Here is a 43948-nt window from a genome sequence, read left to right on the forward strand (position 1 = left end):
GCGGACCGGATTTTGAAGCTTTGTAGTAGCACGATTGCGTCTGTTTATACAGCCCGCTTTTCGCTTTACAGTTTCCGATTTCATTTTAAAAGTTTCTAACTGCCCTTTTTTACGGGGTCCTAACGCCAATTTCTCGGACACCGGAATCCGCCTAACTCGTGACGCAGTCCGCATAACTTATTTGCACTATGCATAACACTTTGATTCCCGATCTTTTGTACTTTTAAAGGCGGAATCCATGGTGGACACCGAGTCATCGACGCCTCGACCGTTCCGGCTGGTTGACCAGTTCCGTAGCCGGATGCGTGCCAAGCACTACAGCCTGCGCACGGAAGACACCTACTGGGCTTGGATTAAACGCTTCATTCTGTTCAACGACAAGCGCCACCCGGTGGAGATGGGGGCGCCGGAGGTGGAGGCGTTTTTGTCGAGCCTGGCGGTGGACCGGAATGTGTCCGCGGCCACGCAGAATCTGGCGCTGGCGGCGATCCTGTTCTTGTACCGGGAGGTGCTCAATGTGGATTTGCCCTGGCTGGAGGGCGTCACGCGGGCCAAGAAGCCCTCGCGGCTGCCCACGGTGCTGACGCGGGCCGAGACGGACGCCTTGATGAAGGCGGTGGGCTCCGCTACGCCGGCCGCTTTGCTGGTACGGCTGCTGTACGGTACCGGGATGCGCCTGACCGAAGGCCTGCGGCTGCGTGTCAAGGACGTGGACTTCGAGCGCCGCCAGATCATCGTGCGGCAGGGCAAGGGCGGCAAGGACCGCTCGACGATGTTGCCGGATTCGCTTACCGGGCCGTTGCGCGCGCAGATCGAGCAGCGCCGGGCGATATTCGATCAGGACCAGATCGGCGGCCGTGTCTCGGTGTGGCTGCCGGACGCGCTGGCGGTGAAGTATCCGAATGCGCCGGTGGAGTGGGGATGGCAGTACGTGTTCGTTGCCTCGGTGCTGTCGGTCGATCCGCGGTCCGGCCAGATCCGGCGGCACCATCTGGATGAATCCGGCATCCAGAAGCTGGTGCGGCGCGCAGCCCAGCAGGCCGGCCTTGTCAAGCCGGTTTCGCCGCATACCTTGCGGCATTCGTTTGCGACCCACCTGCTGGAATCCGGTTCCGATATCCGCACCGTGCAGGAGTTGCTCGGGCACAGCGATGTGGCGACGACGATGATCTATACGCACGTCGTCAATCGGGGCGGGCGGGGCGCCCGGAGCCCGCTGGATAGCCTGTAGCTGTGGCTTCCGCGGGCCGGGGTCGGCTTGCATCCCCGGCCGCTTCGCTATAAAACGCGCAGCCTTATTGCCGTGGCGGCCCGCCCGCAGGACCTTCGCATCGTGGATTTCCAGTTACTGGCCAGCTCCGGTGCCGCCCGCCGCGGCCGCATGACGTTCGGCCGCGGCGTGGTCGAGACGCCGGCGTTCATGCCGGTGGGCACCTACGGCTCGGTCAAAGCGATCTCGCCGGAAGAGGTGCGCGACAGCGGGGCGCAGATTCTGCTGGGCAATACCTTTCACCTGATGCTGCGTCCGGGTGACCGGGTGATGAAGGCGCTCGGCGGCCTGCACCGTTTCATGAACTGGAGCGGGCCGATCCTGACCGACTCCGGCGGCTTTCAGGTCTGGAGCCTGGCGGGCCTGCGCAAGATCACCGAGGAGGGCGTCAAGTTCGCGTCGCCGGTGAATGGCGACAAGCTGTTCCTGTCGCCGGAGCGCTCGATCGAGGTGCAGCATGCGCTGGGCTCGGACATCGTCATGCAGTTCGACGAATGCACACCGCACCCGGCCACCGAGCGCCAGGTGCGCAGTTCCATGGAGATGTCGGCGCGCTGGGCGCAGCGCTGCAAGGACGCGCACGCGGACCACCACGGCGCTCTATTCGGCATCGTGCAGGGTGGCATGCTGCCGGAGCTGCGCCGCGAGTCGTTGCAACGGCTGACCGCGATCGGCTTTCCGGGTTATGCGATCGGCGGCCTGTCGGTCGGCGAATCCGAGGACGAGCGTCTGCAGGTGCTGGACGTGCTCGGCCCGCAGCTTCCGGCGGATCGGCCGCACTATCTGATGGGGGTGGGCACGCCGCGCGACATCGTGCAGGCGGTGGGGCGCGGCATCGACATGTTCGATTGCGTGATGCCCACGCGCAACGCACGCAACGGCCATCTGTTCACCAGCCAGGGCGTGGTCAAGATCCGCAATGCGAAGTATCGCGAAGACGCCTCCGCGCTGGACCCGGACTGCGACTGCTATACCTGCCGCAATTTCTCGCGCGCCTACCTGTATCACCTGGACCGCTGCAACGAGATGCTGGGCCCGCGGCTCAATACGATTCACAATCTGCGCTACTACCAGGGCGTGATGAGCCGGCTGCGCACAGCGATCGAGCAGGATCGCTATGCGGCGTTCGCGGCGGATTTCATTGCCTCGCCGGAGGGCGCGCCGTCGAAGGTGGCGCGGGTGGTGGAGGCGGAAGTAGCGGCGGAGCCTGAGGCCTAGCTCGTCATTCCCGCGAAGGCGGGAATCCAGTGCGGCGAGCGCGGCTGTTACATCTCTGGATTCCCGCCTTCGCGGGAATGACGATGTTGGTCGGCAGTGGCTGTTCTGCGGTTCCGCTTACGCTGGCTTTGTTTCCCGGGAGACTGATGACATGAAATGGGGTGATGCGCGGCGCAGCAACAACGTCGGCTCGGCCGGCGGCGGCGGTGGCGGGGGTTTCAAGCTTGGTATCGGCGGCGTTGCCGTCGTGATCGTGCTGAGCCTGCTTACCGGGCGCAATCCGCTGGAGATGCTGGGTCTGCTGTCGCAGATGGACCCGGGCACTCAGACCACTGAGGAGACCCAGGCGCCGCCGGCCGACGACCCCACCGTGGATTTCGTCCGTGCGATTGTCGGCGAGACCGAGGACGTCTGGGGCGGGCTGTTCCAGGCGCAGGGGCAGGCATATCAGCCGCCGCGGCTGATCCTGTTCTCGGGCCGCGTGCAGACGGCCTGCGGAGGCGCCAGCTCGGCGACCGGCCCGTTTTACTGCCCCGGCGATCGGCAGGTTTATCTGGACACGAGCTTCTTCGACGAGATGCGGCAGCGGCTCGGCGGCGGCGGTGACTTTGCCAATGCGTACGTGATCGCCCACGAAGTCGGCCACCATGTGCAGACGCTGACCGGCGCCGCGCAGGCCGTGGATGCGGCGCGCGAGCGCGGCCAGGAGGTCTCCGGCGACAACGGGCTATTGGTGCGCCAGGAGCTGCAGGCCGACTGCTACGCCGGCGTCTGGGCGCACGTGGCCGAGCAGCGGCATCACTGGCTGGAGGCGGGGGATATCGAGTCGGCCCTGAATACCGCGACGGCGATTGGCGACGACCGCCTGCAGCAGCAATCGCGCGGTACCGTGGTACCCGACACGTTCACCCACGGTACCTCGAAGCAGCGCGTGAGCTGGTTCCGCAAGGGTTTCGATTCGGGCCAGCCGGGGGACTGCGATACGTTCAAAGCGGCGCGGCTTTAGCCGAGTAGGTTGGGGGTAGGTTGGGGTGAGCGCAGCGAACCCCAACATTGGTTCCGCGCCGATGTTGGGGTTCGCAAGCTCACCCCAACCTACCCCCAACACACTCAGCCGACCAGCTTCGCCAGGTCTTTTTCGATCGACGCGGGCGTATCGGTCGGCGCGTAGCGGCTCACCACGTGCCCGCTGGTGTCGACCAGGAACTTGGTGAAGTTCCACTTGATGCCTTCCGAGCCGAGCAGGCCGGGCTTGGCATGTCTCAGGTAGCGGTACAGCGGGTGCGCGTCGTCGCCGTTGACCTTGATCTTCGCGAACATCGGAAAGTCGACTTCGTAGGTCAGCGAGCAGAAGTCTTTGATCTCGTTCTCGTCGCCCGGCTCCTGGTGGCCGAACTGGTCGCAGGGGAAGCCGAGCACCACCACGCCCTTGTCCTTGAACTTGCGATACAGGGCTTCCAGGCCCTTGTACTGCGGGGTGAAGCCGCACTTGCTGGCGACGTTGACGATCAGCAGCGTCTTGCCCTTGTAGTCGGCCAGTGACTGGCTGCTGCCATCGATGGTCTTGGCTTCGAAATCGTAGACGCTGTTAGGGCTCATGGTCGCGGCTCCAGGGTTGACAGGACACTAGCCTAGCGCAGGATTCACTTCATCAACGAAATGAACGCGCCGACCTTCTGGTCGATCATGTTCTTGACCGCCGTATTCACCGAGTTCTGCATCGGCGCCGGCAGCGGCGCGGGCGCCGGGTTGGGGAAGTTCGGCAGATCCGCATACAGGCGCTCCTGCGGCGAGCTCACCGGCTGCAGCAGTTTGCCGGGCTGGCCGGCGATGCGGTAGAAGTGGATCGTCGAGAACACTGCGGTCTGCTTCTTGCCGAAGAACGAGCGCGAGTAGTAGCCCGAGCCGACGATGTCCTGCGCGGTGCCGACGATGCCGTCGTCCTCAGCTGGCGAGCTGATCACGATCAGCAGTTTCAACTGGTTCTGCTTCAGGATCGCGTCGAACTCTTTCTGCCAGTCGTCGCTAAAGCGCTGGTTGCTCTCGCTCCAGCTCTTCTGCCAGACCAGCTTGTCGCGCACCAGGCGCGCGCTGGGGCGCACCAGCACCGGCTGGTACGGCGTATTGCCGAGGATACCCTTGCGCAGCGACTGGGTGACGTAGCCTGGCAGGTCGAAGCCGGCCTTGCTGGCGACGGTCGAGTTGCCGATGCCGGCGGTGCCGGATGTCACGTGCGTAATCTCGCTGTCGAGCACGGTCATGATGCCGATGCGGCTGCTGTAGGCCATGCTGGTCAGCGGCGGCGGCATCCAGGCCGGGCGTTCCGGCTGGGTGGTCGCGCCTTGTTGTTGCTCTTCAACCTGTTTGTGCGCACAGGCGAGCAAGGCCAGCGGCAGGCACAGTGCGATCACGCAATGCAGCGAACGACGCAGATTCAGCATCACAGTCCAACTCCTTACGGGCCCGGCAGGCAAGGCCCTGGCAACGGCGATCGGGCGCCGTCATCGGTCCCCGCGTCTTGCAGGCGCGGGCTTTATTGCACAGCAACGGTGAGTCGAACGGGGCCGCCGCCGCCCGGGGGTCATCGATGACCTGCCCAGCGGTTGCGTACCGAGATCGGCTTGCCGCCTCTCTCCTCTCTTTAGGAACTACTGCCAGAAATACTGCAGCTCTGCTTCTGCTTATCTGCTTTTGTTTATGCTTAGAAGTTCGCAGCGTCCAGCTTCATCAGACTCTCGACCGGAGTCTTGACGTTGTCGCACAGCGTGAGCACCTGCGGCAGCATGCGTGACGCGAAGAATTCGGCGGTCACCAGCTTGCTCTGCCGGTACCCTTCGTCGCTGTGATGGTTGACGGCCTTGGCCATGCGCAGCCAGTTGTAGCCGAGATAACACAGCGCGAACGCGCGCAGATAATCCACGGCGCCGAAGCCGGCCGCGTCGGGATGGGTCTTGTAGCTCTCACGCAACCAGGCGGTGGTGTTCTCCAGCGCTTCGATCGCCTTCATCAGCGGCCGCACCAGGAAGCCCACCGGTGCATCCGACTGGTTCTCGGAGCGCACCTTGGCGAAGAAGCGCTGCGCCAGGCGGCCGTCGTGCAGCATCAGCTTGCGCCGCACCAGGTCCATCGCCTGGATGCCGTTGGTACCTTCGTACAGGCACAAAATCTTGGAGTCGCGCGCGATTTGCTCGATGCCGTGGTCGCGCACGAAGCCGTGGCCGCCGTAGACCTGGATCGCGGTGCTGCCGAGATCAACGGCGGAATCGGTGCAGAACGACTTCACCAGCGGTGTATTCAGATCGACCCAGTCCTGGGCCTCTTCGCGCACCGCGGCGTCCGGGTGGTGATGCGCAATGTCCACGTACATCGCGGTCTCGTAGGCCATCACGCGGGCGCCTTCGGTGGTCGCCTTCATCGTCAGCAGCATGCGGCGCACGTCGGGGAATTCGATGATCTCGGCCTTGCCGTTGCTGGCGCGGCCTTGGCGGCGGTCCCTGGCATAGGCGATCGCGTTCTGCGTCGCCAGTTCGCACTGGCCCAGGCCCTGGAAGCCGACCATGATGCGCGCCAGGTTCATCATCACGAACATGTTCTGGATGCCCTCGTTGGGCTTGCCGACGATCCAGCCCTGCGCGCCGTTGAACTGCATCTGGCAGGTGCACGAGGCGTGGATGCCCATCTTGTGCTCGATGCCCACGCATTCGAGCCGGTTGCGCTCGCCGACGCTGCCGTCGGCATTGACCAGGAACTTCGGCACCACGAACGTCGACAGGCCTTTGACGCCCGGCGGCGAGTCGGGCAGGCGTGCGAGCACGAAATGGATGATGTTCGGCACCATCGTGTGCTCGCCGCTGGTGATGAAGATCTTGCCGCCTTCGATCGAGTAACTACCATCACCGTTGGGGCTCGCCTTGGTTTTGGCCGCGCCGACGTCGGAGCCGGCGCCTGGCTCGGTGATGCACATCGTGCCGGTCCATTCGCCGGTCGACAGCTTGGGCAGGTAGGTCTGCTTGGTGGCTTCGTCGCCCGAGGCCAGGATCGCCTCGAAGCAGCCGGTGGTCAGGCCCGGGTAAAGCGCGAACGCCACGTTCGCCGAGCACAGCATTTCTTCGACGACCTTGGCCAGCGTATAGGGCAGGCCCTGGCCGTCGTATTCGGTGGGGTTGCACAGGCTGACCCAGCCCGCCTCGGCGTACTGGCGATAGGCTTCGCCCAGGCCTTTCGGCACGGTGACTTCACCGGCCTTCCAGGTCGCGCCGTTGATGTCGCCGGGCTGGTTCAGCGGGGCGATGATGTTTTCGATCAGCTTGGCGGCCTCTTCGGCCAGGCCCATCAGGGTATCGGGCGTGGCTTCGGCGAACAGCGGCAACTGTTTCGACAGTTGCTCCACGTTGAGGACGTCGTTCAGAACGAAGCCGATTTCGCGAAGCGGAGCCTTGTAAGTTGCCATGTGCGCAGAGGAGACCGGCAGGTTTTGGAAAGTCGAAGGCTAGCATACGATGGGCCGCCCGGAAGCGATCGCGCGGGTTGCCGGTTCAATCGAACGGCGCCCGCTTGACCACCAGTACGTTCTGCCGCGCATGCGACAGCAGCACCTCGCTGGTATGGCCCATCAGGAAGCGTTCGAGCCCGCTGCGGTCGTGGCTGCCGGTGACCAGGGTCTGGGCGCCGATCTGCTGGCACAGGTCCTCCAGCGCCAGGTCGGTGCGGCCGATCGCCAGGTGGCGCTGCGGCTCGGCGATGCCGAAGTGATCCGCGATCGCGGCGAAGCGTTCGCGATGCAGCTTCGACAGCTCCTCGATCATCGCCGGCGACGTGCCCATCACCTGCATCGTCGCGTCTTCCGGGACGTCGATGACGGGCTCGTACACGTGGGCCAGGTGCAACTCGGCGCCGGTCTGCTCGGCCAGGCTGCGCGCCTCGTCGACGATGCGCTGGTTGAGCAGGTCCTCTCCGTCCATCGTGGCGATGTCGACGGCGGCGACGATCCGGGTCGGCAGCGCCGCCGAGCCTTCGCCGACCACCAGCAGCGGCCGCGGCGAGCGCCGCGCCAGGAACCAGTCCTCGGGCGTGAAGAACAGGCGGCGTAGTACCGATTCGCGGCGCAGCTCCTTGATCACCAGGTCCGGCTGCAGCGCCTCGATGTCGGCGAGCATCGCCTCCTGCGCCGGCTGGCGGGCGATCCGCTCGCCGCTGGCCTTGACGCCCATACTGATCAGACGCGCCAGCGTGGTGTCGAGCCAGGCGTTCGCGGTGTCGGCCGGCAACGGGGCGGCGGTGTCGTCGAAGGCGCGCAGCAGCAGCTGGGCACCGGTCTTTTCGGCCAGCGCCGTACCCTGGGCCAAGGCCGCGCAATCACTGTGGCCGGTGCGCACGATGACCAGCAGCTTGGAGTAGGGGGGCATTTTCATCGGGCTTCTCCTGTATGGACGCCGGGGCCGGGGCCATGCCGCAACATACTCCGTCCAACTGAGCGTGACCCGTCCGAACGGATGCGCAATCGTGACATGTAGGTCGGCAATCCCTTGCCGACGTGTACCTTGGATGCGCAATCGCCGCCTCACGTCGGCAAAGGATTGCCGACCTACGACTGCTCACTCGTCAAACGGCGCGGTATTTACGAAACCGTGGTCAGCGCTTGCCCGCCGTCAGCGACAGGATCAGCTCGTTCAGGCGATCGAAGCCCACCGGCTTGGTCACGTGTGCGGTAAACCCGGCGTCGCGACAGCGGCGGATATCGTCGTCCATGCCGTAGCCGGTCATTGCGATCGACGGCGCGGTCTGGTGCTGGATGAAGCAGCGCACCACGTCCATGCCGTCGCCATCCGGCAGGCCCAGATCGCTGATCAGCAGATCGAAGCTCCCTTGGCCGGCCTTGTGCCGCGCCTGCTCCACATTCGCCGCCGCCTCGACCGTATGGCCGCTCATGCTCAGTAGGGTCACCATCGCCAGGCTCGTGTCCTGATTGTCTTCGACCAGCAGGATACGCAGCGGCCTGGTACTGGCCGGCATTTTGATCGGGGTCTGCCAGGCTTCGACCGCGGCCGTGGTCAGCGGCAGCGTCATCGTGAAGCTCGCGCCCCGGCCTTCGCCGGCGCTGAAGGCGACGAGGTCGCCGCCGTGCCGCAAGGTCAGCGCATGCGCGATCGCCAGCCCCAGCCCAAGGCCGCCGAACTGGCGCGTGATCGAGGTATCGGCCTGCTCGAACGCGGAGAAGATTTTCGGCATCGCCACGTCGCCGATACCGATGCCGCTGTCGGTGACGCGGACCGAGATGTGCTGATCGTCGGGATTGCTGGTTTCCACGACGATGGCGCCATCGGTCGGCGTGAACTTGATCGCGTTGCGCAGCAGGTTCCAGACGATCTGCTGCACGCGCGCGGCATCGCCGTTGATGCGGGTACGGGCGGCATGCAGGCGAGCGTCGACGCGCAGATTCTTGTCGTCGGCTTCGACACGCGCGTTCTCGATCAGCTCGGCCAGCGAGGCATGCAAGTCCAGCGGCGCGAGTTCGAGGCTCAGCTTGTCGTGAGAGATGGTGTTCAGATCGAGCAGGTCGTCGATGAGTCGGGCTTCGAGTTCGATATTGCGCCGGATCAGCGGCAAAAGCTCGGACAGACCCTCGGGCAGCTGCGCGTGTCGGTCGATGAAGCGCTGTTCGATGAACGTGGTCGCCGCGAGGATCGGCGTCAGCGGTGTGCGCAGCTCATGCGACAGCATCGCCAGAAAACGATCCTTGGCCGCGTTCGCGGCTTCGGCCTGCTCCTTGGCCAGGCGCAGCGCATCGGCGGCGCGGTGGCTTTCGGTGGTGTCGCGGATGATCTTGGAGAAGCCGATCAGTTCGCCCTCGTCGTTGCGGATCGCGGTAGTCACCATCGATGCGAAGAACACGACGCCGGTACGGCTGGTCAGCCAGCGGTCGCGTACATGGCTGCCCTTGTGCAGCGCACCGTTCAACGACTGCAGCACCTCGTTGTCGCCGTTGCCGGGTTCGCCCGCGGACTCACCCGCATAGAGGCGACTGACCGATTCGCCGGTGATCTCGTCGGCGCGGTAGCCGAGCAGCCGTTCGGCCGCGCTGTTCCAGCTGAGGATGTTGCCGTTGCGGTCGAGGCCGATTACCGCGTAGTCGCGCAGCGCGTCGACCAGCAGGCGAAAGCCGGTTTCGTACTCGCGCAGCGCACTTTCCGCCTTGATCCGGCTGCGCCGCTCCTGTGCTTCGCTGATCGCACGCCGTACCGTCATCGGCAGACGCTGCAGACGTTGCTTGAGTACGTAGTCGGTCGCGCCCTGCTTGAGCATCTCGACGGCGTGCTCTTCGCCGAGCACGCCGGAGACGAAAATGAAAGGCACGTCGGGCACCTCCCGGAGTGCAATCGCCAGCGCCTCCGGCCCGGAGAACATCGGCAGCATGAAGTCGGCGAGAATCACGTCGAACACCTGCGAGCGCAGCTGCGTCCGGAAATCGCGCTCGCTGTCCACCAGCGTGACCTTGCATTCGCAATTCAGTTGAGCCAGCTGCGCCTGGGTCAGCTCGGCATCCCGCGGGCTGTCTTCAACCAGCAGGATGTTGAGCCGGCTTGGCCAGGTGGGCGGCGAATGGGTCATTGGCCCAGGCTCTTGTCGATCTTGACTGCGTTGGCAGCAGCTTGCGCAAGCCAAGCTGAAGGAAAGCTGAGTCGGTGGCCCGGAACTCCGTGCGCAATGCGTAGGTCGGCAATCCTTTGCCGACGTGTACCCTCGAATGCGCAATCACGGCCTGATGTCGGCAAAGGATTGCCGACCTACGCATTGCGCTTGAAACAAAAAAGCCGCCCCGTTGCCGGGGCGGCCTTCGACACTCATGCTTAGTGCCTCGTTTCCCAAGTACGGTCACGAATCCGCGGCGGAGTTTCGCGCCTGGCGGCGTTGCGACTCCTCGCCATAGCGGGGCTATGCCTCGTCGTCGCGCCTTGCCAGTCGCAAAACTCCGGGTGCGCCTTCGTGACCGTACTTGGGAAACGAGGCACTTGGTTGCAGAAGCCTGCGTATCAGCGCGGCTCCGGGCCTTCAGGCCGTTCCGGGCGGTTGGCGAGTTCGGTCGCCAGCTTGCTGCGCTGGTCGGCCGTCAGCACGCCGTAGACCTGGGTGCGGATCTCGGCGAACTTCTGCACGCGTTCGCGAGCTTCCGCGGCTTCGGCGTCGGCGAGTTTGGCGGTCAGCGAGCGGAACTCGTTGCTGCCGGGCACGGCGAGGTCGTAGCTGCGATGAAGATCGTGCATCGCTTCGCGGCTGGCCTTGCCTTGTTCGCGGCCGGCGTCGAAAAAGCCCTTGATCTGCGCGCGCTGCGCGTCGCTCAGATTCAGATCCTGGAGTTCATGCAGGTAGGGACCGCCCGGGCCGGGTCCGTGGCCATGCCCTTCGGGACCAGGACCCTTGCCGGCGAAGGCGACGCCGGACAAGGCAAGGCTGGCAATCAGGGAAGCAGAGCTAATAAAGCGGCGCATTTGGATCTCCTAAGGCGTGCATCCATGCGTTCAGGACAGTGGGAGGATGCGGTGAAAGTGCAGGAGTATTTAAGCGCAGCCGCCGATCTCAAAACGTTGCGCGGCGGTAAAGAACGGTAAACCGGTGAGCACGGCCTTGCGGTCGCCGCGCTGTCGGGGAACAGTACGCTGCATGAACAAGACTCCGAACCGCATCCTGATCGCGGACGACGATCGCGAGCTTTGCCGGCTGCTGCAGGACTATCTGGGCCGCGAGGGCTTCGAGGTCGACGTGGTGCACGACGGCAACGGCGCGCTCGACCGGCTGGCCGATCCGTCGCGCCGGCCCGATCTGATGATTCTCGACGTGACCATGCCGGGCCGCGACGGCCTGCAGACGCTGTCCGAACTGCGCGCGCGTCACGGCTTGCCGGTGATCATGCTGTCGGCGCGCGGCGAGCCGGTAGACCGCGTGGTCGGGCTCGAACTCGGCGCCGACGATTACCTGTCCAAGCCCTGCCTGCCGCGCGAGTTGCTCGCGCGGATTCGCGCGCGCCTGCGCCAGTCGTCGCCGGCCCTGCCGCCGGCGGTACAGGTGGGGCCGCTGCGCCTGTTCCCCGGCGAGCGGCGGGCACTGCTCAATGCCGCCGAGCTGGAACTGACCGGTGCCGAATTCTCGCTGCTGCTGGCGCTGGCGCAGCGCGCCGGCCAGGTCGTGGACAAGGCCCTGCTGACGCGCGAAGCGCTCGGCCGCGAGATCGAGCGCTTCGATCGTAGCGTCGACGTGCATCTGTCGCGCTTGCGGCGCAAGCTTGCAGACGCTTCCCCGCAGGCGCCGCGCATCGAGGCGATCCGGGGCGCCGGCTATCAATTGATACTGCCGGCCGGCGGCCTGCAGTGAGCCGGCTTTATCTGCGGCTGCTGCTGTGGTTCTGCGTCGCCAACGTGGCGACGATGGTGGTGTCGGTGTTCGTCACCGAGCGCATCGCGCGCTATTCCTACGGCGACGATCCCGACTGGGCCGAGATTGCCGAGCAGGCCAACAGCGCCTACATCGAGCACGGTCAGCCCGGGCTGATCAACTGGATCGAGAGCCAGCGCCGCCGCGGTATCGAAGCCAGGCTCTACGAAAACGAGCAGAGCCTCGGCGGCCCGGCGCTACCGATGCCGCGGCCGCCGCCGGAGCTGTTGTTTTCCGATAGCCCCGAGAGACGTCCGCCGCCGGGTGAACGCGTCGCCGGTCACATCATGTTCGGCCGCGACGGCGTGCCGCGCCGCCTGATCACCGTTGCTCAGGTCGTGGTCGGCCGTGACGGTGTGACGCGCCAGCTCGTCGCGATGCGCCGGCCGCGGCCGCCATTCCCGCGGATGGAGCAAGTGCTGGCGACGCAGATCGGCGTGTCGACCCTGGTGATCGGTATCGTCGGCTGGTGGATCGCCCGCACCATTGCGCGGCCGGTGGCGGCGGTCAGAGCCGCGGCACGGCGGTTCGCGTCCGGCGATCTGGCGGCGCGTGTGCCGCCACGCTTCACCCGGTCCAGTGATGAAGTCGGCGATCTGGCGCGCGACTTCGACCGCATGGCGGGCCGTATCGAGACCCTGGTGACCAGCGAGCGCGGCGTGCTGCAGGACGTGTCGCACGAGCTGCGCTCGCCGCTGGCGCGTTTGCATCTGCTGCTGGACCTGGCGCGGCGCACGCCCACTGAGGAGGCGGCCGCGCATTTTGATCGCGCCGAGCACGAAATCAGCCGCCTGGACTTGCTGATCGGCCAGGCGCTGGCGCTATCGCGGCTGGAAACCGATCTGCCGGGATCGGACCGCCAGCCGTTCGATCTCAGCGAACTGCTGCGCAGCCGCATCAAAGACTGGCAGCTCGAAGCCGGCACACGCGGCATCGGACTGGAACTGGTCGAGCTGCCGGCGATTTCGATCGCCGGCAGCCAGGAGCTGATCGGGCGTGCGATCGACAACCTGCTGGCGAATGCGATCAAGTTCAGCGACGACGGCGGGCGAGTGCAGATCGGCCTGTCGCGACGCGACGGTGGTGCCGAAATCCGCGTTCGCGATCGCGGACCGGGCGTGCCGGCGGAAGATCTGCCGCGCCTGTTCCGGCCTTTTTTTCGCGGCACCAACGCAGCCCGCGCCGAAGGTCACGGACTGGGGCTGGCGATCATCCAGCGCGTCGTGATCGCGCATCGCGGCAGCGTGACCGCAGCGAATGCCGAAGGCGGCGGGCTGGAAGTGGTGCTGCGCCTGCCGGCGTAGGTCGGCGATCCTTTGCCGACGCCTGCCTCCGGATGCGCAATCACCACCTCATGTCGGCAAAGGATTGCCGACCTACGCTTTCGGCAATACAAACCGCAAGGCTGCACCGCCGTCGCCGCGATTCTCGGCCCAGATCCGGCCGCCGTGCGCTTCGACGATGCCGCGTGTGATGTACAGGCCCAGGCCGGTTCCGCCGCGCGCCTCGCGGCCGCCCGACCAGTACGGATCGAACAATTTGTCCAGATCGCCGTCCTTGATGCCGGGACCGGTGTCTACGACCGAGAAGCGCACACTGTCTCGCTCGACCAGCGCGCTGACGACGATGCTCGCGCCGGTGTCGCAAAACTTGATCGCGTTGCCGATCAGGTTGGAGAAAACCTGCAGCATGCGTTGCCGGTCGAACTGCAGATCGCCGTTGTCCTGCGGCATCTCGCAGCGCAGATCGATGCGTTTTTTCTGTGCCGCAGGCTGCCACGCGGCCACAGCCTCGCCGAGCAGGCCGGCGACTTCGCCGCGCCGGGTCTGGATCGACAGCCGGCCGGAGCGCAGTGTCGCCATGTCAAGCAGATCGGCAATCATGCGCTGCATGCGTTCGACCGAGCGTTGCAGCATGCCGGCGATTTCCAGTGTCTGCGGCTCGTTCTTCTCGGTGCCGATCTGCTGCAGCATCGAGCCTGCCATCGCGACCACGTTCAGCGGGTCACGGAGATCGTGAGATACGACCGCCAGCACATCGTCGCGAACCTGCAGCGCCCGGGCCAGCTCCTGCTTGCGCCGATACAGTGCGAAGAACGTGTCGGCCTTGTGGCGCAGGATGTTGGGGTCGATCGGTTTGAACAGGAAATCGACCGCACCGGTCTCGTAGCCGCGGAAAACACGCTGAGGTTCGCGCGAAGCGGCGGTGACGAAGATGATCGGCACATGGCGCGAGCGCTCGGTGCCGCGCATCAGTTCGGCGAGCTCGAAGCCGTCCATGTCGGGCATGTGCACATCGAGCAGTGCCAGCGCGACGTCGTGCTTCAGCAGCAGCTCCAGCGCCTCGAAGCCGGAGCTTGCGCTGAGTACGTCGACGCCGTCGCCGCGCAGCAGCGCCTCGAGTGCCGTCAGGTTCTCGGCGACGTCATCGACGATCAGGCATTTAATCGAGTCAGGCGCTGGCATCGGCATCCGCCTTCAGTCCGGCCAGCAGTTCGCCGAGCGCATCGGGGCTCATCAGGTAGCTCGGCAGCGGCACGCGCTCGAGTGCCGCCGCCGGCATCAAGGGCGAACTGGCGGACTCCGGCGTCTGGATCGCGCACCGGCCGCCGGCTGCTGTGACCTTTGCCATTCCGCGGGCACCGTCTTCGCTGGCGCCGCTGAGCAATACGGCCAGCAGCCGCGAGCCACAGGCATTGGCTGCGCTTTCGAACAGCACATCGATCGACGGCCGGGAGTAGTTCACCGCAGGGTCCACGGACAGCGCGAGCCTCTGGTTTTTCTCAATCAGCAGATGATAGCCGGGCGGCGCGAAATACACGTGGTCTGTCTGCAGCAGTTCCTTGTCGTCGGCCTGCTTCATCGCCAGCGACGAGCGCTCGCCTAGCAATTCGTGCAGTAGCGCCGGGCCTTCTGCCGGCACATGGACAACGATGACGATCGGCGGCAGCGGATGGTCTGAGCGCCGTGGCAGGATGGTCCGCAATACATCCAGCGATCCGGCGGAGCCGCCGATCGCGATCAGTTGCGGGTTCCATGCGGCCTGGGTCAAAGCATCACCTGTGTCCGTCGCTGCCGACGATGGCTCTTCGGTTCGCTGCTTCGATCAAGCTTGGTAGATGTGTTCCAGGGATTGCAAGCGACTTGGCCGGGCACCGGGCATTCCGACATGACCCTTAGGCAATCCCTTGCCGACCTACCGGCATGGGCTTTCATCAATTGCGATCCACTATGTAACGGCTCCCTGGCATGCCCCCGGGGGCCAGTGTCCGCTGGAGTGTCCGCGGACATCCGGCGGACACCGATCGGCCACAAAAAAGGCGGGCCCGGAGGCCCGCCTCGTTGGATCGAACTGAATCTCGACCCAACCCGATCAGCGTTTAGTGATGGTCGCGATGGTCGCCATCCCAGTCGCGATGATCGTTGTGACGGTCGTCACGGCGATTGTCGTGATGGTTGTAATAGCGGTTGTCATAGCGGTTGTCGTAGCGATGGTCATAGCGACCGTCGTTGCGACCGCCGCGCTCGTGGTAAACCACGGTCTGGCGATACACCGGCGCCGGACGGTAGACCTGGCGATACACCGGGGCCGGCTGGTAGTACACCGGCGCCTGGCGATAAACCGGCGCCTGACGATAAGCGTAGCCGCCGTTATCGTAGTAACCGACCTGGCGATAGCCATCGTTGTAGCGGTTGTCGTGGTGGTTGCTGTCGGCAATCGCCACGCCCAGGGCCGCGCCGGCCAGCACACCGATCACGGTGCCCTGGTCGCCACCCACCGCGTTGCCGATCACACCGCCGCTGACGGCGCCGATCACGGCTCCGGTGCCTCGGTCGCTCGCAAAGCTGGGGCTGACGATACCGGCCATCAGCACGCTCGCCAGCGCGGCGCTCTTGGCGGCGGTGCTCTTGTACCAACGATTGGTGGATTGACTGTTCATGGTGCTTCTCCTTCGGATGCCTCTGTTTGAGGACGCAGCCAGAGTAGGAGAGCACTGTGCACAGAGTGTGTAGGGATCGTGGAGATTGAGCCCGATCTGGAATTCCACTCTTGTGATGACGGGCTGTTTGTGCATCCTGAGCGACAGCTGAACCAGGCGCGGTTCATGCCTGTCCATGTCCGGTCGCGGGCCGCAATGGCGGACTCGTACCAAGAAACAACCCCAGGGAGTAGCGAATGCTCAGACGCGATTTTCTAAAGATGAGTGGTGCCGGCGCCGGCGCGCTGATGCTGCCCATCTACGGCCGTGCGGTGGCGGCAGACGTGTTGGCGACGACAATGGACGTCGCGGTGAAGAAAAAAATGGCGAGCGTCGCGCTGAACACGGCGACCAAGAACGGCGCCAGCTACTGCGACGTGCGCATCGGGCGCTACCTGCGTCAATTCGTGATCACGCGTGAAGACAAGGTTCAGAACATCGTCAACACCGAGTCCATGGGCACCGGTGTCCGCGTGATCGTCAATGGCACCTGGGGCTTTGCTGCCACCAGCGATTTCACCGAAGACGGCATCGCCAAGACGGCGCTGCAGGCGACGCTGATCGCCAAGGCCAACTCCAAGTTCCAGAGCGAACCGGTGCAGCTGGCGCCGACCAAGGGTGTCGGCGATGCCAGCTGGAAGACGCCGATCCAGAAGAACTCGATGGAAGTGCCGATCAAGGAGAAAGTCGATCTGCTGATGGCGGTCAACGCCGGTGCGCTGAAAGCGGGCGCCGACTTCGTCAGCTCGATGATTTTCTCGGTCAACGAGCAGAAGTATTTTGCCAGCACCGACGGCTCCTACATCGACCAGGACGTGCACCGCATCTGGCCGCGCATGGAAGTCACCGCCATCGACAAGGCCAGCGGCAAATTTCGCGAACGCGAGGGCCTGTCGTCGCCGCGTGGCATGGGCTACGAATACCTGGACGGCGCCAACAAGGGCCTGACGATGCCGGGCGGCGCCGTGGTCTACGGCAACGGCTACAACATGCTCGACGATGCCGTCGCGGCGGCCAAGCAGGCGCGGGCCAAGATCAAGGCGCGCTCGGTAAAGCCGGGCCGCTACGACCTGGTGCTCGATCCCTCGCACCTGTGGCTGACGATCCACGAATCGGTAGGCCATCCGACCGAACTCGATCGCGTGCTCGGCTACGAGGCCAACTTCGCCGGCACCAGCTTCGCCACGCTGGATAAATGGCAGAGCAAGAATTTCAAGTACGGCAGCGAGCAGGTCACGATCTTCGCCGACAAGATTCAGCCCGGCACGCTGGGCGCGGTCGGTTACGACGACGAAGGCATCAAGACCGGACGCTGGGATCTGATCAAGGACGGCACGCTGGTCAACTATCAGGCGATCCGCGACCAGGCTCATATCATCGGCCTCAAGGAGTCGCAGGGTTGCTGCTACGCGGACTCGTGGTCCAACGTGCAGTTCCAGCGCATGGCCAACGTTTCGCTGCAGCCCGGCAAGGCGCCGTTGGCGGTTGCCGACATGATCAAGGACGTCAAGGACGGCATCTACATCATCGGCGACGGCTCGTTCTCGATCGACCAGCAGCGCTACAACGCGCAGTTCGGTGGCCAGCTGTTCTACGAAATCAAGGACGGCAAGATCACCGATCAGATCGAAGACGTGGCCTACCAGATCCGCACGCCGGAATTCTGGGGCGCCTGTGCTGCGGTCTGCGACGATCGCGACTATCGCTACGGCGGCAGCTTCTTTGACGGCAAGGGGCAACCCATGCAGGTGTCGGCGGTGTCGCATGGCTCGTCCACGGCGCGCTTCAATGGTATCAACGTGATCAACACTGCTCGCAGCCTCGGCTAAGGGAAACCCAATGACACTATTTACCGAGCAGGAAGCCAAGATGCTCCTGCAGAAAGTGATCAAGCTGTCCAAGGCCGAGGAATGCTCGGCCCAGCTGGACGGCTCGATCGAAGGCAACATCCGTTTCGCTCGCAACAGCGTGAGCACCAGCGGCATCATCAACAACGCCGTACTGGGCGTGCAGGTGGCGTTCGGCAAGCGGGTCGGCACCGCGACCATCAACGAGTTCGACGATGCATCGCTGGCGCGCGTGGTCAAGCGCGCCGAAGAGCTGGCCAGGCTCGCGCCGGACAACCCCGAGTTCGTTCCGGCCATCGCCAAGCAGACCTACAAGCCCACCGACACCTTCGTCGACGCAACGGCCGCGATCACTCCGGAGCTGCGCGCGCAGGTCGCGGCCGACTGCATCACGCCGTGCAAGGCCAGCAAGCTGGTGGCCGCGGGTTACCTGTCGGACAACCAGAGCTTTTCGGCGATCGCCAACGGCAATGGCAATTTCGGCTATCAGAAGTACACGGCTTCGGACTTCACCTGCACCGTGCGCACTGAAGACGGCCGCGGTTCAGGCTGGGTCGCTCGAAATCTCGCCGACGTTTCCAAATTCGACGCGAAGAGCGAAATCCAGATCGCGATGGACAAGGCCGCGCGCTCGGCCGAGGCCAAGGCGCTGGAGCCAGGCAAGTACACGGTGATTCTCGAACCGGCCGCGAGCGCCGGCCTGGTGTCGTTCATGATGAACAGCTTCGACGCACGCCAGGCCGACGAAGGTCGTAGTTTTCTGACCAAGAAGGGCGGCGGCAACAAGGTAGGCGAGAAGGTCTTCGACGAGCGTGTGACCATGTATGCCGACCCGGCGGATGCCGGCAGCGCGGTGATTCCCTGGGACGAAGACGGCCTGCCTCGCGAGAAAATGCCGATCGTCACCAAGGGCGTCGTCGACTACCTGCAGTATTCGCGTTTCTGGGCCAAGAAGCAGGGCAAAAAGGCCGTTGGCCAGCCCGGCAACCTGATCATGGTCGGCGGCGACAAGTCGACGATGGATCTGGTCAAGACCACCAAGAAAGGCGTGCTGGTCACGCGCACCTGGTACATCCGCATGGTCGATCCGCAGACCGTGCTGCTGACCGGCCTGACGCGCGACGGCACGTTCTACATCGAAAACGGCGAGATCAAGTATCCGATCAAGAATTTCCGCTTCAATGAGTCGCCGGTGATCATGCTCAACAACGTCGAGGAGTTCGGCAAGCCGGTGCGTGTGGCCGACGACGAATCGCCGTTCGTGATGATGATCCCGCCGATGAAGCTGCGCGAATTCACGTTCTCGTCGCTGTCGGACGCGGTGTAGGTTCACGGTGTAGGTTGGGGTGAGCGCAGCGAACCCCAACATCAGCGCGGACGACTGTTGGGGTTCGCTGCGCTCACCCCAACCTACGGTTTCACCCGAAATAAATGACACGCTCAGGATTTCTCAAAACGCTGGCCGCTGCTGTCGCGATCGGTGCTCTACCCAAAGCCTACGCCCAGACACCGCCCGCGGCCGTCTACGACTTCTGGTTCACCCGCCTGATGTACGAATCCGGCGACTGGGACGTGGATGCGCGCATGCCGTCGAACATGGCGGACGCCTTGCTGCAGTACACGACGCTGCGTGTCGATCCGACCGAGCACGTTCTGCCGCTGGCTGATAAACGCATGCTCGCCGCGCCGTTCTGCTACCTCACCGGCCACAAGCTGGTCGAGTTCAACAATGAGGAGCGCGCCAACTTCACCCGCTACGTCAACAATGGCGGATTCGTGCTGGTGGACGACTGCAACCACGACATCGACGGCCTGTTCGCCAAATCCTTCGAAGCCGAAATGGCCTCGATCTTCGGCGCGGAGTCCTTGCAGAAGCTGCCCAAGGATCATCCGATTTTCAGCAGCTTCTTCAAGTTCGACAAACCGCCCGCGACCGGTTTCGAGTTGAACGGTTGGGGCGACGATCTGGTCCATGAGTATCTGAAGGGCATCGTCATCAACGGCCGCCTCGGTGTGCTCTACAGCAACAAGGACTACGGCTGCGAATGGGATTTCGACTGGCGCAACAAGCGTTTCCAGGGCGAAGACCTGACCAAGTTCGCGGTCAACGTCGTCACCTATGCCCTTACTTCCTGAGTTCCTTTTTCTGTGAATAAAGCCGCGATGAATCCTGCGATCAACGAAGACAGCGTCCGCCAGCAACTCGCCAAGCTCGCCGCGGTGCGCAGCGCGATCGGCCAGGCCATCGTCGGCCAGCATGAGACCGTGGAGCAGCTGCTGATCGGCTTGCTCGCGGGCGGCCACTGCCTGCTCGAGGGCGTGCCAGGTCTGGGCAAAACTTTGCTGGTGCGCACGCTCGGCCAGGCTCTGAAGCTGAGCTTCCGCCGCGTGCAGTTCACGCCCGACCTGATGCCCAGCGACATTCTCGGCACCGAAATCCTGGAGGAGGATCACGGCACCGGCAAACGCTATTTCAAGTTCCAGCAGGGCCCGGTATTCACCAACCTGCTGCTCGCCGACGAACTCAACCGCACGCCGCCCAAGACCCAGGCCGCACTGCTCGAGGCGATGCAGGAGCACACGGTCAGCTACGCCGGCACCACGTATCCGCTGCCGGAACCGTTCTTCGTGCTGGCCACGCAGAACCCGCTGGAGAACGCCGGCACCTATCCGCTGCCGGAAGCGCAGCTCGATCGTTTTCTGCTGCACGTGCGCGTCGATTATCCGAGCGAGAGCGAGGAGCAGGCGATCATTACCCAGACCACCGGCGGTAGCAGCGCCAAGGTCGAGGCGGTGATGGACGGTGACGAGGTGCTGGCGCTGCAGAAGCTGACGCGCGAGGTGCATATCGGCGACGACGTGCTGGCCTGGATCACGCGCCTGGTCCGCTCGACGCGTCCGCAGACCTCCGCCGTCAATGAAGTCCGCGAGTGGGTGCGCTGGGGCGCCGGCCCGCGTGCCGGCCAGTCGCTGGTGCTCGCGTCGAAAGCGCGCGCGCTGCTGCATGGCCGCTTCGCCGCCACGCGTGACGACGTGCAGGCGCTGGCGGCGCCCGTGATGCGTCACCGCCTGCTGTTGTCTTTCGCCGCCGAGGCCGAGCGCCGCTCCACCGACGATGTCGTCGCTGCGCTGTTGCGCAGCGTGCCGTATCCGGCCTGATGCCCGGGCTGCACTTGCGAGCGCCGCTTGATTCGCGGACCTGTAGGAGCGGACCTTGTCCGCGATTCCCGGGGTTCGCGCGAACGGGAAGAATCGCGGACAAGGTCCGCTCCTACAGTTCGTGTCCGTAGCGTGGTGACATGACGTCTGCCGCTCAACTGATCCCCCCTGACGTCTACGCACGCCTCTCCGGCCTGCGCCTGCTTGCGCGCCTGGCGACCGGGCAGGGCATCGGTTCGCACAACAGCCGTGCGCGCGGTGCCGGCCTCGAGTTCGCGCAATACCGCGCCTACGAACCGGGTGACGAACCGCGCCGCGTCGACTGGAAGCTGTATGCGCGCTCCGACCGTTTCTTCGTGCGCGAGGCCGAGCGTGACAGCCCGCTGACGGTCTGGGTGATCGTCGACGCCAGCGCATCGATGGCGCAAGTCGATAGTCAGGCGCCGGAGCGCAGCCGGATCACGGCCGCACGCACGATTGCCGCCTGTATCGCCGAACTGGCGCTACGCCAGAACGATCGCTTCGGTCTGGCCATCGCCGGCGGTGCCGGCTTGACCGTGGTGGATGCCGCCTACGGCCGGCGTCAGCGCGACCGCATCGATTTCGAGTTGCGGCATGTCCAACCCAAAGGCCTGTTTCCAGCGGCCGGTGCGCTGCGTCCGGTCTGGGAAAAGATCGCGCCTGCGGCGCTCGTGCTGATGATTTCAGACGGCTTCGAAGAAGGCGTGACCGCGCTCGCCGAAAAACTCGCCGCCGCGCAGCGCGAAGTCGCCGTGGTCCGTGTGTTGACCGCGGACGAACGCGACTTCCGCTTCGAAGGCAGCCCGCGCTTCCGTGATCCGGAGTCGGCGGGCGATCAGCGTCGTGTCGATGCGGTGGCGGCGCGTGACGAGTTCCTGCAGCGCTTCGGCGCGGCGCGCAGCGAGCTGCGTCGGCGGCTTGCGGCTGCCGGCGTGCGGCTCGAGGAACACGTCACCGATGAGGCGGCCGACGGCCTGCTGCGTCGTCTGCTGCGCGAGTCCGCATGATCGGACTGCTCGCACCGCTGGGTCTTGCGGGACTGGCGGCGCTGGCGCTGCCGCTGCTGATTCATCTACTGCGCCGGCCCGAGGATCGAGTCGTGCTGTTTGCGGCCTGGCGTTATCTGGCGGAGCCGGCGCGTCCGCGCGAGCGCCTGCAATTGCGGCACTGGCTGCTGCTCGCCTTGCGTCTGTTGCTGATCGCGGCGCTCGCGCTGCTGTTGTCGCAGGCGATCTGGCGCAGTCAGCACGAGGCCGTATCGGCGACGACGGTGTTGTGGCCCGGCGTCGAGTCCGCCGCTGCGCCGGCGACTCCGGATCATCCCGTGCATCAGCTGGGGCCGGACGCGCCGGCCAGCCAGTTGCGGCAGATCGACGCCGAGCTTCCTGCAGGCGCGGCGCTGACCGTGATCGTGCCGGAAATCGTCGCGGGCCTGGACGCCGAGCGGCTGCGATTGAGGCCTGAGCTGCATTGGAAGATCGTGCCGGGCGAGACACCGGCCGCCGATCAGCCGGCGCCGCTGAAAATCAGCATTCGCGGCGACGGCGCAGACCAGGCCGAGTCGGCGACGGTGCAGGCGCTGCTGCAAGCCTGGCAATCGCAGGGCCGCGCTATCGAGATCGAAGCCGCCGCGCAGGATGTGGCATTAAAGCCTGACACCGGACTGTTGTTCTGGCTCGGCGGCAGGCCCACGCCGGCCGTCGAACGCTGGATCGCGCAAGGCGGACGCGCGCTGCTGTCGCGTCAGGCCGACGCGGTCGCCAGCGACGCGATCTGGTCCATACAGACGCAAGGCCGCGGCCGCAGTGTGCGCCTGGCCGCGGCCTTCGATGCGACTCGTGTGGCCGCGCTGCGCGAGCCGCAGATTCCCGCGCAGCTCGCCGCGCTGCTGCTGCCGGAGCCGATGGTGGATCGCGCCGCATCGGCCGCCGTCGCGCCGCTGGCCGGTGCGCCGTCCGGCAAGGCGCCGGGGCGCTCGCTCGATACGATCCTCGCGCTGATCGCGGCGCTGCTGTTCGCGGCGGAGCGCTTGTGGGCCGCGAGCTTGCAGCGCCGATGAGCGACACGGCCCTGGAATCTCGACTGAATCGGGCGCGGCGCGCTGCCGTGCTGCGCGCCGTGCTGATCCAGAAGGCGCTGGTCTTGCCGCCGCTGGCCGGCGCCGTGGCGCTGGTATCGCGCTGGAGCCTCGGCGCGGCCGCTGTGTTGGCGGCGTTCGCCCTGATCGTGATCGCCGCGCTGTTGTGGCGCAGCTTGCGCCGCTACGACGATGCCTGGCTCGCCCGACGACTCAACGCACTGCGCGCCGATCTGGACGACAGCGCCGAACTGATCTGGGATACCCGCGCCGGTTCGACGCTGCAGCAGCTGCAGCGCGAGCGTGTGCGCGAACGCCTCGCCGGCGCTGATCTGCCCGATCTGCGTCCACCGTGGCCGCGCAGACGCCTGGTTTTCTGCGCGCTGGCCGGCATCGCGCTCGGCGTGCTCGCGCTGCTGCAGCCCTGGCAGGGATTGTCGCTGCCGCGCTCCGGCGGCGTGGATTCATCGAAGACGCCGGCCGGAATCGACGCAAGGCTCGAGATCACGCCGCCGGCTTATACCGGCGTCGATAAATCGGTCGAGCATTCGCTGGAAGCGCGCATGCCGGAGAACAGCCGGCTCCAATGGAGCCTGGGCTTTGCCACGCAGCCGTCGGCCGTCGCGCTGATATTCCATGACGGCTCGCGTCTGGATCTCGCCAGCAGCAGCGGCCGCTGGATCGCGTCGAAGACCATCACCGCTTCGGCGCTGTACCGCATCGAAACAAAGGGCATCGCCGCCGACGACACGCTGTACCGGCTCGACGCGATCCCCGATCGTGCGCCGGAAATCACCGTGCGCGCGCCCGACAAGACACTCAGCGTGCTCGACGCCGCGCAGCCGCAGTGGCAGCTGATTTTCGAGGCGCGCGACGACTACGGCCTGAACCAGGCCGAGCTGTCGATCTCGCTCGCACAGGGCTCCGGCGAAAGCATCAAGCTCACGCAGCAGACGCAGCTACTGCAAGGCGAGGGCACGGCGCGCGAGCGCCGCTACCAGCAGACGCTCGACCTGGGCAAGCTCGGCTTTGCACAGGGCGACGACCTGATCGTGCGGCTCAGCGTGACCGACAAACGCCAGCCCGAGCCGAACCGCGCGCGCAGCGCGAGCTTCATCCTGCGCTGGCCGCCCGAGCCGAGTTCCGAGAGTGCCGGCATGGAGGGCCTGGTGCGGCAGACGATGCCGGCGTATTTCCGCAGCCAGCGCCAGATCGTGATGGACACCGAGGCGCTGATCGCCGGGCGCGGCGATCTGTCGGCGCAGGCCTTCGAGAAACGCTCCGACGAGATCGGCGTGGATCAGAAGCTGATGCGCCTGCGTTACGGCCAGTTTCTGGGCGAAGAAGCCGAAGGCGGTGGCGGCGAGCATCATCACGAAGACCCGCACGCCGCGCAGTCCGAGCCCGGACACGCCGAAGCACCGGGGCAGGATCGGCACGAGCACGAAGCGGTTCAACCGGGGGAACCCAAGCCGGGCTCCGATCTGGAGATCCTCCACGAGTTCGGCCACGCCCACGACATCAAGGAGGCCGCGACTCTGCTCGACGATGCGACCAAGGCGCTGCTGCGTACCGCGCTGAACGAGATGTGGGACGCGGAAGGCCAGTTGCGCACGGCACAGCCGGACGCGGCGCTGCCGCATGAGTACCGGGCGCTGGAGGCGATCAAGCAGGTGCAGCAGTCCACGCGCATTTACCTGGCGCGGGTCGGCCAGGATCTGCCGCAGGTCGACATGACGCGCCGCCTGACTGGCGAGCGCGCCGGCCTCAGCGATCCGCCGCCGCCGGCCGCTGCGGCCGCAACCCCGGCCAGCGCACCGCAGGCCGCGTGGCAGGCGCTCGAGCGCGGCCAGGCACCGGACGTGGACGCGCTGCAAGCCTGGCTGCGCGAGCACGCATCCGAGGCGCCCGACTCGCTGGCACTGATCCGCGAAGCCGAGCGCCTGCGTCGCGACCCGGCCTGCGCCGAGTGCCGCGCCGCGCTCGGCGCGCAGCTGTGGCCGCTGTTGCCGCCGCCGGGCACGGCCCTGCAGCCGCGCGGTCTGCCGGATGCGCAAGGGGCCAGCTATCTGCAGGCCTTGCCGGCGGAGCCGGTACGATGACGGCGACGCAGATCATCATCGGCGTGATCATTGCGGTCGTGGCCTTGATTGCGGCCTGGCGTTGCGCACGCGCGCAGCGCTCGCTGTTGTGGCGTGCGCTGTTGCCCCTGCTGCAGCTGGCGGCGGCGCTCGCATTCTGGCTGCTGTTGTTCCCTCCCGAGACGGCTTTGCGGCTGGATGCGCTGACGGTGCTGACGCCGGGCGCGAGCGAGCCGCAGCTGGCGTCCCTGCCGATCGCACAGCGGGCGATCGCGCTGCCGGGCTCCGATGCGCCGTCCTCGGTCGAGCGGGCGCCCGATCTGGCGACTGCTCTGCGTGAGCATCCGTCGACGCTCTCGATCACCGTGATCGGCCGCGGCCTGCCGCCGCGCGACTTGAATGCGGTGGGTGCTCGAGGCCTGAGTTTCGATGCCGCCGCGCCTCAGGGCATCGTCGAACTCGATGCCGCGGCGCAGGCCGCGGTCGGCACCCAATGGACCCTGCGTGGCCGCGCCGCCGGCAGCGCGACGCAGGTGCAGTTGCGCGACGTCTCCGGAGCGGTTGTCGATCATGCGGGCGTCGGCAGGGGCGGCGCCTTCGTGCTGTCGGCCATCGGCCGAGCCGCCGGGCCGGCTTTGTTCAAACTGCAGGCGCTGGACAAGGAGCAGAGCGTCGTCGACCAGGCCGGCGTGCCGGTGGTGTTCCGCGGCGGCGCGGCGCTGAGCATGCTGCTACGCGCCGCCGGCCCCGATCCGGATCAGAAATACTGGCGCCGCTGGGCCCGCGATGCCGGCGTGAAACTGTCGGCGACCATCGCGCTGTCGGACGGTTTGATGCTGCGCGACGGCGACGTGGTGCTCGATGCCGCCGCGCTGGCAGCGACCGATCTGCTGGTGCTCGACGAGCGCAGCTGGGCGGCGCTTAGCGCCGACGAGAAGGCCGCTGTGCTGGGCGCGGTCGATCAGGGCCTCGGCCTGCTGTTGCGTGTGACCGGAGCGGTCGAGGCTGCGGTTGCAGCGGAATGGGCGCAGCTCGGTCTGCCGCTGATCCCTACGGACGCGGCGGGCAGTGTCAGCCTCGATCGGCTACTCGGCCTGCGGGAGCCTCTGCCGCTGAGCGCGGCGCCGGCGAAGTTCGGCGAGCGCGCTCAGGCCTTCATCCGCGCTGACGACGGCGAGGCGCTCGCCGCCTGGAGCGCCCGCGGCCAGGGCCGCATCGGCGCCTTGCTGCTGATCGACAGCTTCCGCTTGATGCTGCAAGGCGAGGGCGGCCGCTACGCTGGGCTATGGGGCGGCATCGTCGGCCAGCTGGCGCGGCCGCGCGCACAGCTGCAGCCACCGCCGCTGCCGCTGCAGGCCTGGGTGGATGAGCGTCAGACGCTGTGCCAGCTCGGCGAAGACGCGCATCTGTTCGATGCGGCGCAGCAGGAACAGACCCTGCTGATCGAGCACGGTTGCGCCGCATTCTGGCCGCAGCTTTCGGGCTGGTACGGCTTGCGTACCGCGACCGGCAGCTGGCCGTTCTACGTGCGCGCTGCGGACGACGCGGTGGGCCTGCGCGCGGCACGCGACAGCGCTGCCACGCAGGCGCTGGTCGCGGACGCCGCCGATGCAGCCAGCGTGCAGGGCCTCGTCCCGATGCCGCGTTGGCCGTTCTTCATCGCCTGGTTGCTGCTGGCCGCATTGATCTGGTGGCGCGAGCGCCGCGCGCTGCAAGCGGACTGAGCGCGGTCACAAGACGTCATCCGCTCTTTCGCGGGAATGACGAGCTAAACCCCGTTCCTCCCGAGTAGCCGCAACGCGGCGTATCGAGGGACACACAGCCGCGATCAAACCGGCACATGCCGCTGCAAAAACTCCAGCTGATCCGCAATCGTCCGCTCGAACGCGGCCCCGAGATAAATATCGAAGTGCCCGATCGGGTAACGCTTCACCTCCCCCCGCGGAGCCTGCTTCGCATACCGCAGCGTCGGCCCTGCCGGCGCGACGCTGTCGGTATCGCAGACCGCAAACAGGATCGGACACTGCACCCGCCTGGCATAGCGCCCCGGCGCCAGCAATGGAATGTGCAGCGCGATGCGCGCCGCGACCTCGCGCTCGTGCTCGAAGCCCTTCGGCACCAGCGTGTAGTAGCCGGGCTCTGCGTCGGCGGCGTTCATCAGCGCGGTCGCGCCCGGCGGCCCGGCCAGCGGCACCATCACCGGCGCGCGGCCGGCTAACGCGGCGGCCGCGTCGCGCAAGGCGAGGGCAGTCAGGCGCGCCAAGGCCGGCAGCCCCAGCGTCATTGCCGAGGCGATGCCATTGGTGAACGGGCACTGCGAGATCGCCGCCGCCACGCGCGGATCGCGCGCCGCCGCGACGATCACATGGCCGCCGCCGAACGAGCTGCCGAACAGCGCCACCCGATCCGGATCGACGCCGCGCAGTTCGCTCACACAGGCGATCGCGGCAGCCCAGTCCTGCTGCTGACGGTCGAAATCGAGCAGCTGCCGCGGCTCGCCGCCGCTGGCGCCGAAGTAGCGGTAGTCGAACGCCAGCACGACATAGCCGGCCTGGGCGAACCGCGCGGCATAAGCGTCCAGCCCCATCTCCTTGACCGCGCCCAGGCCATGGCCCAGCACCACAGCCGGCCGGCGGCCGCGGACCCCGACGGGCCGGTAGAGCCAGGCGGCACACTCGGTTTCGCCTGAAGCAAAGCGCAGATCGCTACGTTTGAAGTCCATGGTGTCCCTGGCAGCAGCCCGGAGTGGGCATTGGAATCGATCCGGGCTTTTACCTGACCCCGCCCATCGTCTATCATGCGCGCCCCACGCCAGTGGGTCCCAGGTTGGTGATGTAGCTCAGACGGTTAGAGCGCGGCACTCATAATGCTGAGGTCGGTGGTTCGATTCCACTCATCACCACCAATTTCTCCTCACTATTCAACGACTTATAAGCGGCTTTCTTGGCCGACACGGACCGCACCAAAAGCACTGCGGGGCTTTTGTGGGGGCTGGGAGCCGAAATCTTCTCCACAGCCGCCAACAAATTTCCAATCTCGGCCGCCGAGTAGTGACTCGTAATGCGATTGGATTTGTGCCCCAGCAAGTCCTGCCTGTCCTCGAACGAAACGCCCTCAGATCTCAGTCGCCGACCGAAGGTAGCGGTGTAACAATTACTGAGAAGCCAGCCTGTCTCGCGAGAGCTTGAGCCCGTCGATGATCGAGTCCGCCACTGCGCCAGGAAAGCCACTCGGGATTTTTTTTGAGGCCTTTTCTATTGCCGGATTCGTTTGCTGAATGAGCTCGTCTCTGAGGCTCTGGTAGGCCGCTACCATCCCACATCGCTTGGCCGTTTCTTGCCAATGCCGCGGCTGGATCGAATGCCACAGGTAGTGTCGATTCTTGCCCTCAACGGCCATCGCCATCTTGGCTTTGTGCGGGGAGATATTCCCCTTGCTTGTCCCCAATACGGGGAAGGCAGACAGCACGTCATAGCGGGGAGTCAACCGATAACTTCCGCCGGCCTCTATGAAGACACTGAAGTTCTTGGCATGGCCGTCGATCGCGCAGAGCATCCAGAAGAGCATCTGTGTTTTCAGGAAATCGTAGCGATCCTGCTCGGCCTGCGATGAGCCCAGCAGCATGCTCATGATCGGCTGAATTCCTGGGCCGCCGTCGGATTCGTACTTGCGATCGCTCGGCACTCCAACCGCCTGACAGAAATCCTCCTGCGGCAGCCGGATAATCCAGCTTCCGTCGGCGGCTCGCTTTCGGTCAAAGCGTTCCACGGCCAGTACCTTTTGCTCGCCAAAGCGATCCATCCAGCATTCGGCGACCGGCACGCCGTAGGTTTTGAGGATCTGGGCGCAGAGCCATTCGTTTTCAACCGACGTCGTCAGGTCATTGCCGCCGCCTCCGGTGCCGATCGGAAGCTTCAAGATATGCGTGCTCGGTGTTGTGCCTCTTGGGCGCCGCCATTGTTCACCGAACTTGAGCAGCGCTGTCTTCTCCTGGGCACCTGCCAGCGAGATGCGGAAGTCTTCATTTTCATCGGCACGCCCGATGGGTGCCGCCAGCATCGCGATCAACAGATCCTCGATCTGCTGATCGGTGATCGGTTCACTCTCGAGGGTTTTGATGTCTGGAACCGGCGCGCCGTCGGGCAGGATCTGGATGGCGCCGACGCAATCCCGGCCGATCTCCGACAGCAGATCGAAGCTTCCGTAAGAGCGGGCTCCAAAACGCCGCTGCAGGCGCTCTCGAACGCGGTGGTTATCCGGTAGCAGATTGTCGAAGTACGCCGCGACCGCATCACCCCGATGGGGGGTGGGTCGTAGCGGCATTGAAAGCGAAATCGGCCGCGCGGCGTCGGAAGTCAGCCATTCGCGCGAGTAGCCGAATTCATCCGGCTTGCCCGGCCGGACGGACCAGTTACCGACATGCTCGCCATTCATCCAAATGCCGAGCGACCTCAGTGTCGATGGCCGTGCCATCGCTTACCACTCCCTTTGATTTTTCTTCGGGACCGAGGCGGTATCTCCATTCCGGTCGCGTAACACTAGCTCTAGCTGCAACGCCGACAACAGTTTGTAGAGCGTCTCGACGCTGGTGCGCGCGGCATCGGACTCAACGACCGAAACCGTGCTTTGCTTCAGACCCACCTTGGTCCCGGCCGCCTGCTGGGTCAGCTTCCGCTCGATGCGACAGCTTTTCAGAATCTGCCCGAGCTGCTCGGGTGTTCTCGCGACATAATCCACGTTTATCTCCCATGGGGGATAAACGATTTATATCCCTCTAAGGGTATAATGTCAATTTATACCTCATAGGGGATGAAAAATCGATGGCCTCGGCAGAAAATCGTGCGGGACATTTTTGGAGTTTTTGGCGGTGCGCTCAGAACGTAAGCTTGCGCGTCTGCATTGGTGCTGCTCCTTCAGCAAGAGGGCTACGTTGATGCATGTTCAGTGATCGATGGCGGCCATGACCTGTTCTTCGTGGCGCTCGCCGGCCGCCGGAGTGAGGTTGTTCAGGCGCTCGATCTGCCCGGCACTCAGTCTCACGCCATCGGCGGCCGTGTTCTCCTCGACGCGGGCGACCCGCTTGGTGCCGGGGATCGGTGCGACGTCGTCGCCCTGCGCGAGCAGCCAAGCCAGGGCGATCTGTGCCGGCGTCGCTCCGACCTCGGCGGCAACGGCCGTGACCTCGTGGACGATGCGCAGGTTGCGCCGGAAGTTCTCGCCGGTGAACCGCGGGTTGGTTTTGCGCCAATCGTTGTCGGCGAGTTGATCGGGCGAGTGGATCTCGCCGGTGAGGAAGCCGTGGCCGAGCGGCGAATAAGGGACGAAGCCGATACCCAACTCACGCAACAGGGGCAGCAACTCGGCCTCCGGGTCGCGGGTCCACAGGGAGTACTCGGTCTGCAGCGCGGCGACCGGGTGCACCGCGTGGGCCCGACGGATCGTGACGGGGCCGGCCTCGGACAGTCCGATATGGCGGACTTTGCCTTCGGCGACCAGCCTTCCCAGCGCACCGACGGTGTCTTCAATGGGGGTCTTGGGATCGACGCGATGCTGGTAGTAGAGGTCGATGTAGTCGGTGCCGAGCCGCTTCAGGGAGCCCTCGACCGCGGTGCGAATGTTCGCGGGGGTGCTATCGAGCACGCCGGTGCCGCCACCGGCGTGCGAGACGAGTCCGAACTTCGTCGCCAGCACGACTTGGTCGCGATGGCCCTTGATAGCCCGGCCAACCAGTTCCTCGTTGACGTAGGGGCCGTAGATTTCGGCGGTGTCGACGTGGGTGACGCCCAGGTCCAACGCGCGGTGGATGGTGCGAATCGACTCAGCCTCGCTGCCCTGCCCGACGTTGTAGTAGCCGGCCATCGACATGGCGCCGAGCCCTATGCGGGAAACCTTGAGGCCTCCGATCGAGATGTATTTCATGGTTGTGGCTCCGTTCTCTGAATGACTGGTTGCGTGCTTCTGGTGTCGGAAAGCGTAGTGGGTGCCGTGCCGTTTGATTAGGGGTCACAATCGGCATGGACACATGAGAAAGGTTCATGAATGCGCGCCACCCTCACTGACCTCGTTGCGTTCGTCACGGTTGCGCGCGAGAGCAGCTTCACCCGGGCCGCCAAGAAGCTGGGCGTCTCGCAGTCGGCGGTGAGCCACACGATCCGCGGCCTGGAGACACGGCTCGGGATGCGGCTGCTGACGCGTACGACACGCAGCGTTTCCACGATGGAAGCGGGCGATCGCTTGCTGCAATCGGTGGGACCGCACTTCGAGGAAATCGAGGCCGGGCTCGCGGCGGTGACTGCGCTGGGGGACAAGCCCGCGGGTACCCTCCGCATCACGACGTCATTACATCCGGCTGAAACGATCCTGTGGCCGGCGCTCGTGAAATTCCTTCCGCGCTATCCGGACGTGAAGGTTGAAATCAGCGTCGACACGGCATTGACCGATATTGCCGCGCAGCGCTTCGACGCAGGTGTTCGCCTTGGCGAACAAGTCGCCCAGGGCATGATCGCAGTCCCCATCGGACCGGACCTGCGGATGGCCGCCGTGGCTGCGCCGTCGTACCTGGCGAAGCGAGCAGCGCCGAGCACGCCGCGCGACCTGACGGAACACAACTTCATCAACATGCGCGTGCCGACTTATGGCGGCCTGTATGCGTGGGAGTTCGAGAAGAACCGTCGCGAACTCAAGGTGCGCGTCGACGGCCAGTTGACGTTCAACGACGCTCGCCAGGCCGTTGAGGCTGCGCTGGCCGGCTTCGGAATCGCATACGTGTTCGAGGACCAAGTCACGTCGTACCTGAAAGCAGGTCGCCTGAAGCGCGTGCTGGAGGACTGGTGTCCGCCGTTCCCGGGCTATCACCTCTACTACCCCAGTCGGCGCTATGCCTCGCCGGCATTCCCGCTGCTGGTTGATGCGCTGCGCTACCGACCTGCCTCATAGCCGGCAGGCACGGGCTGACTGCTTTTGGGTCGGAGCACGCCGGTGAGCAGAAATCGGCGACGGCAGCTTCTAATGCAGTCGTTCAGCGGGACATCGGGAGACCTTTGCTCGCGGCACCGTGGTGTCACGGCCGGGTACGCATATTGCCTCCAGCAGCCGACCTCGACCCGACGGAGTAGGACAATGCAGTTCCCGGCTTATGTTGGGGCAGGCGCCGCTGCCGTGATGCTGTGCCTCTGCGCTTGCCGCGAACAATCCAGCGCGCCGCCACCACCGGATAAAGCCGCGGCGCATGTGTTCAACGACGAGACGCGCATCCGGCAGCAGCTGGTGCAGGTGGCGATGGCGCGCGAGCCGGCGGACCTGATATTGCGCGGCGCGACCGTGCTCAATGTCGTCACCCGCGAATGGATGCCGGCGCAGGACATCGTCATCAAGGGGCAGCGCATCGCCTGGGTCGGCGATGAGGGCGGCTGGCCCGGCCAGGCGGTGGAGGTGGTGGACGCCCATGGCGAATGGGCGGTGCCGGGTTTCGGCGAATCGCACAAGCACATCGAGAGCACTTACCTGACGCCCGAGTACGAGGCGGCGCTGGTGATACCGCGTGGCAATACCTGGACGGTGGAGGATTCGCACGAGATTTCCAACGTCGTCGGCGAGCACGACGTCGACTTCTGGCTGCGCGCCGAGCGCGCCGGCAGCCCGCTGAAGATTTTTCCGTCGATTGGCTCGGCCACGCCGCCGACGGTCTACGAGCATGGCGGTGGTTACTACGGCTATCGCGAGATGTCGGCCTTCATGGAGTCCGACCCGCGCGTGATTTCGCTAGGCGAGGTGATGGATTGGCCGGCCGTCAGCAATCCGGACAACGGAGCGCACCAGCGCATCTGGGAAATGATCGAGGCCACGCGTGACCATGACGGCGTAATCGAGGGGCATGGTGGTGGCCTGGTCGCGGCGCCGGAGATCAATGCTTTCGCTGCCGCCGGCCTGTCTTCGGATCACGAGGCGCGGCTGCCGCAGGAGGCGCTGGACAAGCTGCGTCGCGGCATCTTCATCGAATCACGCGTGGATCTGACCCGCGAGCTGGTGCCGCTGCTGCTGAAGACGGGCCTGCAGGACTGGTCGAACCTGTCCGTCACCACGGACGACCGCGACGTGCATGCGACGCTGCAGCTGGGCTCGATGGACTACAACATCCGCACCGCGATCGAAGCCGGGCTTGCGCCCGAGATTGCCTACCAGCTCGGCAGCTACAACACCGCGCGGCATTTCCACATCGAGCACCTGGTCGGCTCGATCTCGCCCGGCCGCTACGCCGACGTGGTGCTGCTCAATGATCCCAAGACGGTGGCGATCAAGCGCGTATATGCCAACGGCAAGCTCGCCGGCAGAGGCGGCGACTACCTGCTGCCGATCCCGAAGATCGACTATCCCGAATGGGCGCTGCAGACGATCAACATCGGCCGCGAGCTGAGCGCCGCGGACTTCCGCATCGCCGCGCCCGCCGGCCGCAAGGACGTGAACGTGGCGCTGATGGAGCCGTTCTGGTTTGCGCCGGACTTCATCACCGATCATCTGCCGGTGCAGCCGGACGGCAGCGTCGTCGCCGATCCGGCGCGCGGCATCATCAAGGTGGCGATGGTGGACCGTTATCACGGAACCGCCGCGGTATCGAAAATGTTCTGGCGCGGCGTCGGCCCGAAAACCCCGGGTTCGGCACTGGCCAGCTCGCAGTCTCACGATCTGCACAACATCTGGGCGGCCGGCAACGACGACGCGGCGATTGCGCTGGCGGTCAACACGATCGCCGGCATGCACGGCGGATGGGCGCTGGTCAGCGGCGGCAAAGTGGTCGCCAAGGTCCGGCTCGACATCGGCGGCCTGATGACCGCGCGGCCGGTGCAGGAAGTCGCCGCCGAGATGGAGCAGCTGCACCAGGCCGCCGATGCGATGGACTGGATCGGCAACCCCGGCCTGCCGGATCGCATGCGCTTCGCGTTTCTGACGGCGTCGCCGTGGAAGTGGCAGCTGGTGGCGCCTTACGAGGGCAATGCCGGCGGCTTCGTCAACGTGGTCACCGGCCAGACTCACGACGTGCTCTGGTAGCGGCGGTGCGCAGGCGGCCGGCATTCGGGCTCGCGGCGCTGCTGCTGTGCGTGCTCGCCACGCCGGTGCAGGCGCATCTGCTCAATATGACGCGGGTCCAGGTGGACGTCGGTGCCGACGACCAGGTTGCAGTGAGCGCGTCGCTGGATCTGACGCGCGAAGCCGGTGGCGGAGCCGAGTACTACCGGCTGAGCCGGAGTCCGTCACCGCTGACCGACTCTGGATTGCAGCCGCGGCTGAGTGCTCTGGCTGTCGCGCTGCAGCTGAGGCTCGATGGCGCGCTGATCCCGCTGCGGGTGACCGGAGTGCGCTTGCCTCAACTGCCGGAGTCGGATTTTCTGAGCCCGGTGGCCTGGCCAATGACCGATATCACGCTGGTCGGCACGCTGCCGCCGGGCGCGGCGCTCGGCAGCGGCAGCCTGCAGATGCGCTTCGATCCGGCGTTCCGCTTCGAGGAGCCGATTGCGCTGACGCTGCAGCTGGGCAGCAGCGGGCGGCGCATGACGCGCTGGCTGGTGGCCGGACAGCTGAGCCCCAGCTTGCCGCTGCGCGCGCCGACGTCGGGCGAGGCGGCGGAATCAGCGGCCGGCAGCGAGCCGGTTTTGAGCGGGCTGTGGCGATACCTGGTCTTCGGCTTCGAGCACATCCTGCCGCGCGGGCTGGATCACATGCTGTTCGTGATCGGCCTGTATCTCGGCACGCGGCGCTTGCGCACGCTGCTGATGCTGGTGACCAGTTTCACGGTCGCGCACTCGGCGACGCTGATCCTGGCGAGCTTCGGCGCGCTGCGCTTGCCGGCTTCGGTGGTGGAGCCGCTGATCACGCTGTCCATCGTCTGGATCGGCCTGGAGAACCTGCTGTCGGAGCGCGTGCGTGCGTGGCGCGTCGCGCTGGTCTTCGCGTTCGGCTTGCTGCACGGCCTGGGCTTCGCCGCTGCACTGAAGGAGCTGGGCTTGCCGCAGTCCAACTTCCTGGCGACGCTGCTGAGCTTCAATCTGGGTGTGGAGTTCGGCCAGCTGGCGGTGATCGGGCTGGCCCTGCTGCTGACCGGCTGGTCGCGCCAGCATTCCGGCTACCGCCGCTACTTCGTGATCCCCGGCTCCCTGACGATCGCGATGCTGGCGCTGGTCTGGACCGTACTGCGGCTACGCTCCGCGGGCTGATTCGTGCCCGGCTATTCGCCGTCGCGCCGCTCTTCCAGGCTGCGATTGACGCGCAGCGCCAACAACGTGCCGATCGCGCCGGAGAGCAGGTACAGGCCGACATAGCCGACGCCGAAGTGCGAGGCGATGCCGAGCGCCACCAGCGGCGCGAAACCGGCGCCCAGCAGCCAGCCGAGATCCGAGGTCAGCACCGCGCCGCTATAACGGTAGCGGCTGGCGAAGCTGGAATTGACCGCGCCAGCAGCCTGCGCATGGGTGAAGCCGAGCAGCGCGAAGCCGACCAGGATGAAGGTGTAGGCACCGGCCGTGGTGCCTTGCGAGAACAGCGGCAGCATGCCGGCCAGGCTGAAGATCGCGATCAGTACCGCGCCGACCCCCAGCGTGGTGCGCCGGCCGAGCCGGTCGGCGATCTTGCCCGAGGCCAGCATGGTCAGCACCGAGATGCCGGCGCCCGCGAGCTGCACCAGCAGGTACTCGGTGACCGACTCCTGGGTAAACAGCGTGACCCAGGACAGCGGGAAGATCGTGACCAGGTGGAACAGCGCGTAGCTGGCCAGCGGCGCCAGCGCGCCGAGCAGGATATTGCCGCCCTGGGTGCGGAACAGCTCGCCAAGCGGCGAGGGCACCAGCTCCTTGGCTTTCAGCAGTTCGCTGAACTCCGGCGTCACCACCAGGCGCAGTCGCGCGAACAGCGCGACCACGTTGATCGCGAACGCCACGTAGAACGGATAGCGCCAGCCCCAGGACATGAAGTCTGCTGTCGACAGGCTCGAGATCAGGAACACGAACAAGCCTGCGGCCAGCATGAAGCCCAGCGGCGCGCCAAGCTGCGGGATCATCGCGTACCAGCCGCGATGCTTTTGCGGCGCGTTCAGCGCCAGCAGCGAGGGCAGGCCGTCCCAGCTGCCGCCAAGCGCGATGCCCTGGGCGATGCGGAACAGCGCCAGCAGGATGATCGAATACTGGCCCAGATCGGCATAGCTCGGCAGAAAAGCGGTGCCTGCGGTCGCCGTGCCGAGCATGAACAGCGCGATGGTCAGCTTGGCGCCGCGGCCGTAGCGGTCGTGGATCACCCGGAACAGCAGCGAGCCGATCGGCCGCGCGATGAACGCCAGCGAGAAGATCGTGAACGAGTACAGCGTCGCGTCCATCGGCGAGGCGAACGGGAAGCACAGTGCCGGGAACACCAGCACCGAGGCGATGCCGTAGACGAAGAAGTCGAAGAACTCGGAGATGCGGCCGATGATCACGCCGATCGCAATCTCGCTGGGTGCGACGCGGACGGCCACAGCGGTCGAGTTGCGATCCGTACCGTCTATCTGGGCATCTGAATGGGCGGTAGACATCCTGCTCCGGGCCTGTATGGTTGGCGTGCAGCTTTGCGAGGGCCGAACAGTCGCACGGTCCGCGCCTGGCGACGATAGGACAAAACGTCCAATCGCGCTTATCCGGTCGGGTGCTTAAAGTCGCGGCTCCCCGGGTTCAATACGATACGCCATGTTCGTCCGAGTCCTGCGCAAGGTACTGCTGCTTACGCTGGCCACTTTGATGGCCGGGTGCAATGCCGTCGTGCTGCATCCCTTTGGCGACATCGCGATCCAGCAGCGCAATCTGGTCGTCGCGTCCACGGTGCTGATGCTGCTGGTGATCGTGCCGGTGATCGTGCTGACCTTCGTCTTCGCCTGGCGCTACCGCCAGTCGAATACCGAGGCGGTGTACGAGCCCGACTGGCACCATTCCACCGCGCTGGAGCTGATCATCTGGTCGGCGCCGCTGCTGATCGTCATCGCGCTCGGCGCACTGACCTGGATCGGCACCCATACTCTGGACCCGTACCGGCCGTTGGATCGTATCGACGCCTCGCGCCCGGTCACGGCGGACATGAAGCCGCTGAAGGTGCAGGTGGTCGCGCTCGACTGGAAATGGCTGTTCATCTACCCGGACTACGGCGTCGCCACGGTCAACGAGCTGGCGGCGCCGGTCGATGTGCCGATCAACTTCCAGATCACCGCGTCGACGGTGATGAACTCGTTCTACATCCCGGCGCTGGCCGGCCAGATCTACGCCATGCCGGGCATGGAAACGCGCCTGCACGCGGTGATCAACCAGGCGGGCGACTATGAAGGCTTCTCGGCCAATTACAGCGGCGCCGGTTTCTCGGGCATGCGCTTTCGCTTCAAGGGCATGAGCGGCGACGACTTTGACCGCTGGGTGGCGCGCGTCAAGGTCGGCGGCAGCGCGCTGCAGCGCGACGCCTATATGCAGCTCGAGAAGCCCAGCGAGCGCGAGCCGGTACATTACTTTGCGACCGCAACGGCCGGGCTCTACGACAAGATCCTGAACATGTGCGTCGATCCGAGCAAGATGTGCATGAGCGACATGATGAAGATCGATGCCAAGGGCGGCCTCGGCATGGAGAGCGTCTACAACATCTCGCGCCTGGCCTATGACAAGCCGCGCAGACGCGATCAGGCGGCGATAAGCACGCCACGCCGCGAGTACGTTACCGCGCTGTGTGCCTCCGACCCTGAAGTCGTCCTGTCATCCGTTGTCGTGCCGGCGCCGAGCGAAGTCTCGGCCCGTTTCGCGCCCTGACTTGCATGCGCCGCGCACGCTGACCGGCATTCGAGAAATCATCGATGGACCAACGCTCTGAACTGATGCACACCCTTTTCGGTCGCCTGAGCTGGGAGGCCGTGCCGCTGCATGAGCCGATCCTGCTGATCACATTCATCGTCACGGCGATTCTCGGCATGAGCCTGCTTGGCTACATCAGCTACGCGCGCAAGTGGAGCTACCTGTACCACGAGTGGTTCTGCAGCATCGATCACAAGAAGATCGGCATGATGTACATCGTGCTCGGCCTGGTGATGCTGCTGCGCGGCTTCGCCGACGCGATCATGATGCGCATGCAGCAGGCGATGTCCTTCGGCGATTCGGTGGGTTATCTGCCGCCGCACCACTACGACCAGATCTTTACTGCGCACGGCGTGATCATGATCTTCTTCGTCGCGATGCCGCTGGTCACCGGCCTGATGAACTACGTGGTGCCGCTGCAGATCGGTGCGCGCGATGTCGCGTTTCCTTTCCTGAACAATTTCAGCTTCTGGATGACCGCCGCCGGCGCGGTGCTGGTGATGATGTCGCTGTTCGTCGGTGAGTTCGCACGCACCGGCTGGCTTGCGTATCCGCCGCTGTCTGGGCCCGCTTACAGCCCGGATGTCGGGGTCGACTACTACATATGGTCGCTGCAGATCGCCGGCGTCGGGACATTGTTATCCGGCGTCAATCTGCTGGCGACGATCATCAAGATGCGCGCGCCCGGCATGGGCCTGATGAAGATGCCGATCTTCACCTGGACCGCGCTGTGCACCAACGTGCTGATCGTCGCCGCGTTCCCGGTGCTGACCGCGGTGCTGGTGCTGCTGTCGCTGGATCGTTATGCGGGGATGAACTTCTTCAGCAACGATTTCGGCGGCAACGCGATGATGTACGTGAACCTGATCTGGATCTGGGGCCACCCAGAGGTCTATATCCTGATCCTGCCGGTGTTCGGCGTGTTCTCGGAAGTGGTGTCCACGTTCAGCGGCAAGCGCCTGTTCGGCTATGCGTCGATGGTCTACGCCACGGTCGTGATCACGATCCTGTCGTACCTGGTGTGGCTGCATCACTTCTTTACGATGGGCTCGGGCGCCAGCGTCAACTCGTTTTTTGGCATCACGACGATGATCATCTCGATCCCGACCGGCGCGAAGATGTTCAACTGGCTGTTCACGATGTACCGCGGCCGCATCCGCTTCGAAGTGCCGATGCTATGGACGATGGGCTTCATGTTCACTTTCGTGATCGGCGGCATGACCGGCGTGCTGCTGGCGGTGCCGCCGGCCGATTTCGTGCTGCACAACTCGCTGTTCCTGGTCGCGCACTTTCACAACGTGATTATCGGCGGCGTGGTGTTCGGCGTGTTCGCCGGCATCAACTTCTGGTTCCCAAAGGCCACCGGCTTCAAGCTCGATCCGTTCTGGGGCAAGGTCTCGTTCTGGTTCTGGCTGAGCGGCTTCTGGTTCGCGTTCATGCCGCTGTACGTGCTGGGCCTGATGGGCGTCACGCGGCGCCTGAGCCACTTCGAAGATCCGAGCTTGCAGATCTGGTTCCAGATCGCTGCGTTCGGCGCCTTGCTGATCCTGTTCGGCATCATCGCGATGCTGGTGCAGATCGTCGTCAGCATCCGCAATCGCGAGGCGCTGCGCGATCACACCGGCGATCCCTGGAATGGCCGCACGCTGGAATGGTCGACCTCGTCGCCGCCGCCGGCTTACAACTTTGCGTTCACACCGAACGTCCATGAGCAGGATGCCTGGTGGGACATGAAGGCGCGCGGCTCGCAGCGCCCAACCGCGGGCTTCATCCCGATCCACATGCCGAAAAACACGGCGGCCGGCCTGGTGCTGGCAGGCATCGCAATGATCTGCGGCTTTGCCCTGATCTGGCATATTTGGTGGCTTGCCGGAGTGTCCTTTGCTTGCCTGATCGGCGGCGCGATTTATCACAGCTTCAACTACGATCGCGATTTCCACATTCCAGCAGACGAAGTGAGAGTGGTTGAGAACCAACGTAGCCGCCAGCTGGCGCTACAGGCCTGATCCGATGGCACACACTGGAACCCATGCAATGAGCGCCGACGAGGCGATCAGCTACTACGATATGAAGGGCGAGCATCATCCGGAAAACGGAACGATGCTCGGCTTCTGGCTGTACCTGATGAGCGACTGCCTGGTCTTCGCGGTGCTGTTCGCGATGTACGGCGTGCTCGGCGGTAACTACGCTGCAGGCCCGGGTCCGAAAGAACTGTTCGAACTGCCCGTTGTTGCGGTCAATACCTCGATGCTGCTGTTCTCGTCGATTACCTACGGTTTTGCGATGCTCGAGATGGCGCGCAACCGCAAGAGCGCAACGCTGAGCTGGCTGGCGATCACGGGCCTGTTTGGAGCAGCCTTCGTCGGCCTGGAGCTGCATGAGTTCGCTCACCTGATCTCTGAAGGCGCGGTCCCGCAGCGCAGCGCCTTCCTGTCGAGTTTCTTTACGCTGGTCGGCACGCACGGCCTGCACGTGAGCTTCGGTATCGTCTGGCTGGTGACGTTGATGGTGCAAGTGGGCAAGGGCGGGCTGACGGTCGAGAATCGCCGGCGCCTGAGCTGCCTGAGCCTGTTCTGGCACTTTCTCGACGTCGTATGGATCGGCGTCTTCACCTTCGTCTATCTGATGGGAGTGCTGCGATGAGCGCTGCGCACGACGAACACGACGCGAGGCATGTACACGGCCACGACCGTGGCCACGGCGAAGCTGAGGCGCACGGTTCTTTCAAGGCCTATATGACCGGCTTTGTGCTGTCGGTAGTGCTGACTGCAATCCCATTCTGGCTGGTGATGGGTGGCGTGATCGCCGACAAGCAGGTGACGACCCTGATCATCATGGCCTTCGCGGTCGTGCAGATCTTCGTGCACATGATTTACTTCCTGCACATGAATACGAGTTCGGAAGGCGGCTGGAATATGCTCGCTCTGATCTTCACGCTGGTGCTCGTCGTGATTACCTTGAGCGGATCGTTGTGGGTTATGTATCACATGAATGCCAATATGATGCCGATGTCTGTGCACGACATGCGCAATATGCCCTGATGAGCAAGCCGACCGACGAGGCGGCGCCGTGTTCAGTGGTCGGCTTCGTGTTGCTGAGCGTGCTGGTGCTGTTTTTGTTCGCCGGGTTTTTTATGCTCGGCACTTGGCAGTTTCAACGCCGGGCCTGGAAGCTGGATTTGATCCAGCGTGTCGAGCAGAGAGTGCACGCGGTTCCGGTTTCGGCGCCGGGTATCGATGTCTGGGCAGACATCGATACCGACGATGAATATCGGCACGTGGCGGCGGTTGGCGAATACCTGCGCGACCGTGGTGTGTTCGTACAGGCGGTCACCGAGTCCGGCCCGGGCTATTGGCTGCTGACGCCGCTGCAGACTCGCGACGGCTTTGTCGTGCTGATCAATCGCGGATTCGTCGAGAAAGCGATCTTCACTGGCGAGTCTTCTCAAGGTGAGGTCAGGGTTGCCGGTCTGCTGCGTCTGACCGAACCCAAGGGCGGCTTCCTTCGGCGTAACGATCCCGCTGCGAATCGCTGGTTTTCGCGCGATGTCGCGGCGATCGCATCCGCAGCGAACCTGCCGGCGAAGGACGTTGCTCCGTACTTCATCGACGCCGACGCCGGTCCGCGGTCGGCCGGTGACCCGGTCGGCGGCATGACCGTCATAAGCTTTCACAACAGCCACCTGGTCTACGCGATCACCTGGTACGGCCTGGCGCTGATGACGGCTGTCGCCGCTTACCGGCTGCTGCGCTCCCGTAAGCGCTAACGCCTTCACAAGTCCGCCATCCCCGCGTTCGCGGGAATGACGTCAGCCGGGCTTTACCGACGCTACGCCGTCGTCCACGATGCGCGCCATGCAACCCAGCTCCGCCACCGATCTGACTCGTCGTCCCGGGCAATCCCTGAATGCCTCGTCCGGCGAAACCGTCGGCCAGCAAAACATGCTGCAGTTGATCCAGCTGCGTTGGATCGCGGTCATCGGCCAGGTTCTGACGATCGCCTACGTCAGCCTCGTGTTCAAGATCGAATTGCCGCTGATCGCGATGTCGGCGGTGCTGTGCTTTCTGGTGGGGCTCAATCTCTTCAGCTTATATCGCCCGCGCGAGGTCGGGGATGTGCGCAATGGCGCGTTGCTGACCGCGCTGCTTCTCGACGTCGCCGCGCTCACGGCTCTGCTTTACATGAGCGGTGGGGCGACCAATCCTTTTGTGTTCCTGTATTTGCTGCAGGTGGCCATCGGCGCCGTGTTGCTCGAAGCCTGGTCGACCTGGACGATGGTTGTCGTCACCAGTCTGTGTTTCGCGTTCCTGATGCGCTTCTATATGCCGCTGGACATGCGTCCATCCGATGCCGATGAACTGTTCCATCTGCATGTTATCGGCATGCTGATTTGCTTTGCTCTCGATGTCGGTCTGCTGGTCGTGTTCATGACACGCATCAATCGGATACTTCGCGGGCGCGATGCGCGGCTCGCGGATCTACGCCAGCGTGCCGCCGAGGAAGATCATATCGTGCGCATGGGTCTGCTCGCTTCCGGCGCCGCGCATGAACTCGGCACGCCGCTGGCGACACTGTCGGTGATTCTCGGTGACTGGCGCCGCATGTCCGTGTTCCGCGGCGATCCTGAACTTCTGCAGGAACTTGGGGACATGCAGGCCGAGGTGCAGCGCTGCAAGACCATCGTCACCGGCATCCTGTTGTCGGCCGGTGAAGCGCGCGGCGAGTCGCCGGCTGTGACGACGATCGGCAGCTTTCTGGACGAGCTGGTCGAGGAGTGGCGCAGCACGCGGCCGGTTGTTGCGTTCGATTACGACTATGAGAATGACCGTGACGGCGCGCACGATGCCTATGAGAACTTTCCGATCGTTTCGGATTCGGCGCTAAAGCAGGTGATCTGCACGGTGCTCGACAATGCTTTGGAGAGTTCGCCGCTGTGGGTCGGCCTGTCGACCTGGTGCAGCGAGGGAATGTTGTCGCTGGCCGTGCGCGATCGAGGGCCCGGCTTTGAGCCTGAGATGCTAGCGCAGATCGGTAAGCCTTATCAGTCGAGCAAGGGCAGGCCGGGTGGTGGTCTGGGCTTGTTCCTGGTGGTTAACGTGGTGCGCAAACTCGGCGGCAACGTCAGTGCGGAGAATGCCTTTATCGGCGGCGGCGCGGTCGTCACGCTGAACTTGCCGCTGGCGGCACTATCGATCGAGCGCACGCAGAATGTCTGACGAGAGTCCACCTGGCCAGGTTGAGCGGCTGCTGCTAATCGTCGAAGACGATGCTGCTTTCGCCAGAACTTTGAAGCGATCCTTCGAGCGTCGTGACTATCGAGTCCTGCTCGCTGTAAACGCCAAAGCAGCGCAAGACCTGCTGCAGACCACCAGACCCGGCTACGCGGTCGTCGATCTCAAGCTCGGCATGGATTCCGGATTGAGTGTCGTGCAGGCCTTGCATCAGCACGACGCGCAAATGCTGATCGTGGTTCTGACCGGCTTTGCCAGCATTGCCACCGCGGTGGAGGCGATCAAGCTCGGTGCTTGCAACTATCTGGTGAAGCCTTCCAATACCGACGACATCGAGGCCGCCTTTACTCGCGGGCCCAGCGAAATGGAAGTGCCGCTGGCGGCGCGATCGACGTCGATCAAGACGCTGGAATGGGAGCGTATCCACGAGACGCTGGCCGAGACCGGCTTCAACATCTCCGAAACCGCACGGCGGCTGGGCATGCATAGACGCACTTTGGCTCGCAAATTGGGCAAACGCTGGGTACCTTGAGCAAAAAACAATCGGCAGTGCCATTTGGCCTGCTCAAACGGCGTCCAAAATCTGTCGTCAAAGAAAAATAAAGACGATATTAATCAGTAAGTTGTCAATTGGGCGGGAGATGCCTGTTGACGCTTCTATGAATGTCCGTACAATTCGCCTCCCCAGTGACGGCGTCTTGACTCCTTGAGTCGGTGCTAACACTCTGATCTTTAAAAGAATAAGCAAGTGATTTGTGTGGATGCTTCTGGGTTACGTGGCGAGGGCCATAGTG

The 43948-nt window shown here is 64.8% G+C and carries 37 protein-coding genes and 1 tRNA gene; 24 read left to right on the plus strand and 14 right to left on the minus strand.

The window, feature by feature from the left end; translation table 11 throughout:
- Nucleotides 1-238 precede the first annotated feature (238 nt).
- The 3 genes from JWQ90_RS21140 (at nt 239) to JWQ90_RS21150 (ending at nt 3494) form a co-directional block, all read left to right on the plus strand.
- A complete protein-coding gene (locus JWQ90_RS21140; RefSeq protein WP_299696976.1) occupies nt 239-1231 on the plus strand; it encodes an integron integrase in 993 nt (330 codons plus the stop codon).
- 102 nt (nt 1232-1333) lie between these two features.
- Entirely contained in the window at nt 1334-2488 is a 1155-nt protein-coding gene (tgt, locus tag JWQ90_RS21145) for a tRNA guanosine(34) transglycosylase Tgt (protein WP_299696977.1), read from the plus strand.
- Between the two features lie 151 nt (nt 2489-2639).
- Nucleotides 2640-3494, plus strand: coding sequence for a neutral zinc metallopeptidase (locus tag JWQ90_RS21150; RefSeq protein ID WP_299696978.1), 855 nt, complete (start codon nt 2640-2642; stop codon nt 3492-3494).
- Nucleotides 3495-3598: 104 nt separating this feature from the next.
- On the opposite strand, the gene JWQ90_RS21155 is transcribed toward JWQ90_RS21150, so the two are convergent.
- The 6 genes from JWQ90_RS21155 to JWQ90_RS21180 form a co-directional block, all read right to left on the minus strand.
- A complete protein-coding gene (locus tag JWQ90_RS21155; protein ID WP_299696979.1) occupies nt 3599-4087 on the minus strand; it encodes a glutathione peroxidase in 489 nt (162 codons plus the stop codon).
- A 44-nt stretch (nt 4088-4131) separates the two neighbouring features.
- Entirely contained in the window at nt 4132-4929 is a 798-nt protein-coding gene (locus tag JWQ90_RS21160; protein ID WP_299696980.1) for a hypothetical protein, read from the minus strand.
- A gap of 260 nt (nt 4930-5189) precedes the next feature.
- Complete coding sequence (locus tag JWQ90_RS21165) at nt 5190-6938, minus strand: acyl-CoA dehydrogenase family protein (RefSeq protein WP_299696981.1); 1749 nt, start codon at nt 6936-6938, stop codon at nt 5190-5192.
- An 85-nt stretch (nt 6939-7023) separates the two neighbouring features.
- Nucleotides 7024-7899, minus strand: coding sequence for a universal stress protein (locus JWQ90_RS21170; protein ID WP_299696982.1), 876 nt, complete (start codon nt 7897-7899; stop codon nt 7024-7026).
- 220 nt (nt 7900-8119) lie between these two features.
- Entirely contained in the window at nt 8120-10096 is a 1977-nt protein-coding gene (locus JWQ90_RS21175) for a response regulator (protein WP_299696983.1), read from the minus strand.
- 422 nt (nt 10097-10518) lie between these two features.
- Nucleotides 10519-10974, minus strand: coding sequence for a Spy/CpxP family protein refolding chaperone (locus JWQ90_RS21180; RefSeq protein ID WP_299696984.1), 456 nt, complete (start codon nt 10972-10974; stop codon nt 10519-10521).
- 172 nt (nt 10975-11146) lie between these two features.
- On the opposite strand from JWQ90_RS21180, the gene JWQ90_RS21185 reads away from it, so the two are divergent.
- Together JWQ90_RS21185 and JWQ90_RS21190 are read left to right on the plus strand one after the other, a co-directional pair.
- Nucleotides 11147-11854, plus strand: a complete 708-nt coding sequence (locus JWQ90_RS21185; protein WP_299696985.1) for a response regulator transcription factor — start codon at nt 11147-11149, stop codon at nt 11852-11854.
- The gene (locus JWQ90_RS21190; RefSeq protein ID WP_299696986.1) at nt 11851-13218 is read left to right on the plus strand and encodes a HAMP domain-containing sensor histidine kinase; all 1368 of its coding nucleotides are present in this window, start codon (nt 11851-11853) and stop codon (nt 13216-13218) included. The genes JWQ90_RS21185 and JWQ90_RS21190 overlap by 4 nt, the downstream gene beginning before the upstream one ends.
- Nucleotides 13219-13290: 72 nt before the next feature.
- On the opposite strand, the gene JWQ90_RS21195 is transcribed toward JWQ90_RS21190, so the two are convergent.
- The 3 genes from JWQ90_RS21195 to JWQ90_RS21205 form a co-directional block, all read right to left on the minus strand.
- Complete coding sequence (locus JWQ90_RS21195) at nt 13291-14379, minus strand: ATP-binding protein (protein WP_299696987.1); 1089 nt, start codon at nt 14377-14379, stop codon at nt 13291-13293.
- Nucleotides 14366-14965, minus strand: coding sequence for a chemotaxis protein CheB (locus tag JWQ90_RS21200; protein ID WP_299696988.1), 600 nt, complete (start codon nt 14963-14965; stop codon nt 14366-14368). Before JWQ90_RS21200 ends, JWQ90_RS21195 begins: the two co-directional genes overlap by 14 nt.
- A 328-nt stretch (nt 14966-15293) precedes the next feature.
- The gene (locus tag JWQ90_RS21205; RefSeq protein WP_299696989.1) at nt 15294-15854 is read right to left on the minus strand and encodes a glycine zipper 2TM domain-containing protein; all 561 of its coding nucleotides are present in this window, start codon (nt 15852-15854) and stop codon (nt 15294-15296) included.
- A 236-nt stretch (nt 15855-16090) separates the two neighbouring features.
- Here JWQ90_RS21205 and JWQ90_RS21210 point away from each other — a divergent pair, with 236 nt between their 5' ends.
- From JWQ90_RS21210 to JWQ90_RS21245, 8 genes are all read left to right on the plus strand, one after another.
- Nucleotides 16091-17722, plus strand: a complete 1632-nt coding sequence (locus JWQ90_RS21210; protein ID WP_299696990.1) for a TldD/PmbA family protein — start codon at nt 16091-16093, stop codon at nt 17720-17722.
- Between the two features lie 10 nt (nt 17723-17732).
- On the plus strand, nt 17733-19067 hold the full coding sequence (locus tag JWQ90_RS21215; RefSeq protein WP_299696991.1) for a TldD/PmbA family protein: 1335 nt from the start codon (nt 17733-17735) through the stop codon (nt 19065-19067).
- 104 nt (nt 19068-19171) lie between these two features.
- Nucleotides 19172-19876: a DUF4159 domain-containing protein gene (locus JWQ90_RS21220; RefSeq protein WP_299696992.1), complete on the plus strand. Its 705-nt coding sequence runs from the start codon at nt 19172-19174 to the stop codon at nt 19874-19876.
- Between the two features lie 27 nt (nt 19877-19903).
- Nucleotides 19904-20899 carry a MoxR family ATPase gene (locus tag JWQ90_RS21225; protein ID WP_299696993.1) on the plus strand — a complete coding sequence of 332 codons (996 nt, stop codon included), beginning with the start codon at nt 19904-19906 and terminating at the stop codon, nt 20897-20899.
- 140 nt (nt 20900-21039) lie between these two features.
- A complete protein-coding gene (locus tag JWQ90_RS21230; protein ID WP_299696994.1) occupies nt 21040-21927 on the plus strand; it encodes a DUF58 domain-containing protein in 888 nt (295 codons plus the stop codon).
- Nucleotides 21924-22979, plus strand: coding sequence for a BatA domain-containing protein (locus JWQ90_RS21235; protein ID WP_299696995.1), 1056 nt, complete (start codon nt 21924-21926; stop codon nt 22977-22979). Before JWQ90_RS21230 ends, JWQ90_RS21235 begins: the two co-directional genes overlap by 4 nt.
- The gene (locus JWQ90_RS21240) at nt 22976-25099 is read left to right on the plus strand and encodes a DUF4175 family protein (RefSeq protein WP_299696996.1); all 2124 of its coding nucleotides are present in this window, start codon (nt 22976-22978) and stop codon (nt 25097-25099) included. Before JWQ90_RS21235 ends, JWQ90_RS21240 begins: the two co-directional genes overlap by 4 nt.
- On the plus strand, nt 25096-26802 hold the full coding sequence (locus tag JWQ90_RS21245) for a hypothetical protein (RefSeq protein ID WP_299696997.1): 1707 nt from the start codon (nt 25096-25098) through the stop codon (nt 26800-26802). The genes JWQ90_RS21240 and JWQ90_RS21245 overlap by 4 nt, the downstream gene beginning before the upstream one ends.
- Before the next feature lie 104 nt (nt 26803-26906).
- On the opposite strand, the gene JWQ90_RS21250 is transcribed toward JWQ90_RS21245, so the two are convergent.
- Nucleotides 26907-27800: an alpha/beta hydrolase gene (locus JWQ90_RS21250; RefSeq protein WP_299696998.1), complete on the minus strand. Its 894-nt coding sequence runs from the start codon at nt 27798-27800 to the stop codon at nt 26907-26909.
- Nucleotides 27801-27906: 106 nt separating this feature from the next.
- Between JWQ90_RS21250 and JWQ90_RS21255 the strand changes: the two genes are divergently transcribed.
- Nucleotides 27907-27983 (plus strand) — tRNA-Met (locus tag JWQ90_RS21255).
- 248 nt (nt 27984-28231) lie between these two features.
- Here JWQ90_RS21255 and JWQ90_RS21260 read toward each other — a convergent pair.
- The 3 genes from JWQ90_RS21260 to JWQ90_RS21270 all read right to left on the minus strand — a co-directional run bounded on the left by JWQ90_RS21260 (nt 28232) and on the right by JWQ90_RS21270 (nt 30997).
- A complete protein-coding gene (locus JWQ90_RS21260; RefSeq protein WP_299696999.1) occupies nt 28232-29512 on the minus strand; it encodes a type II toxin-antitoxin system HipA family toxin in 1281 nt (426 codons plus the stop codon).
- A 42-nt stretch (nt 29513-29554) separates the two neighbouring features.
- The gene (locus JWQ90_RS21265) at nt 29555-29815 is read right to left on the minus strand and encodes a helix-turn-helix domain-containing protein (RefSeq protein ID WP_299697000.1); all 261 of its coding nucleotides are present in this window, start codon (nt 29813-29815) and stop codon (nt 29555-29557) included.
- A 204-nt stretch (nt 29816-30019) separates the two neighbouring features.
- Nucleotides 30020-30997: an aldo/keto reductase gene (locus tag JWQ90_RS21270; RefSeq protein WP_299697001.1), complete on the minus strand. Its 978-nt coding sequence runs from the start codon at nt 30995-30997 to the stop codon at nt 30020-30022.
- A 120-nt stretch (nt 30998-31117) separates the two neighbouring features.
- On the opposite strand from JWQ90_RS21270, the gene JWQ90_RS21275 reads away from it, so the two are divergent.
- The 3 genes from JWQ90_RS21275 (at nt 31118) to JWQ90_RS21285 (ending at nt 35286) form a co-directional block, all read left to right on the plus strand.
- Complete coding sequence (locus tag JWQ90_RS21275; RefSeq protein ID WP_299697002.1) at nt 31118-32014, plus strand: LysR family transcriptional regulator; 897 nt, start codon at nt 31118-31120, stop codon at nt 32012-32014.
- Nucleotides 32015-32197: 183 nt separating this feature from the next.
- A complete protein-coding gene (locus tag JWQ90_RS21280; RefSeq protein ID WP_299697003.1) occupies nt 32198-34123 on the plus strand; it encodes an adenine deaminase C-terminal domain-containing protein in 1926 nt (641 codons plus the stop codon).
- 5 nt (nt 34124-34128) lie between these two features.
- Entirely contained in the window at nt 34129-35286 is a 1158-nt protein-coding gene (locus tag JWQ90_RS21285) for a HupE/UreJ family protein (protein WP_299697004.1), read from the plus strand.
- A gap of 11 nt (nt 35287-35297) precedes the next feature.
- Here the strand turns inward: JWQ90_RS21285 and JWQ90_RS21290 are convergent, their stop codons facing one another.
- A complete protein-coding gene (locus JWQ90_RS21290) occupies nt 35298-36632 on the minus strand; it encodes an MFS transporter (protein ID WP_299697005.1) in 1335 nt (444 codons plus the stop codon).
- A 151-nt stretch (nt 36633-36783) separates the two neighbouring features.
- On the opposite strand from JWQ90_RS21290, the gene cyoA reads away from it, so the two are divergent.
- The 7 genes from cyoA to JWQ90_RS21325 all read left to right on the plus strand — a co-directional run bounded on the left by cyoA (nt 36784) and on the right by JWQ90_RS21325 (nt 43686).
- The gene (gene cyoA, locus JWQ90_RS21295; protein WP_299697006.1) at nt 36784-37881 is read left to right on the plus strand and encodes a ubiquinol oxidase subunit II; all 1098 of its coding nucleotides are present in this window, start codon (nt 36784-36786) and stop codon (nt 37879-37881) included.
- 44 nt (nt 37882-37925) lie between these two features.
- Nucleotides 37926-39929, plus strand: a complete 2004-nt coding sequence (cyoB, locus tag JWQ90_RS21300; RefSeq protein ID WP_366919561.1) for a cytochrome o ubiquinol oxidase subunit I — start codon at nt 37926-37928, stop codon at nt 39927-39929.
- Nucleotides 39930-39957: 28 nt separating this feature from the next.
- Complete coding sequence (gene cyoC / locus JWQ90_RS21305) at nt 39958-40566, plus strand: cytochrome o ubiquinol oxidase subunit III (RefSeq protein ID WP_299697007.1); 609 nt, start codon at nt 39958-39960, stop codon at nt 40564-40566.
- Nucleotides 40563-40964 carry a cytochrome o ubiquinol oxidase subunit IV gene (gene cyoD / locus JWQ90_RS21310; RefSeq protein WP_299697008.1) on the plus strand — a complete coding sequence of 134 codons (402 nt, stop codon included), beginning with the start codon at nt 40563-40565 and terminating at the stop codon, nt 40962-40964. Before cyoC ends, cyoD begins: the two co-directional genes overlap by 4 nt.
- Nucleotides 40964-41689, plus strand: a complete 726-nt coding sequence (locus JWQ90_RS21315) for an SURF1 family protein (protein WP_299697009.1) — start codon at nt 40964-40966, stop codon at nt 41687-41689. The genes cyoD and JWQ90_RS21315 overlap by 1 nt, the downstream gene beginning before the upstream one ends.
- Before the next feature lie 88 nt (nt 41690-41777).
- Nucleotides 41778-43139, plus strand: a complete 1362-nt coding sequence (locus JWQ90_RS21320; protein ID WP_366919562.1) for an ATP-binding protein — start codon at nt 41778-41780, stop codon at nt 43137-43139.
- A complete protein-coding gene (locus JWQ90_RS21325) occupies nt 43132-43686 on the plus strand; it encodes a response regulator transcription factor (RefSeq protein WP_299697011.1) in 555 nt (184 codons plus the stop codon). Before JWQ90_RS21320 ends, JWQ90_RS21325 begins: the two co-directional genes overlap by 8 nt.
- Nucleotides 43687-43948: the final 262 nt, after the last annotated feature.

Source organism: Hydrocarboniphaga sp., from assembly GCF_028291725.1.
Classification (GTDB): Bacteria; Pseudomonadota; Gammaproteobacteria; order Nevskiales; family Nevskiaceae; genus Hydrocarboniphaga.

Excerpts from the sequence above, each read along its gene's own strand:
- JWQ90_RS21215 (WP_299696991.1), top strand. The coding sequence starts at position 17,733 with ATGACACTATTTACCGAGCAGGAAGCCAAGATGCTCCTGCAGAAAGTG.
- cyoA (WP_299697006.1), top strand. The coding sequence starts at position 36,784 with ATGTTCGTCCGAGTCCTGCGCAAGGTACTGCTGCTTACGCTGGCCACT.
- JWQ90_RS21240 (WP_299696996.1), top strand. The coding sequence starts at position 22,976 with ATGAGCGACACGGCCCTGGAATCTCGACTGAATCGGGCGCGGCGCGCT.
- cyoC (WP_299697007.1), top strand. The coding sequence starts at position 39,958 with ATGAGCGCCGACGAGGCGATCAGCTACTACGATATGAAGGGCGAGCAT.
- JWQ90_RS21165 (WP_299696981.1), bottom strand. The coding sequence starts at position 6,938 with ATGGCAACTTACAAGGCTCCGCTTCGCGAAATCGGCTTCGTTCTGAAC.
- JWQ90_RS21170 (WP_299696982.1), bottom strand. The coding sequence starts at position 7,899 with ATGAAAATGCCCCCCTACTCCAAGCTGCTGGTCATCGTGCGCACCGGC.
- JWQ90_RS21160 (WP_299696980.1), bottom strand. The coding sequence starts at position 4,929 with ATGCTGAATCTGCGTCGTTCGCTGCATTGCGTGATCGCACTGTGCCTG.
- JWQ90_RS21210 (WP_299696990.1), top strand. The coding sequence starts at position 16,091 with ATGCTCAGACGCGATTTTCTAAAGATGAGTGGTGCCGGCGCCGGCGCG.
- JWQ90_RS21225 (WP_299696993.1), top strand. The coding sequence starts at position 19,904 with ATGAATCCTGCGATCAACGAAGACAGCGTCCGCCAGCAACTCGCCAAG.
- JWQ90_RS21150 (WP_299696978.1), top strand. The coding sequence starts at position 2,640 with ATGAAATGGGGTGATGCGCGGCGCAGCAACAACGTCGGCTCGGCCGGC.
- JWQ90_RS21180 (WP_299696984.1), bottom strand. The coding sequence starts at position 10,974 with ATGCGCCGCTTTATTAGCTCTGCTTCCCTGATTGCCAGCCTTGCCTTG.
- cyoB (WP_366919561.1), top strand. The coding sequence starts at position 37,926 with ATGGACCAACGCTCTGAACTGATGCACACCCTTTTCGGTCGCCTGAGC.
- JWQ90_RS21270 (WP_299697001.1), bottom strand. The coding sequence starts at position 30,997 with ATGAAATACATCTCGATCGGAGGCCTCAAGGTTTCCCGCATAGGGCTC.
- cyoD (WP_299697008.1), top strand. The coding sequence starts at position 40,563 with ATGAGCGCTGCGCACGACGAACACGACGCGAGGCATGTACACGGCCAC.
- JWQ90_RS21140 (WP_299696976.1), top strand. The coding sequence starts at position 239 with ATGGTGGACACCGAGTCATCGACGCCTCGACCGTTCCGGCTGGTTGAC.
- JWQ90_RS21280 (WP_299697003.1), top strand. The coding sequence starts at position 32,198 with ATGCAGTTCCCGGCTTATGTTGGGGCAGGCGCCGCTGCCGTGATGCTG.
- JWQ90_RS21250 (WP_299696998.1), bottom strand. The coding sequence starts at position 27,800 with ATGGACTTCAAACGTAGCGATCTGCGCTTTGCTTCAGGCGAAACCGAG.
- JWQ90_RS21315 (WP_299697009.1), top strand. The coding sequence starts at position 40,964 with ATGAGCAAGCCGACCGACGAGGCGGCGCCGTGTTCAGTGGTCGGCTTC.
- JWQ90_RS21220 (WP_299696992.1), top strand. The coding sequence starts at position 19,172 with ATGACACGCTCAGGATTTCTCAAAACGCTGGCCGCTGCTGTCGCGATC.
- JWQ90_RS21205 (WP_299696989.1), bottom strand. The coding sequence starts at position 15,854 with ATGAACAGTCAATCCACCAATCGTTGGTACAAGAGCACCGCCGCCAAG.
- JWQ90_RS21275 (WP_299697002.1), top strand. The coding sequence starts at position 31,118 with ATGCGCGCCACCCTCACTGACCTCGTTGCGTTCGTCACGGTTGCGCGC.
- JWQ90_RS21245 (WP_299696997.1), top strand. The coding sequence starts at position 25,096 with ATGACGGCGACGCAGATCATCATCGGCGTGATCATTGCGGTCGTGGCC.
- JWQ90_RS21175 (WP_299696983.1), bottom strand. The coding sequence starts at position 10,096 with ATGACCCATTCGCCGCCCACCTGGCCAAGCCGGCTCAACATCCTGCTG.
- JWQ90_RS21185 (WP_299696985.1), top strand. The coding sequence starts at position 11,147 with ATGAACAAGACTCCGAACCGCATCCTGATCGCGGACGACGATCGCGAG.
- JWQ90_RS21290 (WP_299697005.1), bottom strand. The coding sequence starts at position 36,632 with ATGTCTACCGCCCATTCAGATGCCCAGATAGACGGTACGGATCGCAAC.
- JWQ90_RS21325 (WP_299697011.1), top strand. The coding sequence starts at position 43,132 with ATGTCTGACGAGAGTCCACCTGGCCAGGTTGAGCGGCTGCTGCTAATC.
- JWQ90_RS21235 (WP_299696995.1), top strand. The coding sequence starts at position 21,924 with ATGATCGGACTGCTCGCACCGCTGGGTCTTGCGGGACTGGCGGCGCTG.
- JWQ90_RS21230 (WP_299696994.1), top strand. The coding sequence starts at position 21,040 with ATGACGTCTGCCGCTCAACTGATCCCCCCTGACGTCTACGCACGCCTC.
- JWQ90_RS21320 (WP_366919562.1), top strand. The coding sequence starts at position 41,778 with ATGCAACCCAGCTCCGCCACCGATCTGACTCGTCGTCCCGGGCAATCC.
- JWQ90_RS21155 (WP_299696979.1), bottom strand. The coding sequence starts at position 4,087 with ATGAGCCCTAACAGCGTCTACGATTTCGAAGCCAAGACCATCGATGGC.
- JWQ90_RS21260 (WP_299696999.1), bottom strand. The coding sequence starts at position 29,512 with ATGAATGGCGAGCATGTCGGTAACTGGTCCGTCCGGCCGGGCAAGCCG.
- JWQ90_RS21195 (WP_299696987.1), bottom strand. The coding sequence starts at position 14,379 with ATGCCAGCGCCTGACTCGATTAAATGCCTGATCGTCGATGACGTCGCC.